Source organism: Neptuniibacter sp. QD37_11, assembly GCF_047778105.1.
Classification (GTDB): Bacteria; Pseudomonadota; Gammaproteobacteria; order Pseudomonadales; family Balneatricaceae; genus Neptuniibacter.
Window position 1 is genome coordinate 1,037,005 of the sequence record NZ_CP180552.1, and the last position, 57,671, is coordinate 1,094,675.

General features: G+C 42.2%; 53 protein-coding genes (2 of these 53 only partly in view). 36 read left to right on the forward strand and 17 right to left on the reverse strand.

The annotated features are described in order from the left end of the window. The 3 genes in view from ACMXYT_RS04620 to ACMXYT_RS04630 are tightly spaced (at most 24 nt apart) and all read left to right on the forward strand, a layout consistent with a single transcriptional unit that may run on beyond the window. A protein-coding gene (locus ACMXYT_RS04620; protein WP_415911920.1) for a type I restriction-modification system subunit M crosses the window boundary here: on the forward strand, positions 1-1,385 show its 3' portion. It extends 187 nt beyond the left edge of the window; only the last 1,385 of its 1,572 coding nucleotides appear in the window; its start codon lies off the left edge, out of view; the stop codon is at positions 1,383-1,385. 11 nt (positions 1,386-1,396) lie between these two features. Further along, positions 1,397-2,626: a restriction endonuclease subunit S gene (locus ACMXYT_RS04625; protein WP_415911921.1), complete on the forward strand. Its 1,230-nt coding sequence runs from the start codon at positions 1,397-1,399 to the stop codon at positions 2,624-2,626. Between the two features lie 24 nt (positions 2,627-2,650). Continuing rightward, the gene (locus ACMXYT_RS04630; protein WP_415911922.1) at positions 2,651-5,563 is read left to right on the forward strand and encodes a type I restriction endonuclease subunit R; all 2,913 of its coding nucleotides are present in this window, start codon (positions 2,651-2,653) and stop codon (positions 5,561-5,563) included. A 58-nt stretch (positions 5,564-5,621) separates the two neighbouring features. On the opposite strand, the gene ACMXYT_RS04635 is transcribed toward ACMXYT_RS04630, so the two are convergent. Further along, positions 5,622-6,305, reverse strand: coding sequence for a hypothetical protein (locus ACMXYT_RS04635; protein ID WP_415911923.1), 684 nt, complete (start codon positions 6,303-6,305; stop codon positions 5,622-5,624). Between the two features lie 102 nt (positions 6,306-6,407). On the opposite strand from ACMXYT_RS04635, the gene ACMXYT_RS04640 reads away from it, so the two are divergent. Next, the gene (locus ACMXYT_RS04640; protein ID WP_415911924.1) at positions 6,408-7,805 is read left to right on the forward strand and encodes a hypothetical protein; all 1,398 of its coding nucleotides are present in this window, start codon (positions 6,408-6,410) and stop codon (positions 7,803-7,805) included. Between the two features lie 107 nt (positions 7,806-7,912). Here the strand turns inward: ACMXYT_RS04640 and ACMXYT_RS04645 are convergent, their stop codons facing one another. Continuing rightward, positions 7,913-8,470 carry a recombinase family protein gene (locus tag ACMXYT_RS04645; protein ID WP_415911925.1) on the reverse strand — a complete coding sequence of 186 codons (558 nt, stop codon included), beginning with the start codon at positions 8,468-8,470 and terminating at the stop codon, positions 7,913-7,915. Positions 8,471-8,708: 238 nt separating this feature from the next. Between ACMXYT_RS04645 and ACMXYT_RS04650 the strand changes: the two genes are divergently transcribed. The 3 genes from ACMXYT_RS04650 (at position 8,709) to ACMXYT_RS04660 (ending at position 11,689) form a co-directional block, all read left to right on the forward strand. After that, complete coding sequence (locus ACMXYT_RS04650; protein WP_415911926.1) at positions 8,709-10,058, forward strand: ADP-ribosylglycohydrolase family protein; 1,350 nt, start codon at positions 8,709-8,711, stop codon at positions 10,056-10,058. Between the two features lie 2 nt (positions 10,059-10,060). After that, a complete protein-coding gene (locus ACMXYT_RS04655) occupies positions 10,061-10,942 on the forward strand; it encodes an HNH endonuclease (protein WP_415911927.1) in 882 nt (293 codons plus the stop codon). A gap of 63 nt (positions 10,943-11,005) precedes the next feature. Next, positions 11,006-11,689, forward strand: a complete 684-nt coding sequence (locus ACMXYT_RS04660) for a hypothetical protein (RefSeq protein WP_415911928.1) — start codon at positions 11,006-11,008, stop codon at positions 11,687-11,689. 19 nt (positions 11,690-11,708) lie between these two features. Here the strand turns inward: ACMXYT_RS04660 and ACMXYT_RS04665 are convergent, their stop codons facing one another. Further along, positions 11,709-11,930 (reverse strand): helix-turn-helix domain-containing protein, encoded by a 222-nt coding sequence (locus ACMXYT_RS04665; RefSeq protein WP_415911929.1) that lies wholly within the window; start codon positions 11,928-11,930, stop codon positions 11,709-11,711. A 39-nt stretch (positions 11,931-11,969) separates the two neighbouring features. Next, complete coding sequence (locus tag ACMXYT_RS04670; RefSeq protein WP_415911930.1) at positions 11,970-13,214, reverse strand: tyrosine-type recombinase/integrase; 1,245 nt, start codon at positions 13,212-13,214, stop codon at positions 11,970-11,972. A 519-nt stretch (positions 13,215-13,733) separates the two neighbouring features. Here ACMXYT_RS04670 and ACMXYT_RS04675 point away from each other — a divergent pair. Both ACMXYT_RS04675 and ACMXYT_RS04680 read left to right on the forward strand, forming a co-directional pair. Continuing rightward, on the forward strand, positions 13,734-14,138 hold the full coding sequence (locus ACMXYT_RS04675; RefSeq protein ID WP_415900438.1) for a hypothetical protein: 405 nt from the start codon (positions 13,734-13,736) through the stop codon (positions 14,136-14,138). 329 nt (positions 14,139-14,467) lie between these two features. After that, the gene (locus tag ACMXYT_RS04680; RefSeq protein WP_415900439.1) at positions 14,468-15,883 is read left to right on the forward strand and encodes a xanthine/uracil/vitamin C permease; all 1,416 of its coding nucleotides are present in this window, start codon (positions 14,468-14,470) and stop codon (positions 15,881-15,883) included. Between the two features lie 78 nt (positions 15,884-15,961). Here the strand turns inward: ACMXYT_RS04680 and ACMXYT_RS04685 are convergent, their stop codons facing one another. Both ACMXYT_RS04685 and ACMXYT_RS04690 read right to left on the reverse strand, forming a co-directional pair. After that, entirely contained in the window at positions 15,962-16,861 is a 900-nt protein-coding gene (locus tag ACMXYT_RS04685) for a diguanylate cyclase domain-containing protein (protein ID WP_415911931.1), read from the reverse strand. Positions 16,862-17,340: 479 nt separating this feature from the next. Continuing rightward, positions 17,341-17,556 (reverse strand): hypothetical protein, encoded by a 216-nt coding sequence (locus ACMXYT_RS04690; RefSeq protein WP_415900441.1) that lies wholly within the window; start codon positions 17,554-17,556, stop codon positions 17,341-17,343. A 477-nt stretch (positions 17,557-18,033) separates the two neighbouring features. Between ACMXYT_RS04690 and ACMXYT_RS04695 the strand changes: the two genes are divergently transcribed. Further along, on the forward strand, positions 18,034-18,417 hold the full coding sequence (locus ACMXYT_RS04695; RefSeq protein WP_415900442.1) for a chemotaxis response regulator CheY: 384 nt from the start codon (positions 18,034-18,036) through the stop codon (positions 18,415-18,417). A gap of 36 nt (positions 18,418-18,453) precedes the next feature. Here the strand turns inward: ACMXYT_RS04695 and ACMXYT_RS04700 are convergent, their stop codons facing one another. Next, positions 18,454-18,684 (reverse strand): EAL domain-containing protein, encoded by a 231-nt coding sequence (locus ACMXYT_RS04700; RefSeq protein ID WP_415900443.1) that lies wholly within the window; start codon positions 18,682-18,684, stop codon positions 18,454-18,456. Positions 18,685-18,806: 122 nt separating this feature from the next. Between ACMXYT_RS04700 and ACMXYT_RS04705 the strand changes: the two genes are divergently transcribed. The 6 genes from ACMXYT_RS04705 to ACMXYT_RS04730 all read left to right on the forward strand — a co-directional run bounded on the left by ACMXYT_RS04705 (position 18,807) and on the right by ACMXYT_RS04730 (position 23,564). Further along, entirely contained in the window at positions 18,807-19,580 is a 774-nt protein-coding gene (locus tag ACMXYT_RS04705) for a substrate-binding periplasmic protein (protein WP_415900444.1), read from the forward strand. A 268-nt stretch (positions 19,581-19,848) separates the two neighbouring features. Beyond that, positions 19,849-21,072, forward strand: coding sequence for an OprD family outer membrane porin (locus tag ACMXYT_RS04710; RefSeq protein ID WP_415900445.1), 1,224 nt, complete (start codon positions 19,849-19,851; stop codon positions 21,070-21,072). 244 nt (positions 21,073-21,316) lie between these two features. Beyond that, positions 21,317-22,018: a DUF1538 family protein gene (locus ACMXYT_RS04715; protein WP_415901096.1), complete on the forward strand. Its 702-nt coding sequence runs from the start codon at positions 21,317-21,319 to the stop codon at positions 22,016-22,018. Further along, positions 22,019-22,798: a DUF1538 domain-containing protein gene (locus tag ACMXYT_RS04720; RefSeq protein WP_415892142.1), complete on the forward strand. Its 780-nt coding sequence runs from the start codon at positions 22,019-22,021 to the stop codon at positions 22,796-22,798. It abuts the gene before it with no gap. 14 nt (positions 22,799-22,812) lie between these two features. Then, on the forward strand, positions 22,813-23,163 hold the full coding sequence (locus tag ACMXYT_RS04725) for a P-II family nitrogen regulator (protein WP_415900446.1): 351 nt from the start codon (positions 22,813-22,815) through the stop codon (positions 23,161-23,163). Next, complete coding sequence (locus ACMXYT_RS04730) at positions 23,160-23,564, forward strand: CBS domain-containing protein (protein ID WP_415900447.1); 405 nt, start codon at positions 23,160-23,162, stop codon at positions 23,562-23,564. The genes ACMXYT_RS04725 and ACMXYT_RS04730 overlap by 4 nt, the downstream gene beginning before the upstream one ends. A gap of 75 nt (positions 23,565-23,639) precedes the next feature. On the opposite strand, the gene ACMXYT_RS04735 is transcribed toward ACMXYT_RS04730, so the two are convergent. From ACMXYT_RS04735 to ACMXYT_RS04750, 4 genes are all read right to left on the reverse strand, one after another. Next, a complete protein-coding gene (locus ACMXYT_RS04735; protein ID WP_415900448.1) occupies positions 23,640-24,995 on the reverse strand; it encodes a class II 3-deoxy-7-phosphoheptulonate synthase in 1,356 nt (451 codons plus the stop codon). A 280-nt stretch (positions 24,996-25,275) separates the two neighbouring features. Beyond that, positions 25,276-26,190, reverse strand: a complete 915-nt coding sequence (locus ACMXYT_RS04740) for a LysR family transcriptional regulator (protein ID WP_415881872.1) — start codon at positions 26,188-26,190, stop codon at positions 25,276-25,278. A 111-nt stretch (positions 26,191-26,301) separates the two neighbouring features. Next, on the reverse strand, positions 26,302-27,207 hold the full coding sequence (argF, locus tag ACMXYT_RS04745; RefSeq protein ID WP_415900449.1) for an ornithine carbamoyltransferase: 906 nt from the start codon (positions 27,205-27,207) through the stop codon (positions 26,302-26,304). Beyond that, the gene (locus ACMXYT_RS04750) at positions 27,204-28,424 is read right to left on the reverse strand and encodes an aspartate aminotransferase family protein (RefSeq protein WP_415911932.1); all 1,221 of its coding nucleotides are present in this window, start codon (positions 28,422-28,424) and stop codon (positions 27,204-27,206) included. The genes argF and ACMXYT_RS04750 overlap by 4 nt, the downstream gene beginning before the upstream one ends. Positions 28,425-28,738: 314 nt before the next feature. On the opposite strand from ACMXYT_RS04750, the gene grxD reads away from it, so the two are divergent. Further along, positions 28,739-29,077, forward strand: coding sequence for a Grx4 family monothiol glutaredoxin (gene grxD / locus ACMXYT_RS04755; RefSeq protein WP_415900451.1), 339 nt, complete (start codon positions 28,739-28,741; stop codon positions 29,075-29,077). A 90-nt stretch (positions 29,078-29,167) separates the two neighbouring features. Then, the gene (locus ACMXYT_RS04760) at positions 29,168-29,770 is read left to right on the forward strand and encodes a peroxiredoxin (protein WP_415887385.1); all 603 of its coding nucleotides are present in this window, start codon (positions 29,168-29,170) and stop codon (positions 29,768-29,770) included. A gap of 81 nt (positions 29,771-29,851) precedes the next feature. Here the strand turns inward: ACMXYT_RS04760 and rnt are convergent, their stop codons facing one another. Beyond that, the gene (gene rnt, locus ACMXYT_RS04765; protein ID WP_415896197.1) at positions 29,852-30,478 is read right to left on the reverse strand and encodes a ribonuclease T; all 627 of its coding nucleotides are present in this window, start codon (positions 30,476-30,478) and stop codon (positions 29,852-29,854) included. A 313-nt stretch (positions 30,479-30,791) separates the two neighbouring features. On the opposite strand from rnt, the gene ACMXYT_RS04770 reads away from it, so the two are divergent. The 3 genes from ACMXYT_RS04770 (at position 30,792) to ACMXYT_RS04780 (ending at position 34,712) form a co-directional block, all read left to right on the forward strand. Continuing rightward, the gene (locus tag ACMXYT_RS04770) at positions 30,792-31,589 is read left to right on the forward strand and encodes an OmpA family protein (RefSeq protein WP_415900452.1); all 798 of its coding nucleotides are present in this window, start codon (positions 30,792-30,794) and stop codon (positions 31,587-31,589) included. A 151-nt stretch (positions 31,590-31,740) separates the two neighbouring features. Beyond that, positions 31,741-32,967 carry an argininosuccinate synthase gene (locus tag ACMXYT_RS04775; protein WP_415892134.1) on the forward strand — a complete coding sequence of 409 codons (1,227 nt, stop codon included), beginning with the start codon at positions 31,741-31,743 and terminating at the stop codon, positions 32,965-32,967. 131 nt (positions 32,968-33,098) lie between these two features. Beyond that, on the forward strand, positions 33,099-34,712 hold the full coding sequence (locus ACMXYT_RS04780; RefSeq protein ID WP_415900453.1) for a tetratricopeptide repeat protein: 1,614 nt from the start codon (positions 33,099-33,101) through the stop codon (positions 34,710-34,712). 8 nt (positions 34,713-34,720) lie between these two features. Here the strand turns inward: ACMXYT_RS04780 and ACMXYT_RS04785 are convergent, their stop codons facing one another. After that, complete coding sequence (locus ACMXYT_RS04785; protein WP_415900454.1) at positions 34,721-35,101, reverse strand: hypothetical protein; 381 nt, start codon at positions 35,099-35,101, stop codon at positions 34,721-34,723. 76 nt (positions 35,102-35,177) lie between these two features. Between ACMXYT_RS04785 and ACMXYT_RS04790 the strand changes: the two genes are divergently transcribed. The 11 genes from ACMXYT_RS04790 (at position 35,178) to ACMXYT_RS04840 (ending at position 49,520) form a co-directional block, all read left to right on the forward strand. Further along, positions 35,178-37,298 (forward strand): type I secretion system permease/ATPase, encoded by a 2,121-nt coding sequence (locus ACMXYT_RS04790; RefSeq protein ID WP_415900455.1) that lies wholly within the window; start codon positions 35,178-35,180, stop codon positions 37,296-37,298. 4 nt (positions 37,299-37,302) lie between these two features. After that, the gene (locus ACMXYT_RS04795) at positions 37,303-38,622 is read left to right on the forward strand and encodes an HlyD family type I secretion periplasmic adaptor subunit (RefSeq protein WP_415900456.1); all 1,320 of its coding nucleotides are present in this window, start codon (positions 37,303-37,305) and stop codon (positions 38,620-38,622) included. A 215-nt stretch (positions 38,623-38,837) separates the two neighbouring features. Beyond that, entirely contained in the window at positions 38,838-39,488 is a 651-nt protein-coding gene (locus ACMXYT_RS04800) for a helix-turn-helix domain-containing protein (RefSeq protein ID WP_415900457.1), read from the forward strand. A 58-nt stretch (positions 39,489-39,546) separates the two neighbouring features. Further along, positions 39,547-40,908 (forward strand): TolC family outer membrane protein, encoded by a 1,362-nt coding sequence (locus ACMXYT_RS04805; RefSeq protein ID WP_415900458.1) that lies wholly within the window; start codon positions 39,547-39,549, stop codon positions 40,906-40,908. Positions 40,909-41,012: 104 nt separating this feature from the next. Then, the gene (locus tag ACMXYT_RS04810) at positions 41,013-42,047 is read left to right on the forward strand and encodes a hydroxymethylglutaryl-CoA reductase (RefSeq protein WP_415900460.1); all 1,035 of its coding nucleotides are present in this window, start codon (positions 41,013-41,015) and stop codon (positions 42,045-42,047) included. Further along, on the forward strand, positions 42,047-43,075 hold the full coding sequence (fni, locus tag ACMXYT_RS04815) for a type 2 isopentenyl-diphosphate Delta-isomerase (protein ID WP_415900461.1): 1,029 nt from the start codon (positions 42,047-42,049) through the stop codon (positions 43,073-43,075). Before ACMXYT_RS04810 ends, fni begins: the two co-directional genes overlap by 1 nt. Positions 43,076-43,090: 15 nt before the next feature. Further along, positions 43,091-44,257 carry a hydroxymethylglutaryl-CoA synthase gene (locus ACMXYT_RS04820; protein WP_415900462.1) on the forward strand — a complete coding sequence of 389 codons (1,167 nt, stop codon included), beginning with the start codon at positions 43,091-43,093 and terminating at the stop codon, positions 44,255-44,257. Continuing rightward, complete coding sequence (locus ACMXYT_RS04825) at positions 44,257-45,252, forward strand: mevalonate kinase (RefSeq protein ID WP_415900463.1); 996 nt, start codon at positions 44,257-44,259, stop codon at positions 45,250-45,252. Before ACMXYT_RS04820 ends, ACMXYT_RS04825 begins: the two co-directional genes overlap by 1 nt. After that, positions 45,236-46,168, forward strand: a complete 933-nt coding sequence (gene mvk / locus ACMXYT_RS04830; RefSeq protein WP_415900464.1) for a mevalonate kinase — start codon at positions 45,236-45,238, stop codon at positions 46,166-46,168. Before ACMXYT_RS04825 ends, mvk begins: the two co-directional genes overlap by 17 nt. Next, the gene (mvaD, locus tag ACMXYT_RS04835; protein ID WP_415911933.1) at positions 46,155-47,156 is read left to right on the forward strand and encodes a diphosphomevalonate decarboxylase; all 1,002 of its coding nucleotides are present in this window, start codon (positions 46,155-46,157) and stop codon (positions 47,154-47,156) included. Before mvk ends, mvaD begins: the two co-directional genes overlap by 14 nt. 6 nt (positions 47,157-47,162) lie before the next feature. Further along, positions 47,163-49,520, forward strand: a complete 2,358-nt coding sequence (locus ACMXYT_RS04840) for a DNA polymerase II (RefSeq protein ID WP_415900466.1) — start codon at positions 47,163-47,165, stop codon at positions 49,518-49,520. Positions 49,521-49,528: 8 nt separating this feature from the next. Here ACMXYT_RS04840 and ACMXYT_RS04845 read toward each other — a convergent pair whose 3' ends face one another. Then, the gene (locus tag ACMXYT_RS04845; RefSeq protein ID WP_415896638.1) at positions 49,529-49,738 is read right to left on the reverse strand and encodes a hypothetical protein; all 210 of its coding nucleotides are present in this window, start codon (positions 49,736-49,738) and stop codon (positions 49,529-49,531) included. Between the two features lie 243 nt (positions 49,739-49,981). Between ACMXYT_RS04845 and ACMXYT_RS04850 the strand changes: the two genes are divergently transcribed. Then, on the forward strand, positions 49,982-50,458 hold the full coding sequence (locus ACMXYT_RS04850) for an SRPBCC family protein (RefSeq protein WP_415911934.1): 477 nt from the start codon (positions 49,982-49,984) through the stop codon (positions 50,456-50,458). Positions 50,459-50,525: 67 nt separating this feature from the next. On the opposite strand, the gene ACMXYT_RS04855 is transcribed toward ACMXYT_RS04850, so the two are convergent. From ACMXYT_RS04855 to ACMXYT_RS04865, 3 genes are read right to left on the reverse strand one after another with little or no spacing between them, the layout of a single operon-like run. Next, complete coding sequence (locus ACMXYT_RS04855; RefSeq protein ID WP_415900468.1) at positions 50,526-51,194, reverse strand: LutC/YkgG family protein; 669 nt, start codon at positions 51,192-51,194, stop codon at positions 50,526-50,528. A 1-nt stretch (position 51,195) separates the two neighbouring features. Next, positions 51,196-52,608 carry a LutB/LldF family L-lactate oxidation iron-sulfur protein gene (locus tag ACMXYT_RS04860; RefSeq protein WP_415900469.1) on the reverse strand — a complete coding sequence of 471 codons (1,413 nt, stop codon included), beginning with the start codon at positions 52,606-52,608 and terminating at the stop codon, positions 51,196-51,198. A 6-nt stretch (positions 52,609-52,614) separates the two neighbouring features. After that, positions 52,615-53,406: a (Fe-S)-binding protein gene (locus ACMXYT_RS04865; RefSeq protein ID WP_415881848.1), complete on the reverse strand. Its 792-nt coding sequence runs from the start codon at positions 53,404-53,406 to the stop codon at positions 52,615-52,617. 190 nt (positions 53,407-53,596) lie between these two features. On the opposite strand from ACMXYT_RS04865, the gene ACMXYT_RS04870 reads away from it, so the two are divergent. From ACMXYT_RS04870 to thrS, 3 genes are all read left to right on the forward strand, one after another. After that, positions 53,597-54,298 (forward strand): FadR/GntR family transcriptional regulator, encoded by a 702-nt coding sequence (locus ACMXYT_RS04870; protein WP_415900470.1) that lies wholly within the window; start codon positions 53,597-53,599, stop codon positions 54,296-54,298. A 91-nt stretch (positions 54,299-54,389) separates the two neighbouring features. Then, the gene (locus ACMXYT_RS04875; RefSeq protein WP_415900471.1) at positions 54,390-56,159 is read left to right on the forward strand and encodes an ATP-binding protein; all 1,770 of its coding nucleotides are present in this window, start codon (positions 54,390-54,392) and stop codon (positions 56,157-56,159) included. A 147-nt stretch (positions 56,160-56,306) separates the two neighbouring features. Further along, a protein-coding gene (gene thrS, locus ACMXYT_RS04880; RefSeq protein ID WP_415911935.1) for a threonine--tRNA ligase crosses the window boundary here: on the forward strand, positions 56,307-57,671 show its 5' portion. Its footprint extends 555 nt past the window's final position; only the first 1,365 of its 1,920 coding nucleotides appear in the window; the start codon lies at positions 56,307-56,309; its stop codon lies beyond the right edge, outside the window.

The window sequence follows — 57,671 nt, forward strand, 5'->3', positions numbered from 1 at the left end:
GTATTGATGAAAATACTGATGAAGGCAAAGAGTACCTAAATGCCATTCAAGAAGAGGCCATCGACCACTTAGGTTACTTTTTAAAGCCGAGTGAGCTTTTCCATGTGCTAGCACAAAAAGGTGAGAGCGGTGAGTTTATCTTAGAAGCATTATCAGGGGTGCTTAACCATATTGAACAAAGCACTATGGGTACTGCCTCTGAAGATGACTTTAACGGTTTATTTGATGACTTAGATTTAACGTCAAACAAGTTAGGTAAAACGGAAAAAGCTAAAAACGAGTTGATTTCGAAAATCCTTGTTCACTTAGATGATATTGACTTCTTGCATCACGAAACAGAAATCGATGTATTAGGTGATGCTTACGAATACCTAATCGGCCAGTTCGCCTCTGGTGCTGGTAAAAAAGCCGGTGAATTCTACACTCCTCCAATGGTATCCAAGCTGCTAGCCAAGCTCGTAACTATGGGTAAAGACAAGCTGAAAAGCGTTTACGATCCAACCTGTGGTTCAGGCTCATTGTTGTTACGTGTAGCCAAAGAAGTTAAAGAGGTGGGCAACTATTACGGGCAAGAATCTAACCCAAGTACCTACAACTTAGCTCGCATGAATATGATCTTGCACGGTGTGCATTACCGTCAGTTTGATATTCAACAAGACGACACATTAGAACAACCACACCATGTTGAGAAGCGTTTTGAAGCAGTGGTTGCTAACCCTCCATTTTCTGCTAAGTGGAGTGCTGCAACTGGCTTCATGAGTGATGAACGTTTTCAAGACTATGGCAAGCTTGCTCCTGCCTCCAAAGCCGACTTCGCTTTTGTTCAGCATATGGTACATCAACTAGATGAAGACGGAACGATGGCTGTTGTATTGCCTCATGGCGTGTTATTCCGAGGTGCAGCTGAGGGGCATATACGTAAGCATTTAATTCAAGATAAAAATTATCTAGATGCGGTAATAGGCTTACCAGCAAATATCTTCTACGGTACATCAATCCCAACCTGTATTTTGGTGCTAAAGAAAAATCGCCCACATAGCGATAATATTCTGTTTATTGATGCGAGCCAGAGCTTTGGTAAGGCAACCAATCAAAATTATCTTCGAGCTGAAGATTTAGAAGCCATTTTAGATGCTGTCGAAAAACGAGAATTCAAAGAGAAGTTTTCATATGTTGCTCCTCTAAAACTTACATCGGAAAGTGAGTCTATAGAGGAGCACGGTTACAATTTAAATATACCGAGATATGTTGATACTTTCATTGAAGAGCCTCCTATTGATATATCTTCTGTATCTTCAAAATTGAATCAAGTTGAATCTTTACTATCCGAAACTGATGAAACTATTCAAAAGTTTTGTAAAGAACTTGATATTACTTGTCCGTAGGAGATCGATTTATGTCAAAACTGTCTCCTAGTGCGTCACCGACTTTAAGGTTTAATGGATTTAGTAAAGATTGGGCTCTAAATGAACTTGGTGATTACCTTACTTTTAAAAATGGGATAAATGCAGATAAAGAATCTTATGGTTCAGGGTATAAGTTTATTAATGTTTTAGACATCATTAATAATGACTTTATTACGAATGATTCAATAATTGGCTCGGTTAATGTAGATAAGAAAACTTTTGATAAAAATGAAGTTTCTTACGGTGATATTTTGTTTCAGCGTAGTTCTGAAAATAGAGAAGAGGCAGGACAATCTAACGTATATTTAGACAGAAATAAGACATCATGCTTTGGTGGATTCGTCATAAGGGGTAAAGCCCAAAAGCAATATAACCCTGTTTATCTTAATTTTTTGCTAAAAAGTGATCTAGCGAGAAAGGAAATTGTTACGAAAAGTGGTGGCAGCACAAGGTATAACGTGGGCCAAGATTCTTTAGCAGAAGTGAAGTTTTATATTTCTAGTGACGAAACAGAGCAACAAAAGATAGCAGATTTCCTATCTTCTGTAGATAAAAAAATCAGTCTACTGAAAGATAAACATGCCTTGTTGACTCAATACAAAAAAGGCGTGATGCAAAAGCTGTTTAAGCAAAAAATTCGCTTTAAAGATGATAATGGTAATGACTTTCCTGATTGGGAAACACTGAAGGTAAAAGATGTTACAACTAACTTTTCAAAACGAAACAAACAGTTAGTAGAAGCTGAGGTATACTCAGTTACAAATTCAAAAGGTTTTATACCTCAATCTGAGCAATTTGAAGGGCAAGTCGCAGGAGAAGATCTGGCTAACTACAAGATAGTCACGACTGGTGATTTCGCTTACAACCCAGCTAGAATAAATGTTGGTTCTATTGCTCAGTTTCATGGGGAAACTGCTGTAATTAGTTCTTTATACGTATGCTTTAAAACCAACTCAAATATTTGCGATAGATTTTTCACCCACTGGCTTCAACTAGATAAAACAAAATTTGATATCAATAGGTTTGGCGAAGGTGGAGTCCGAATTTATCTCTGGTATCCACTTTTTTCGATGATTCCTATTTCGCTACCTGTTTATTCTGAGCAAAAAAAAATAGCTGATCTCTTAGATTCGCTAGATAAAAAACTGGATTCTATAAACCAACAAATTGAACTTACGCAAACCTTTAAAAAAGGCTTGTTGCAGCAGATGTTTGTTTAAGGAACTGAGTTACAAGGAGTTAATGTGGCCTATCAATCAGAACAAGAATTAGAAAATAACTTAGTTGCGCAGCTTGTTAAAGGCAGCTTTGAAAAGGTTTCAATTACGGATGTTGCTTCGCTTACAGCTAACCTTAAAAAGCAACTTTCAAAGCTTAATGGCTTTGATATTAGCGATAACGAGCTAAAGCAAATTCGTAATGCCTTAGCAAAAGGTAACGTGTTTGATAAAGCTAAAACCCTGCGTGACAGGCTACAAATCAACAAGGACGATGGCACGGTTGGTTATGTTCGTTTTCTTGATGATGATTTTAGCAAGAATTACTTCCAGGTAACGCAGCAAGTTACCGTTGAAGGCCATTATAAAAACCGTTATGACGTAACGATCTTGGTTAATGGCTTGCCGCTAGTTCAAATAGAACTTAAGCGCAGAGGACTAGAGCTTAAAGAAGCGTTTAATCAAATTAATCGCTACCAGCGTCATTCTTACTGGGCTGAAGACGGCTTATTTCAGTACGTTCAAGTATTTGTTATTTCCAATGGCGTAAATACTAAGTATTACGCCAACAACCGCAAACAAAGCTTTAAACAGACCTTCTTCTGGGCTGATGTTACCAACGAGCGTTATACCGATTTAACTAAGTTTGCTGAAGTATTTTTAACGCCACAGCATCTAACCGATATGATCACTAAGTATGTGGTGCTGAATGAAACTGACCGCATTCTAATGGTGATGCGCCCGTATCAAATATACGCTACTGAAGCCATTATTGAACGAGTTGCAGAGCGTGAACAGATATTAGGTCAGAATCAATCAACTGAAGCGTTAAACGGCTATATTTGGCATACGACAGGTTCTGGTAAAACATTAACCTCTTTTAAAACTGCACAGCTATTAACTGGCGATAGCAAAATTCATAAAGTGGTGTTTGTAGTTGATCGTAAAGATTTAGATTACCAAACCAGTAAGGAATTTAACGGCTTTGCCAAAGGCTGTGTAGACAGTACCGACAATACCAAGTTGTTAGTTGACCAGTTTACTGACGCCCCTATTCCTGCCGATAAAGTAAATGAGAAGCGCAATACCAAACTTATTGTTACGACCATTCAAAAGCTCAATAACGCCATTAGCCACAAGCGCTATTCAAAGCGTATGCAACCGGTGCAGGATAAGAACATTGTATTTATTTTTGATGAATGTCACCGTAGTCAGTTTGGTGATACCCACCAGAAGATAACCAAGTTCTTCACTAACCACCAAATGTTTGGATTTACCGGTACGCCTATTTTTGTTGAAAACGCTGTTTCTAAGTCATCACGTAAATACACCACCACAGACTTGTTCAATAAAGCGCTGCACAAATACACAATTGTTGATGCGATTAAGGACGAGAATGTTCTTAAGTTCAACGTTGAATATGTTGGGCGCTATAAGAAAAAAGACAGCGGCACTGAAAGCAAGAACGAAGTCGATATTGAAGTTGAGGGTATAGACACTAAAGAGTTGATGGAATCAGATGTCCGATTAGAAAAGATCACTGATTACATCATTGCCCAGCATAAACGCAAAACTCATAGTAAAGAGTTTACCGGTATGTTTTGTGTGTCGAGCGTGCCTGCTTTAATTAAATATTACGAGCTGTTTGCGAAGAAAAAAGTCGAAGGTAAACACAACCTCAAGATTGCTACGATATTCTCGTATGCTGCCAACGAAGAAGACCCTGATGCGGATGGTTTAAACGAAGTTGTATTAGATAAAGTAGCCGAGCCACAGGCTGCTTATAGCCATAGCAGGGATAAACTAGAACAATTCATTGGCGACTATAACGAGATGTTTAGTTGTAGTTACACCACTAAAGACAGTGAATCGTTTTACAACTATTACAACGATATTTCCAAGAAAGTTCGTGAGCGTAAGATTGATATTTTGCTGGTTGTGAACATGTTCTTAACCGGTTTTGATAGCAAAACACTTAATACTTTATATGTTGATAAAAACCTTAAATATCACGGGTTAATTCAGGCATATTCACGCACTAACCGTATTCTGAATGAGCAAAAATCCCAAGGGAATATTGTTTGCTTCCGTAACTTGAAGGAACGCACGGATGATGCTTTGGCCTTGTTCTCCAACAAGGATGCGAAAGATACGGTGATCATGCCTCCATATGAAGATTTCTTAAAACTGTTCAATAAAGCTTTTGGTAGTTTATTGGCGATAGCCCCAGACCCTGATTCGGTAAATGATTTAGAAGATGAAAATCAGGAGCTAGAGTTTGTTAAGGCATTTAGGGAGTTGATGAGACTTAAGAATATCTTGTCGACTTTTGCCGATTTTACTTTTGATGATGTCAGACCATCAGAGCAAGAGTTCGAAGACTATAAGAGCAAGTATCTGGATCTTCACGATAAGGTAAAGACCGACAACGCCAAAGACAAAGAATCAATTCTTGAAGAGGTGGATTTTGAACTAGAGCTTTTGGCAATGGATGTAATCAATGTCGCCTATATTCTGCAGTTGCTAAGCAAGCTTAAACAAGCAGAGAATGAAGAAGACTATCAATATCAATACAAAGCGCTTATGCAAGTCGTTGGTGGTGATCCTTCTTTACGAAGTAAACAAGAGCTCATTGATAAATTCATTAAAGAAAATCTACCAGACGTTAAATCCGCAGAGGACGTCGATGATGCTTTTTCTGCATACTGGGAATTGGAAAAAGAAAAAGCTGCCAATGAGTTGGCGGATGAAGAAAACTTGATTCCTGAGAGTGTTAAAGATTTGGTTGAACGGATGATCTTCAGCAACCAAGAGCCTTTACGTGAAGATATAGTGGCTACAATGGAAAAACCTCCAAGTGTATTGCAGCGTAAAAAGGTGATTCCTCGATTGGCTGAGAGGTTCAAGGGCTTCGTGGATACTTTTTATAGAGATATGTAAGAATACCAATAATAGAAATTTACAGTTTCGCTAGCCTTAGCTAACTTGTGCATGCATTTTAGTTAAGGCTTTTATTTTCTTTAAGTCTCTTATAAGCTCTGGAAATTGTCATTTTCGTGATCACCTTATATCCGTCGATTTTGACACCTTTTCGGTTTAACTCGTCTGCTATCGATTGATAGCTTCTCTTAGTGTCATTGGGAAGCAGTTCAATCTCTTTAATAAGCTTTTCTGCCTTCTGGCTAGCTGTTGATGCTCTTTTCGCATTAGCTGCAGTTGTATCAGTATTTCTAATTTCTTCAAAGTAAGGGTTTCCTATTTCTCCTCCGAAAACTTTCTTACTATGTAGAGTATTTTGCATACCTATAGAGATTTTGTTTCGTCTATTTACTTCTTTTGCAATGTACTCTTCTAGAGTATGGCCGTTTATTTTTTGAGCGGGCCAGGTTAGAAACAGTAAATCATTTTCTATCAGTTGCCTAAGCGTCAAAAGTGCTTCCAAGGATTGAAATTTCTCTAGGCTACTAAACAAAACAAGATTCAATTCGTTCTTTAAGCAGTCGTTCACTGTCGACTGTAAGACCTTTAGTGCTTTGTTCTTCATAGTGGGGGAGTTGGTGAACCCATGTAAAAGCTGACTGTTAAATTCGTTTTGATCCTGTTGACTCAGAAAATTATTAAATTTTTCAACTATTTCTTGTTGTGTAAAGTTTTCAAGAATCAACAGTTTGAACTGCTTCATAGGATCCGCTCAGATACATTCTGTGTGGGTGTAACATATCGCAAGAAGATGATGGCAATCAAATAAATAACTAATTCGAAATCAAATGATTGAGAACTAGTTATGAATAGAACATTAGATGAAAAATTCTGTCACACCTTAAGCGATAACGTAGAAGGTTTTTCTGAATTTTCCTATGAAGAGCAAAGAACTACAGCCCACCTTGTTCAGCACAACCTTACTTGTGATCAGTTTAAGCATTCGAGCTACCCCGACTGTTTTTATGCATCTCATGCCTTCCTCAACAAGGTGTATGGTCGTACTAAATTTGAAGAAAAAATGAAGAGCCTAAAGCCGCAGCTTATTTCTGTTGAGCATGGGTACGATGTTTCTGGGCGTGAAACGAAAGCATACAAGCTGACCGATGAAGCCCAAATGCTTTTTGAAATGTACCTTGATAAAATCATTGAAGAAGGGGCAGCGCCAATTGAATTGACAAGCGGGAAGCGTCTAAGAAAGGGGCGAGCTAATGCGGTTGCTTCCAAGGATCATCATGGATTCGCCGTAAAAAGCAGTATCAAAATACCTTCATGGCAAACTATAAATATCCCAGCTTTATTTCAATATAAAGACCTACTAAATAACGACCTGATTTTTGCTAAAAACAATCAGAATATTCCTTACCTCAAGCAGGAATACGGTGAAAAATTTCTTAGCAAAATTCAAAGATGCCTGTATCAGGTTATTCAGCTAATTGCCTATGCACAGGCAGGATTTCACCTAGGGCAGCTTTATCTACGATACGATGAAGCGGATGGTGGACGCCTGTATGGGAAAGGTTTACATCTTCAGAATGTTTCTAAAATAGTCCGAAATGCTGCGTTGGCCGAGTGCTATGACTATGACATAGAAAACTGTCATTTTTCGTTAATGTACCAACTAGCATCGAAACAAGGTGAAGAATGTTTAGGTATCAAATCGTATATGGATAACAAACGATTGTATCGGGAGCGTATAGCCTCTGATCTTGACCTGAGCATAGATAAGGTAAAAACCTGTCTAATAGCAATAATGTATGGCGCTACCCGATCCAGGCGCAATCAAGATGCTATACCTTCAGAAATTGGGCTACACAAAGCAAAACAATTTTATAGACACCCAATTGTAGAACGGCTGTTTTACGATATAACCAAGGCTCGTAAAGTAATAATTGGGGCTTGCGCTAAGTCCAATGGTCGATACAAGAATGCGATGGGTAAGTTTATCGCAGGTACAGAGCAACATAGCAAAGTTCTTGCACATATCATGCAAGGTTTAGAAGCGAAAATTCTTACTATAGTTGCTGGTATTTACCCAGATCAGATTGTGCTTTTACAACATGATGGTTGGGTCACGAAAGCCGAAATTGATACCCAAATTATCGTAGATACAGTGGTTAAAGAACTGGATATTAATATACAGATAACAGAACAGATGATAGAAAGCAGGTCATATGAAGATATGAAAGAAGTAAGTAATTAATACTATTAGTTTACATATTGTTAGATGAAAATCCCTGAATGCCTTGGTAGGTGGTGGCTTCAGGGAAATCACGAAAAGTAATTGCAGACTGAATCAACCATCAACGTTTAACCTTCATTACGATATCTTTTTAATCGGTAGTAAGTGGCCCTGGAAATGCCGGTACGTTCTAGGACATCTTTAATCGGTTTATCACGATTAATCATTTCTATAGCTTTATCTGTGCCCTTGTGAGGCTTTCTACCAAACTTTACACCAGCGGCTAGTGCTTCAGCTCTTCCTTCATTAGTGCGCTCTAGAATACGTTCCCGTTCGGCTTGTGCAACTGCCGATAAAATAGTAACAACCATTTTTCCCATAGAACCATCGGTACGTATACCGTCATCCAGGAAATGGACAGAGGTACCTTGGGTATCAAGTTGTTGAATGATTTGGACCATATCAAGGGTGTTTCTTCCTAGCCTATCAAGTTTAGTAACGAGTATCACATCCCCTTCTTCTGCTCTTGTTAACAACTTTTGCAGTCCTTCCCGATTGTCTGTTTTACCGCTAGCGGTATCAGTAAAAATTCGGTCTTTCCTAACACCCTGATCGATTAGTACTTTTATTTGGTGGTCGAGCTTTTGTTGATTTGTACTTACACGTGCATATCCCAGTAAAGCCATATCAGCACCTTTTAATCTGTATCAATAATCGATTATGATACTGATTGGTATCATAATGTCAAAAGTCGACTTTTGATACTCTAGATTGTAAGGTAGCTTGTGGGTATCAAATATTATAAATTTTGATACAGGTGGCTTTTTCGCACATTAAGAGGGTTAGGTGATTAAATTTTCTATGCGTCACTATATGACGTTCTTATGATGTAAGATCGATATCAAGTATCTCAAGGAGGGGTCTATGGATAGGAATGATCGATTACGGGGAATGATGGTTGGTTTAGCTGTAGGTGATGCTTTAGGGGCCCCTGTAGAGTTTAAACCTCGAGATTCATTTCCAGAAGTAACAGGGTACCAAGATGGTGGGCCACATAATTTAAAAGCTGGCTACTGGACTGATGATACATCAATGGCTCTTTGCACCGCGATGAGCATACTCCAAAATGGTGAACTAAATCAGGATAACCTGTTAAAGAACTATCTTCGATGGTATCGAGAAGGTTATCTATCAAGTACAGGAGTTTGTTTTGATATTGGAAATCAAACTCGTGAAGTGCTTGAGGTTTTTGAAAAGGCCAAAAAGTATGCCTTGATCAGAGTGCATATGCCTGATTCTGATAGAGCAGGTAATGGGGCTTTGATGAGGCTTGCGCCAACAGTAGTGAAATTCCACTCAAATCCAAAAGAAGCAATCAAAGCAGCTGAGAAGGACGCTAAAACAACTCACTGGGATAAGCGATGTGTTGATGCGAATAAAGTTTATGCACTATTGATGCTTCGAACATTGGAAGGTCTAGAAAAAGAAGCAGTCTTAGATCCCCCAGAAGTTTTTAGTGTACTTGGTGAATTGCATCCCGAAATATCTGAAATTGTCGGCGGTAGTTATCGATATCTTACTAGGGATGCCATTGAATCTACTGGGTATGTGGTTCATTCACTAGAAGCAGCTCTGTGGTCATTCTACCAAGCTAATTCTTTTGAAGAGGGGGCTAAACTAGCCGTAAATCTAGGTGGTGATACGGATACTATTGCTGCTATTTATGGTCAGTTAGCTGGAGCTTATTGGGGATACAACGCGATTCCTAATGAATGGGTTAAGAATCTATACCAGTATAAGAAAATTGTTGTGTTGGCTGACCTGCTGACTGATGGGATAAGCGATCAGTTAATCAACCTTGTTGCAGAATCAACCGAAGTACCTCTTCCCCCGCAGCCTATCTCCTATGAAGAGCAGAAGCTTACAGAATCAAATGAAACTGGTGTTAAAAATCGCAAAAGCTTCGGTGAAATTTCGGAGATGCCTAGCGAACATAGGTGTATAGAAATGTCAGCTGAATATACAGATCGCGAACTAGAGCTTATAAAACGCGGTTGTGACGAAAAGATGATGATGTACTTCGAGGATAATAAGCTTTATATGCATTATAAAGGCGATGGAACTTGCCATTACATTGTTGAATTTGATGGTCACAAGGCTTTCCGTGCATTAATTAACCCTAGAGGCCCGGCCCCAAAAGAAAATCCTGAACATGAAGCTTCTTTCATTTCAGGATGGATAGCTCTTTTGCTCTCGTCTCAAGATGGGGCTTGAGTATGAATCAAGAGGAATTGAATCATAAGCTAAATAGTACAGGGAAGGGCTGTTTTGTAAGATACTTTGGGCTATTTGAAGACTTTGGTCTATCTAATTCTGAAGTCGCTAAGATGATTTCAAATGAAAACAATTATAGCCCCCAATCTTGTTTAACAAGGGTCTCTAATGCTAGGTCGATTATAAACTCTGGTTGTAGTAAGAGAGCTTTAGAAATCGTATTAAAATCAAATGCTAGCAGTAAAACCAGAAAAAGAGCGACTCAGTTGATAGAAAGCCTTTTTATCAGTGAAGACAATGATCATGGTATACACAAAAAGCCTTATCATGCTGTTTTTAAAATGCCAACTGTAAGCAAAATATCTAGTCGTACTTCCAGCATTACAAATGCATTCATCAATGCTGTAGTTCCGGTGATCTACCCTGATGAAGGAGAGATAAGGCAAGCACTAAATATTTTAGAAATAAAGCCCGAAAATGTTACGTGCTCATATTGTGGTGATAAGGCAACTGAGTGGGACCATCTGAGAGCTTTAGTCAAAGATCAAAGACCAACAGGCTACATCTCTGAGATTAGAAATCTTGTGCCTGCTTGTGGGAAATGTAATCAGTCAAAAGGTAATAAACCTTGGAAAGAGTGGATGACTGGCGAAGCTAAATTGTCACCAGCATCAAGACGAATTCCTAGATTACAAGAACGCATAATTAAATTAGAAAAGTATGAACAATGGGGCAATGTTAAACGAATAGATATTGGTGCCCTAGCAGGTAATGATCTTTGGGAAAAACACTGGGAAAATTGGGCATTAATTTTAGATTATATGAAAGACGCTCAACATCTAGCTGAAATTATTCGGCATAAAATAGATCAGTCCAGCACATAGTAGTAGGTTTATATAACAAGTCCGCCAGCTATATAAACGTATTAATAATATAGGGATATATAAATGAGACGTTCTTATGAGAAAGTTTGTGATGGGTGTGGAGCAGAGCTAAGGATTACAGATTCAGGTGTAGATGAATGGGTTGTTTATGATGTGGAAACTGATCAGTTACACTTGTGTAACACACAGCCCACTAATGATGACGGTCCACTTACTGTAAGAACTAATTGTTGGTTCTGTGATGCAGACGTATTCTTTTTCCGAGATAAAAATGGGGGAATAGCCCTTTTCGACAATCTTGGTGCTCCTTGGCCGAAACATCCATGCTGGAACAACTATTCCAAATATCAAGAAATCTATAAAAGAAAGCTATATAAAACCCTCCAGAAGAATAATCTATCTCGGCGGAAGGGGAGTTATGATTTCATAAAGAGCGGTATTAGTATCAAAAAGCCTTGTACTACTATTCGACTGGTTTCCGAAGACCATAAGGCCCTTGATAAAGCGGTTTCAAATATAGTTAACCTAATTAATGCTATTAAAATTAAGAATATTCACGCTATTCCATTACCTGTGCGAGTTCATACCGTTAATACTAAGGGCGTTAAGCTGCACAATAGGGTCATTAATCTTGTACATAGCTTTTCTTCCAATGATGAAAATAAATTGCTTCTTCTGATGAGGGGATTGCAAACGTTTAATATACCTAATGTGGTAGGCGTAACAATCGAGACAGAATATACATAGCAGCTTATGCACACCAAATCTAATCAGTGTGACATGTAGAATTCTGCTTTGGAAATTGCTGTAACCATATCAGCAGATCTTCACTTAGATACTTCACTTGACGGCCTAATTTAATGAATGGGGGCGATTCTACACCACACAGTGTCCCTTCCATTCGAGACCGTCTCAAAGTGTATTCACTTAGTTTTAAAAAATCGGCTGCTTCCTTTGAAGTCAGTACCTTATCAATTTCATTCTTCATACTTTTTATCTCGTTGATTGTTTCATTATTTATATGAGTTCAATCAACGAGTAATGAAACTGTATTAGCTTTATGCTCAGGAGCAAGGTGGGCATAGCGAAGGGTCATCTTGATATTGTGATGCCCCAATAGTTCCCTAACTGTATTTAGGTCAGCGCCTCGTGTTACGAGTTTGCTAGCAAAGTGATGCCTTAGATCGTGAAATCTGAAGTTAGATATCTTCGCTTTAGTTAAGATTGTATCCCAGGATTTTTTGATGCTTGTTAGCTTTGAGCCATCTGTTGAAGGGAATACAAAACCTTCAGTTGGATTTATTTCTTTCCATTTTTTTAGCAGCGCAACAGCTTCTGAGTTTAATGGGATATATCGTGTCTTAGATGATTTTGTTGCAGCTGCTCGGACAATCAACAAAGGGGTTGTTGATTTGAGGTCTATGTCATCCCAGCATAAGTTAAACAATTCACCTCTTCGTAAGCCAGTATTCATAGCTAAAATAACCATTGGACTTAGATAGTCTGTGGGGTAGTCAGTTTTATGTTCTGGAAATAAAGGGTAGCCCCTATCATACCGCCATTTATTACATTTCGACCGTTTTTCCTTGGCTATTAAATCTCTAGCGCTGAGAGCATCCCTAAGTCGCTTTTCTTCATGTTTATCCAAGTATCGAACATTTGGATCAGTCACTTCTTTTAGTGGCTTGAGTTTCGATAAAGGGTGGTTTTCAATGATGTCCCATTCTACTGCTTTAGCCATAGCTGCTTTTAAACATGATAGGTTACGGTTGATTGTTGCTGGTTTTATATCGTTTTGAAGCTTTTTAGAACGCCATTCCGTAACCATGGCTTTTGATATTTCGTAAAGTGGTTTATCAAACCATTGCTTAAAGTTATATTCGATTTTATCTATCGTAGCCTGACCAGACTTATGAGTGTTTAGTACCCATGGTTTGTACTTTTCTTCAATAAAAACACCTAGTAGTTGATCTTGTCGAAGTGAATCACGAGCTTTTGCTTCCTGCTTTTCTTTCTGTATATCAGTCCCATCTGCGATTTGGCCAACCGCTTTAAGTGCTAAATTGCGAGCTTGCTTAGGGGTGATATTGCCGTGTTTACCTAATGTGTACTCTCGGGCTTTATTATTGAAGCGATAGAACACCCCATAAGTCATGCGGCCAGAGGGTCTGACTTTAATAAAGAAGTTCGCTATTTCTGTATCCCATGCTTTGTAAACGTTAGTGCTTGGTTGAAGTTTATTGATGTTGCTATTGGTTAGTTTTAGTTTCATCTAGTTGCCTTTTGTCTTGCATATGTCTTGCAAAAGGAACAAACAAGGGCAAACAAGGTAAAACTTCTATTGCACTTTGTTTCTTTGGTAATTCCTTTTGTATCAACTATTTATGTGCGCTTTAGGTGCGCCTATGTTTTTAGTTGTTTGCAAGAAATACGTAGTCAAAAGCGTTGACATGGTAGAGGTCGGCAGTTCGAATCTGCCTAGTCCTACCAGACTTAAGAAACCACCTAAAGGTGGTTTTTTTGTGTCTGGAGGACGGCAGATGAAAACTGCCGAAGGCAGTCGAGCCGAGCGAAGCGAGACCACATCGGAGCCTGCGACGATAGCCCCGCAGGGGAAGGAGCGCAGCGACGTATAATCTGCTTAGTCCTACCAAGATTTAAAGAAGCCCGCACTTGTTGCGGGCTTTTTGCATTTTACGACATACCATCCTTGAGCGAACTTATAAATCCGTTGTTGCAACCCTGTCTATAATGATTGAGATAGTGAATTAGATGTTAAGCGAGCTGAAGTATGGGTTATAACCCGCATGGTCATTACGAGTTATGGGTGGAAGGCACGACTTTATTTGCCAAAGTAAGCGGCTCATGGAATATGGAATGTGCGCAGGAGTTTGAAAAGGAATTTATGGCATTAGCGCAGCACTTTTCAGATGGATGGGGGCATATTGTTTGCCTAAATGACTGGGAGTTAGGAACCTTAGAGGTTTCGGAAGTCATTGAGCGGTTAGTCGAGTGGTGTATCGTAAATGGCCTTGAAAGAGCTGCGAATGTATATCAGCCTTCTGCCCTGAAACATGCTGTTATAAATAAGATGATTGTTTCTGAGCAGGATGGTTTTGTGCGTGCTGCTTTTGACAACTTACAAGATGCTGCTGACTGGCTGACCGAAGAGGGGTTTCCTACAGCTATAGAGTAAGTTTTTGATATTAATTTGTGCCCCTTTCTAAGACAGACATTCAATCTTTATTGTTTTGCATCGCCAAATAAAAGCCGAATATTCCCGTATTTTCCCTGCCTTTTTACCCGCCCATTAAAGATCTGTATGTATTTGTAATCTTTTGTAACATTCTGTTTTTATTTGTAATGCTTTGTTTTAATTGGGGAAAACCCTAATACTTTAGGGGTGTTTTTTTACTAAAGTAGAATGCTCTAATATCGCTTACTGCGTTGCAGCAAATTATGGTGGCTCCACCTAGGTCAGGATGAACATTTTCTGATCAAAATTAACGCAGCAAGGTGGACAAAATGGCACTGATAAAAAGAAGTCATGGAGCTGAACACCCATATTGGGGGTTCGGGCCATTCAAAATTCGACTACCGCTAGTACATTACCGTTTAGAGACCCCGGAGATTATTCAGGGCTTGGTGATGTTCGTTGTAGGTTTGGCAATGATTCCATTACTGGAGAAGTATTTGGGTATGCCGTACGAAGCTGCCCTTGCTTTTACGTTTATTGCTGGCCTTGGTTATATTCTTCCGGCCTTACTGGGTGTACCTCTGGTTCCGGGGTGGATTACGCCGGCGATTCCTGTCGTTATTCTTTACCTCAATGGTTTTGAACCTGGTCCTGAAGCGATCAAAGCGATGTTTGCTTTGCAGATTGAGGTAACACTGATTTTCCTTATCTTAGGGGCAACAGGTTGGGGCTCTAAGTTGGTGAATGTCATTCCTAACTCCCTTAAAGCCGGGATTATCATTGGGGCAGGTATTGCTGCGATGATGGGCGAGCTTAAGGTGGGTGGTCGAATTGATGCGACACCCGTTTCTCTTATCGTCGGTTCGATTATTTCTGCTTACGTGTTGTTCTCGTTATCGTTTAAGAACGTGATTGATTCCAATCCACTAGCCAAGAAAATTGCTAACTTCGGCATGGTGCCGGGTATGTTGATTGCGATGGTTGTGGGTTGGTCTGTAGGTGAATATCCGCTGCCAGCAATTGAGTGGGGCATCACTCAACCAGATTTCGCTTTGATGGCTGAGTATCTAGTCTTTGCGGTTGGTTTCCCTGATTTAGATGTTTTCTTATTAGCTATTCCGACAGCCATTATTGCTTACGTAATCGCTTTTGGTGACATCATTGTTGGCTTTACCTTGGTAGATCGTGTTGACCATATTCGTGACGATGAGAAGATCGAATCTAGCGTAGACCGCGTTCACTTAGTAACTGCGATTCGTAACGGTATTCATGCTTTCTTTGCGCCATGGCCGGGTTTGGCAGGGCCTTTATGGACTGCAGCACACGCAACGGTAGCTGAGCGTTATGCGATGGGTCGTAAAGCGATGGATTCTATCTACAGTGGCGGTGGTACGTTCTGGATCACGGGTTTAGTCGCACTGTTTATCTTACCTCTAGTGACTCTGTTTAAGCCTGTATTGCCAATCGCACTATCGCTGACGTTGGTTCTGACTGCTTACATCTGCATCATGGTAGGTATGGAGCAGTTGAAGAACCCTACTGAGCGTGGTGTTGCGGGTATTGTTGCGGTAACGCTAGCGATGCCTGATCCAAAATCTACAGTGTATGCAGTAGGTATTGGCTTGATTTTGTACTTCTTGATTGAGCGTCCGAAACTGATGGGTAAGCACAATCCGGGAGACGAGGTCATATTTGCTGATGGTGATGATTCTCAGCCTAAACAAAAGGAAAAAGAGATAGCGTAAACCATATAGGTTTTAGAGCCCGATCAGTTGATCGGGCTTTTGATTATAAATCATTTTAATAAATTGAATCTTAATGGCCTAAGCTACTTGGAGCTGATTCCTTCCTAGCTTCTTTGCTCTGTAAAGTGCTGTATCAGCTGTTTTTAATAAAGGGATGATCTCAGAGCCATGTTGGGGGTAAAAAGCAATACCGGCGCTCGCGCTAAGATTGATGGCTTGTGATTCTATACGATAGGTGTTGTTTAGGGTCTCAATGCTTCGTTGGATTGAGGATATAGCCTCTTCCATTGACTTAATATCCTCTAAAACAACGACGAATTCATCGCCTCCTATACGTGCAACTGTATCCGAACTACGGCATGAGTTTACAAGCCTTTCAGCCATTAATCTCAAAACTGAATCGCCAATATGATGACCGTATGTGTCATTTACAGGCTTGAATTCATCTAAATCGATAATAGCTACCCCGATTAGTTGCTTATTTGCTTGAGCTTTTTCAATAGCTTCTTCTAATCGTTGTTCTAGTCGCGAACGATTGGCCACTTGGGTTAGATGATCTAAGCGCGATAGCCGGATAATTTCCTGCTCTGCTTCCTTCCGCTCTGTAATATCAGTGGCCACTAATCCGGTTGCAAATAAGTTTCCTTCAGAATCAGAGATAGGGAATTTAATTGAAAGGTAGTCACGAATTTTTCCATCTACCGGTGCTTTTTCTTCAACGGTAATGACTTTGTTTTTCTCGATAACTTCTAAATCAGCTTGTCTAAAAGCCGTGGCAATATCTTGCGGGAATAATTCGTGATCGGTCTTACCGCAGAAGCTCTGCTTTTCTTGGTGGAATAAACGTGAATATTCCTGATTTACATAGAGGTAACGTCCATCTAAACCTTTCGCACCAATAACTGCCGAAGCGTTATCTGCAATCGCTTCAAACAGGTTTAGTCGTTGTTGTAATTGTTCTAATTCAGATTTTTCCACGTTCTACCTATATCCATTGAGCCTTAGGTAAGCCTAGTAGTTGTTTTTCTTGAATGAAAGTTCGCAATTCTCTTTGCTCTTATAAACTGCAGCTAGACTCGGAAATTAGCTCCATATTTCCCGTCGACATCAACCTAGGTAGATAAATCATCCTTACCTTGAGAGCGGGATGACTTATTCCATAGTTAAGAATTTTTTCACATGCGTAACGTGCGAACTTTTTATCCTCGGGTCTTTGTCTTAGTAATCCAATCAATAGCGTATAGGGCGACTCCCATCTGGCTTGACCAACGAGAGGTTCGGATCCGCTTGTAAATATATTTACTATTGATTGGTGATGTACGCTGTATTGGGCATTTGCGTAATTAAAAGTGAAAGAAAGGCTCAATACAAAAACGATAAAAATTTTATTGATCATGACACTAGAAATACATAAAGGCGTTATTGGTTTTGATAAGTACGATGTAGCCGCGGCTTCTTTAACTCACTGTAATGCCGTAGCAATCTTTAAATGAGCTCTCTGACATATGGCCCAAATAACTGAACGATACTAGTGGGCTACTAGCAGGTGCTTTAGCTTGATCTCTTGCATCTTTTACTGCTGTATTGCTCGTACCATCTTCAGCTAGGCGTGCTTGATAGATTACTGTTTGGGTATATCCATTTTGAAAAGAATAACGGTACCAATGTTTCATAGTGAGTTCTTTAACCTGAGATTTGAGTGTTAATCAGAGTTCACCTTTGATAAAGATGCTCTATTAAAATCTGTCCGGACGAAACCTGTGAGATTTCGTGGAAATTACAGTCTTGCTTGTGACAAAGCTGCATTAATCTATGGTGTACATAGTACGGAAGAATATTTTTACCTTGTAGGTAAAAATAGGTCAAATTTGTTTATATTTGTGTTTCAACTAGCTACAAATCAATGGGTTATGGTTTTTTGTATGTTTGAATTTTTGGTTAAAATATAGGTAAAATTTTAATCAAAATTTAGTTGTAATCCTCTCTAAAGATATTATTCTCCCTCGCCTAAATTCTCGTATCGTTTTGACCTACTGAGTTGGTCGTATGAGCCAAGGAATAAGCCTGAGTCGTATAGGACTTGTTCGTAGGCTCCTTAAGCTAATGACGTGTGTTGAGAGGGTGTTATCAGATTAGGTAAGAAAATTTCTGTGCAAAAAAATATCAAAATTCTAGTGGTTGATGATTTTTCCACGATGCGCCGGATCATTAGGCAGTTGCTGGGGCAAATCGGTTTTCATAATATTGTTGAAGCCGAGGATGGAGTGAAAGCTCTAAATATTCTGAAAGGGGGTAATATTGATTTTGTACTGACCGATTGGAATATGCCTCATATGTCGGGCTTGGAACTATTGAAAGAAATCCGCCAAGCACCCCAATTATCAAAGATACCAGTGCTAATGGTGACCGCTGAATCGAAGAGAGAGCAGATAACGGCGGCTGCGATGGCTGGTGTGAATGGCTACATCATTAAGCCTTTCTCGGCGGTCACCTTGCAAGAAAAGGTCAACAAGGTTTTTGAAAGGTTACAGTAACTCATTTATATCATCACTGCTTTATGCTGGGTCGCTCTACTTAGTTACATCTCTATGGATGAGTTGTGTTACATCTTTTAATGGTAAGGGGCGCGAAGAATAATAACCTTGGATATATTCACAGTTTTGATCTTGTAACCATTTAAGCTGATCCAAGGTTTCTACCTCTTCTGCGACAACAGACAGCTTTAGGCCTTGGGCCATTTTTATGATGGAAGACGGAATACATCGATCACCTTCATCGTTAGGTAAACCATTAAAAAACATTGATTGATCTCTATTAAGCAAAATAAATGATATAGCTAATATACTCCCTAAGTTGGCTTATATATGAAGCTTTCTGTAGTTATAATTATTTGATCTAGATATATGTCTTTTCTGGTAGTCTTATGTCTCTCATTTTTAGGTATTTGCTCTCTGCTTTCTTGTTGCTTAATGCATCTGTAGGTTTTTCTGCAGATAAAATCGTGATCGCTGCAGATCGTTGGTGTCCTTTTAACTGTGAAGCTAACGCGCCTTTACCCGGTTTTATGATTGAGGTAGCTACTGAGGTTTTTGCAGAGAAGGGGATAGAGGTTCAGTACATAGAGATGAACTGGTCTCGTGCTATTCAGGAAGCGAAGAAAGGACATATCAATGCAGTAGTCGGCGCCTTTAAAGGCGATGTGCCGGGGTTTGTTCTACCTGAGCAAGAGTTGGCAATTTTGGGTAATACCTTTTTTGTACATAAAGATTCGAATTGGCAGTATCAAGGGGTCGAATCGCTTCAAGGCCATCAACTAGCTGCTATTAGTGGTTACGATTATGGCGATGAATTGCGGGACTATATTCAGAATAATAGCTCCGATAGTGTGACTATGTTAGGAAGCGAGCAGCCCCTTCATCGAGGTATACAGATGCTTTCTTTAAAGCGGATCGATATGCTGGTCGAAGCCGACCCTGTTTTTTGGTACACCGCGAATCTGCTTAATAAGGCTGATCATTTTAAAGTCGCGGGTAGTGCAAAAGAGTTTGAAAAGTCCTATATCGCTTTTTCTCCGGTTATAGATGAGTCTCAGGAATACGCTCAGATTCTTTCCGATGGAATAGAGCGATTACGCAAGAGCGGTCAGTTACAGGAAATACTTTCTAAATACGGTATGACTGATTGGCGAGAAGAATAGTTAGATGCACTTTGAAAGCGCTATTTGATGCTGCGAAGGACTGTAAAAGTTAGAAAAAGTTCCACCCTTCATGGTGTATTAACCTAAAAAACACCAGCGAAAATGATATTAAAATGACGAAAATTGTCATTTTTGATGGATTCCTCTGCGAACGCACCAGTTTCGAGCGTTAAACCCTGCAAACCCGAAAATTACAAAGAAAAAGCCTGCCTTTATTTTCTTAAAATAGCCACCTTCGCAAATAATAACTCAGGTTTGTTACATTATTATGTTTCAGAAAAAACTAAGCGTAGCGGCTCTGGCATTCGGTGCAGTAGCTAGCGGCTCCAGCATCGCAGCTGAAGCGCAAAATGACGGTTTTAAAGTTGATTTAGGTTTACGTACTTTCTACATGAACCGTGATTTTGATCAGGGTATCCCAGACACTATTGCTGCGGGTCAAGCGTTCAAACTAGACGTTGCTTCTCCATACTTTGGTGGCTTCGTTGGTTTTGATGCAACTGTTACTGAAGTTGTAGCTTTAGAAGACGACAAGACTGTTAACACGTCTGACGTGTTGGCGACAGGCGGTAAAGGCTACACTGCGGTTGAGAATCTATACGTTAAACTGAAACCTCTGGATAATGTAAACATCCGTGCAGGTCGCATGGTAATGATGACGCCACTACTGAACGACCTTCAGTCTCGTCTTTCTGCACCAAGCACACAAGCTATTTACGGTGACATCGCTCTAGACAACCTGAGCCTATATGCATTCTACTCTGACGAAGCTTCTCGCAACACTGACGAAGGTTTCCAGAAGTATGAAGCGAACGGTGAAGACTACGACATCACTTCCGTAGGTGGTACTTACAAATTTGCTAACGGTGCGAGCATTGAAGTTCAGCACGCTGTTGCAGACGAGTACAAGAAGCAGTCTTGGTTCAACGTAGCTTACCCAACTAAGATGGGTGAGTACGATGTAACACTAGACGCGCGTCACATGCGCGGTTCTGACGACGGTGTCCTGTTGGCTGATTACGACAGCAACCTAACTAGCTTAACTGCTCGTTTTGCTAAAGGTGACTGGGCATACACCGTGAACTACCAAACTGTTGGTGGTGACGATGGTTACAACATCAAGTGGGACGGCAGCGGCACTGAGCGTAATGACGATTCTCAGTACTTCACTTACGGTGCGGTTCAGCTACTAGACTTCGATGCTGATGATGAGCAATCTCTACAGTTCCGTGTAGATTACGATATGCCATCTCTTCCAGGTCTTCACCTAATGGCTCGTCACACTCAATCTTGGGATGTTGACTACGCTGGTGGTACAGACGGTAAGCGTCACGAAACTAACTTCGACGCTAAATACACTGTACAAAGTGGTAAAGCTAAAGATCTAAGCGTACAGCTTCGCGTATCTCACGTGAACGGTGACGTAATTCAGGGTATTGGTCGTGTAAACGATATCCGTTTGATCTTGGATTACCCAATCAATCTTCTTTAAGCATTTTCCCGCTTGAGAACGCAGGGGCCTTAGGGCCCCTGTTTTTTTCTATCTTTTAATGCTTATTTAATTGGTCCTTCAACTAGTTTTATATTTTGTTCTGTTAACTAGGACATTCTTATCCCGTTTTTTGATTTAGATCCTTTACACTGACCCTTATACCTCGTAATTTAGATATTATTAATCCTTAATATTCAAGGGGATAACTAAGTTGCACGCAGGTGTTCTTGCTTTAGGTCGATCCATGTTAGGTAGCTTGAGAGACTTGGCGCCTATTGTCTTAGTGATCGCATTTTTCCAAATTGTTGTTTTGCAGCAGCCTGTCCCAGATTTCTTTGGTTTGGTGACTGGGTTGTTATGTGTTGTCGCTGGCTTAACCTTCTTTATTTATGGCTTGGAGATGGGACTTTTCCCTATAGGGGAGAGCATGGCGCATGCTTTTGCGCGCAAAGGCAGTGTGTTTTGGCTGTTAGCTTTTGCCTTTTGCCTAGGGTTTGGTACCACTGTAGCGGAGCCTGCGTTGATTGCCGTGGCAGCGGAGGCGGCTAAAGTTGCCGCTACGGGTGGGATGATTGAAGCGACTGAGCAATCTCAGCTTAGCTACGCTTCGGGCCTTCGATATACCGTTGCTTTTTCTGTTGGCTTAGCCATTGTTTTGGGGGTGTTACGTATCCTTAAAGGCTGGTCGATTCAATATATGATTATTGCGGGTTATATGCTCGTAGTGATTATGACCGCTTTTGCACCCCGTGAAATCATCGGTATTGCCTATGATTCAGGTGGTGTTACCACTTCTACGATTACGGTTCCTTTAGTGACAGCGTTAGGTGTCGGTTTGGCTTCATCTATTGAGGGTAGAAACCCGATGATAGATGGCTTTGGTTTGATCGCCTTTGCTTCTTTAACACCCATGATCTTTGTTATGGCTTATGGGATGGTGATCTAAATGGAATTGTTGTCGCAATTTATCGAGATTACCCTGACTACAATTAAAGATGTGATTCCAATCGCAGTCATTATCTTTGGTTTTCAGATTGCTGTGATCAGGCGACGTATTGCTAATCTACGTAAGGTGCTGATTGGCTTTGCTTATGTGATTGTTGGTTTAGCGCTTTTCTTGTTGGGCTTAGAAAAGGCTTTATTTCCAATCGGGCGTTTGATGGCTGAGCAGTTGACCGATCCAGAATTTATTCGAAGCTGGAGTGGTTCGGTTGCGGACGCATTGCAATGGCAAGATTACTTCTGGGTTTATATCTTTGCCTTTGCAATTGGAGCAAGTACCACCATTGCGGAGCCTTCACTGATTGCTGTGGCTATTAAGGCGAATGAGGTTTCCGGTGGCGCAATTGGTGTCTGGGGGCTGCGCATAGCGGTTGCTATAGGCGTTGCTGTCGGTATCTCTTTAGGCACTTGGCGAATTGTTACAGGCTACCCGATTCACTGGTTCATCATCGCGGGTTATATCGTTGTTGTTATACAAACCTGCTTTGCACCCAAGATGATTGTGCCTTTGGCATATGACTCAGGCGGAGTGACAACGTCGACGGTAACGGTGCCACTTGTAGCGGCTCTGGGACTTGGTTTGGCTGAAACGGTTCCTGGCCGAAGTGCTCTGATTGATGGTTTTGGTTTAATTGCCTTTGCTAGTTTATTTCCAATGATAACGGTAATGGCGTATGCACAAATTTCTGAATTTCGCACTAAACGTGCGAGAGCAACTGGCTGACAAAAGAGGCAGATATGCATTTCAAACTGTTAGTAGTGTTTGTAGAAGATTCAAAAACAGATGATGTAATGAAAGCTGCGCGTGAAGCGGGGGCTACTGGCGCAACAGTTATTAATAATGCGCGTGGAGAAGGGATTGATAAATCGACTACCTTCTTTGGCTTAACCTTGGAAACTCAGCGTGATGTTTTACTTTTTATTGTAGAAGAGCATCTCAGTAGAAAGATCTTAGAAACCATATCAGAAGTGGGTGAGCTTGATGAAAAGCCTGGGCGTGGGATCGCAATTCAGCTTGATGTCGAAGACGCCGTCGGGATATCTCACCAAGTGGCCAAATTAGCCAATATTGTGGAGGAAGAGCTATGAACACTCAGCGTAAAGTCGTACGGACCTGCGATGTAATGACGGATGAGTTCGCTATGGTTGATGGCTTAATGACAGTCAGTGAAGCATTGAAAATCTTCCAAGAGCAAGATGCGCGTGTCCTTATCATAAATAAGCGTAATGATGATGACGAATTTGGTTTGTTATTACTGTCGGATATTGCAAAGAAAGTCGTTGCGAAAGACCGCTCTCCTGAGCGTGTGAATGTATATGAAGTGATGGCGAAACCAGTTATTTCTGTTGATCCTCATATGGATATTCGCTACTGCACGCGTTTGTTTGAGAATTTTGGCTTAGCGCATGCGCCAGTGATTGATAAGGGCCATGTTCTAGGCGTAGTAAGTTATCGCAGTATTGTGCTGAAAGGTTTGTTGGAAAATTAACCTTTCTAACCAGCTCAGATAAGAAAAAGCCCGTCATTTATTGGACGGGCTTTTTTTTGTTCATCGGAGGCAGGATTAAGCTCTAGCTGCTTTTAAGGTATCAGCAATTAAGAAGGCGAGTTCTAGTGCTTGCTCGCCGTTTAAGCGTGGGTCGCAATGGGTATGGTAGCGATCCCCTAAATCTTGCTCGCTGATCATGTAAGCGCCACCAATGCATTCTGTTACATTCTGGCCTGTCATTTCGAAGTGTACGCCACCGGCGTGAGTGCCTTCTGCTTTGTGAACTTCGAAGAAGCCTTTCATTTCACGAAGAATAGAGTCAACGCTACGAGTTTTATAGCCGCTTGAAGCTTTGATCGTATTGCCATGCATTGGGTCAGAGCTCCAAATGACTTGCTGACCAGATGCTTTAACCGCACGAACTAAGTTTGGAAGGCATTCTGTGATCTTATCTGCTCCCATGCGAGCAATCAGCGTAATACGACCTGCTTCGTTTTCTGGGTTTAGTGTTTCTAGAAGCTGTTCTAGATCTTCAATTTTGGTGCTTGGTCCGACTTTAACGCCAATTGGGTTTTTAACACCACGAAGGAACTCTACATGGGCATGATCTGGCTGACGTGTACGATCGCCAATCCATAGCATGTGTGCAGAACAGTCATACCAGTTGCCCGATAGGCTATCTTGGCGAGTGAGTGCTTCTTCATAGCCAAGCAGCAGTGCTTCATGGGATGTGTATAGCGATGTTTCATGAAGTTGTGGCGTGTTTTGTGCGGTAATGCCGCAAGCTTCCATGAAGCGCATAGTTTGATCGATCTGATCCGCTAAATCTTGGTACTTGTTACTCAGCGGACTATTAGTCACAAAACTTTGGTTCCAAGCGTGGACTTGTTGTAGATCAGCAAAGCCGCCACGAGAAAAAGCACGAAGCAAATTCAATGTGGATGCTGCTTGATGGTAAGCAGTTACTAGGCGTTCAGGATCTGCCTGTCTAGCGGATTCAGTGAACTCAATACCGTTGACTATATCGCCACGGTAACTAGGCAGTTCAATACCGTTCGCTGTTTCCATGTCGCTAGATCGTGGTTTTGCATATTGTCCTGCGATACGGCCAACCTTAACAACAGGGCAGCTAGCAGAGAAGGTCATAACAATGGCCATCTGCATCAAAACTTTAAAAGTATCGCGGATTTTGTCGGCGTTGAATTCGCTGAAGCTCTCTGCACAATCACCGCCTTGAAGCAGAAATGCTTTGCCTTGCGCTACTTGTGCTAGATCGGTTTTTAGCTGATTGATCTCGCCTGCAAATACCAATGGTGGCATTTGGGATAGGGTGCTTTCGGCTTTGTTTAGCGCAGCTGCATCAGGGTACTGTGGCTGCTGAACAATGGGTTTATCTCTCCAGCTTGAAGGAGTCCAAATCTTTGTAGTCATGTGTCTTTCCTGCTTCCTTACAGCGTTTATATGTGTTTTGGGCTGTAGGGCGAATAATCTGGGTAAAAGGGCAAGTAATGCTTGCTGAAACTAAAGATGTGATACGGCCTGTCAGTTATGTGCAGGTAGCACTAAACCCACAGACCTAGATAAAGTAGGACTGAGAATAAAAGGCAAGAGCAGAAGAGTCTGCTGATAGTTGTTTTAGGAAACTCGCAGGTGCGTTATTCACTGTAAACGTCGTGTATTCTCAAAAATGTTTCGATCAGTATAAAGGTAATTAAGCTGTCTTTATACCCGTTAGATTACGGAAGGATACATCTTTTGCGGTGTTAAGGAAATCCACCATAAACTCGGCGTCTTTTTGGTCTTCGCGGATTGCGGCGTAAAGCGTACACCAAACACCTTTCTCTCCTAAAGGTTTGGATACGATGTAATCGCGCTGAATATACTCGTGCATAGCCCAGTTGGGTAGGGCGGCTACACCGCGTCCACTAGCGATCAACTGCATCATCATGACAGTTAATTCTGCTGTGCGTATTGCAGCAGGCTCAACACCAGCTTCATCTAGGAAGTGGTTAAAGATATCTAAACGTTGAGGTTCCACTGGGTAAGTGATTAGCGTTTCTTGAGCGATATCTTCTGGGTGGATAAAGCGTCGTGCCATTAATCGATGCTGTTTACTGATCGCTAAACGTGATTCGTAAGTGAATAGCGGAATATAAGCAATACCGTTGCGAGGCTCAGGATCAGCAGTAATAACTAAATCTAAATCACCGCGAGCGAGAGCAGGAAGAGGTTGGAAGCTAAAGCCGCTTGAGAGGTCGAGTTCTACTTCTGGCCAGTGCTGACGGAAGTGGTCGATCGTTGGCATTAACCAATCGAAGCAACTATGACATTCAATGCACAGGTTCAAGCGCCCAGCTTCGCCGCCTGCTAGTCGTCCTATATCGCGTTCGGTATTGCGTATCATTGGGAGTATTTCATCCGCTAGCGTAAGTAGGCGCTGGCCTGCACTGGTGAAGCAAATAGGCTTAGTTTTACGGATAAACAGAGAGCAATTGAGGCGATCTTCGAGGTCTTTGATCTGATGGGAAAGAGCTGATTGAGTCAAATGGACGCGTTCTGCTGCTTCGACCAAGCTGCCTGCATCTCTTAAGGCAGATAGGGTTTTCAGGTGGCGCAGTTCAATCATCGATTCCTTCTCCGTTCAGGCTCAGTTAACCACGGTAATAGGCAGTATAGTACGCTCGAGCGATAAAGAGCAGGTAAGCAGTCAATTCACTGCTTACCTGTTATCAGATTGCTATTTTACAAGAAGAAACTCTAGCAGAGCTTTTTGTGCGTGAAGGCGGTTTTCTGCCTCATCGAAGACTACCGAGCGTGGATCTTCAAGCATATCGACACTGATCTCTTCGCCGCGGTGAGCAGGGAGGCAGTGCATGAATAGAGCGTCTTTATTAGCTTTATCCATCAATTCTGGAGAAACTTGGAAGCCTGCGAATTTCTCTTCGCGCTCTTTTTGTTCCTCTTCCTGACCCATAGACGCCCAAACATCAGTCACAATCAGGTCGCTACCAGTTACTGCTTCTTCTGGGGAGCGAGTAATAAATACTCGATCTTTATTGGTTTCGACTAGATCCATATCTGGGTCGAAGCCTTCAGGGCAAGCAATATTTAGTTTGAAATCAAACTGGCGCGCTGCATTGATATAGGAGTGGCACATGTTGTTGCCATCACCGATCCAAGTAACCGTTTTACCTTGAATCTCGCCGCGATGTTCGAAGTAAGTCTGCATATCAGCCAGTAACTGGCACGGGTGATATTCATCAGTTAGAGCGTTGATTACAGGTACAGAGGAATTGGCAGCAAACTCTTCTACAAGCTGGTGGCTGAATGTGCGGATCATAACCACATCAACCATGCTTGAGATTACTTTGGCGCTGTCGCTGATCGGTTCACCACGGCCAAGCTGGGTATCACGAGGTGATAGGAACATCGCGTGACCACCAAACTGTGCCATACCGGCTTCAAAAGAAACACGGGTACGAGTCGATGATTTTTCAAAAATCATCGACATCACTTTATTTTTTAGCGGTTCGTAAACTTCACCGCGATTGCGAATCGCCTTCAGCTCACTCGCGCGTTTAACTAGAGTGCGTAGTTCTTCAGGAGATAAATCGAGTAGGGTTAAAAAGTGTCTTGTACTCATTGTTCTCTACGTTCGTCTGCAGGGCTCGAGTCTTGGCTGATTGGATCGCGCTCATCAGCCGCATATACGCGAATAATTTGAGATAGCGTGTTAACCAATAGATCAGCTTCGCTATCTGTCATAGTTAATGGTGGTAGTAGACGTACTACTTTACCGCCACCTGTAATGTTAAGAAGAATACCTTTTATCTTTGAAAGAACGGCTAATTCAGTACCTGCTTCACTGAGCTGGATTGCGATCAATAGGCCTTTGTTGCGAATCTCTTCAACGTAATCAGTATGGCCAAGCTGCTCTTCTAGGCCGGAAGTAATACGGTTACCTAGTTCAGTAGCACGATCACATAGGTTTTCATCGATGATTGTATTTACAACCGCTAATGCTGCTGCACAAGAAAGCGGGTTGCCACCGTAAGTGGAGCCGTGAGTGCCGGCGATCAAAATGCCAGCTGCTTTGCCGCGTGCTAGGCAGGCACCAATTGGAACGCCATTACCCAACCCTTTAGCTGTAGTTACTACGTCCGGCAAAATATCGTTATGCTGGTAAGCAAAGTATTTACCAGAACGGCCATTACCTGTTTGAACCTCGTCTAACATTAATAGCCATTCGTTAGCATCACAGATATCACGTAACTGATTAAGGTAATCATCAGCCGGTATATTGATACCTGCTTCGCCTTGAATCGGTTCGGCAAAAATCGCAACTATATTAGGGTTGTTGGCTGCAATTGTTCTGATGGCTTCGATATCGTTGAAAGGTGCGCGTACAAAGCCGCTTACTAGAGGCTCAAAGCCTGCTTGAGCTGCGCGGTTACCGGTTGCGCTTAATGTAGCCATCGTGCGACCGTGGAAAGAGTTTTCCATAACGATGATTGCAGGATTTTCGATGTTGCGAACGACATGACCGTAACGGCGAGCAAGCTTAATCGCTGCTTCATTTGCCTCAGCACCTGAGTTACCGAAAAAAACATTATCCATGCCGGAAATGTTAGTTAGGCGGTCGGCAAGTTGCTGCTGATTTGGAATGGTATACAAATTAGACGTATGCAATAGGTTGCTAGCTTGATCGCAAATCGCATGAGTCACTGCTGGGTGCGAGTGGCCTAGACCGCATACAGCTATACCGCTTAACGCATCAAGGTATTTATTTCCGTCAGTATCATACAACCAGCTGCCTTCTCCGCGTTCGAACGCTACGGACAACCGGTTGTAGGTAGTCATAATCGATTCTACAGCCATTATTTTTATCTTCCCTACAACGCAAAAAGGCAGCCAAAGCTGCCATTTAAAGGACGAATAATAGGCAGCTTTGTGGTTTTTCGCAACCGTTTTGCTGGATAAATTTGTGTTGTCTAGGCAAATGGATGATTGACCTTGTGTGAGTTGCTTCGAATGGCTAATTAATTTTTTTTATTAACTCTATAAAGAAAAGCAAATATACATTGTCAGAGTAAAATGGTCGGATATGTGGTACATTGTTCACCACAGCACAAAACGGTTGTGCATCCTACATAAAGTATTTTATAGGTGTATGAATGAGCGTAATTGATACCATCAAAGAGCAGATTGAAGGTAATGACATTCTTCTTTACATGAAGGGAACACCTCGTTTCCCTCAGTGTGGCTTCTCTTCACGTGCTTCAGAAGCTGTGATGGCTTGTGGTGAGCGTTTTGCTTTTGTAAATATTCTGGAAAATCCAGAGATCCGTGCAGAACTACCAAAATATGCAAACTGGCCAACATTCCCTCAGCTTTGGGTTAAAGGTGAGTTGATTGGTGGTTGTGACATTATTTGTGAAATGTCAGAAAACGGTGAACTAGCTGAAGTGATCAAAGAAGCAGCAGCGGGTTCAGAAGAGCAAAGCGCAGAGTAATTTAGATAGATTATTGCTTGATTTTGTAGCGGTCTTTTCTATCATAAAAAACCTAAACGCTAGATAGCATTTTAATGGAGAAATAGCACAATGGGCGTACTTGTAGGCAAACAGGCTCCTGACTTTACAGCACCAGCAGTACTAGGTAGCGGCGAAATCGTTGACGCTTTTACACTGTCTGAAGCAACTAAAGGCAAAAAAGCGGTAGTATTCTTCTACCCACTGGACTTCACATTCGTTTGTCCTTCTGAGCTGTTAGCTTTTGATCACCGTATCGAAGAGTTCAAAAAGCGTAACGTTGAAGTGATCGGTGTTTCTATCGATTCTCACTTCTCTCACAACGCATGGCGTAACACGCCGGTAAACGAAGGCGGTATCGGTGCAGTAAACTACACGCTAGTTGCGGATATGACTCACAGCATCTGTCAGTCTTACGATGTTGAATCTGAAGGCGGTGTTGCTTTCCGTGGTTCTTTCCTTATCGACGAAGACGGTCTGGTACGTCATCAAGTTGTTAACGATTTGCCACTAGGTCGTAACGTTGATGAAATGCTTCGTATGGTTGATGCACTTGCATTCCACCAAGAGCACGGCGAAGTTTGCCCAGCTGGTTGGAACCAAGGTGATAAAGGTATGGATGCATCTCCAGAAGGTGTTGCTAAGTACCTATCTGAAGAAGCAGACAACCTGTAATCTTCTGCAATTTTATTGCTAATAAAAAAACCCGCTTAATAGCGGGTTTTTTTGTGCCTGGATATTGGTGGCTAAAGGGAATTATTCGTAGTCATCATATTGAGCAACCATGTCCCAGCCGCCAAGTTCTTTCCAGCGATTTACGATAATGCAAAATAGCTCAGCTGTTTTCATTGTGTCATAAAGTGCTGAGTGCGCTTGCTTACCATCAAACTCGATACCCGCAACTTGGCAAGCTTTCGCGAGAACAGTCTGACCAAATGCCAGACCGGCGAGTGTCGCTGTGTCGAAAGTGGAAAATGGGTGGAATGGATTGCGCTTGATATCTTCTCGATTTGAAGCAGCATTTACAAAGCTTTGATCGAAAGATGCGTTATGGCCAACTAAAACAGCTCGCTTGCAATCGTGCGCTTTAAGCGATTTGCGAACAGCGCGGAAAATTTCTTCTAGTGCTTCTCTTTCGGGTACCGCTTCACGATCAGGATCGTAAGGATCGATGCCTGTGAAATCCAAGGCGGATTGTTCAAGGTTTGCGCCTTCAAAAGGTTCTACTTGAGCTTCGAAGCTTTTGTCGATAATCAGAAAGCCGTTTTCATCCATAGTCAGAGTGACGGCTGCGATTTCAAGTAGTGCGTCGGTTCGGGCATTGAAGCCAGCTGTTTCAACATCGACTACGACTGGTAGGAAACCGCGAAAACGGTTTGCCATTGGGTGTTTTGTGGCGCTATGGTTGCTCAATGGATGCCCTTACTTTGGTAGAGGGTTGCCTTTAAATTTCGCAATATTCTAGCAGCGGAAGAGCAGTCACTCCAATCGTCTACTCAAGAATATTTAAAATTGGCCGTAATAATACAAATACTTATATAGCTTTATCATTAAAATTGCTTGTGCCCCTTATTATTAGATTTTCTGAGGGTATAATTTTAGTGGTTCCGTAATTGGTTTGATTGGCGGTTTTATTGTGCTTATTCGCGTATTTTCATTGTTGTGTTTAACTGTGCTTTCGTTGCAGGTGCATGCTGTGACATTTCGCAGTTCCATCGATGATTCGAAATGGGAGCTAGAGGCTTCTAAATTTGCGTGCCTATTAAGTCAGACAATCCCTTCTTTTGGCAATGCTGTGTTCGAACATGAAGCGGGTGAATCGGTTCGCTTTATGCTTAAACCCACCGAAACAATTCACTTCCAAAAAGGCGGTAAGCTGGTTGCTGAGGCAGCTCCTTGGCAGCCTGGAATAGTGCCTAAATATATTGCAGCGGTGAAAGCTGAAGAGAGAACTGGTCATATTAAAGTAGAGCCTAAACACGCTCAGAATATGTTGGCTGCTCTACATAGAGGAATGATGCCGACTTTTACTACGGATGAATGGTACGGGACTAGTGAATCATTACGTGTCTCTGTATCGGCGGTAAATTTCCAATCTGCCTACAATGACTATGTTGCTTGTACTGCTGGGCTGCTGCCGGTTAATTATCGTCAGGTGGCACGAACTGCAATTTTGTTCCCTTCAGCGCAGTGGCGTTTATCGGATGCGTCTAGAGAGCGATTGGATCTTATCGCACTCTACGTTAAAAATGATGATGCGGTTAAAGGTGTTTATGTTGACGGCCATTCTGACAACATGGGCCGTAGATTGATGAACCGAGATATTTCCAAGCGACGCGCGGAGGAAGTGACCGCATACCTAATCAGTTTAGGCTTGGAACCGACCATGATAACGACTCGCTATCATGGTGAGCGTTACCCTGTGGTTGAAAATAACAGCCGTAAAAACCGAGATCGTAACCGTCGAGTTACTATTCGTTTGGAAAAAGATTAGTCGATCTCAGCTATCGTTAATTCCTTCCTTATTAATTTGCCCTGCAGCGGATGCGTTGTTGGGGAAAGTTCTGCTATAATACCGCGCTTAATTTGAATATCCCTTTCGGCCCGTGTCGGGGCGAATATTGTTCGCAAGTTGGAGCTTGAGAATGTCCGAGATTAAAAAGGTCGTTCTGGCCTATTCCGGTGGATTAGATACGTCTGTTATCGTTCGCTGGTTGCAAGATGAATACAATGCCGAAGTAGTTACATTCACTGCTGACCTTGGTCAGGGTGAAGAGGTAGAACCTGCACGTGCTAAAGCGGAAGCTTTGGGTGTAAAAGAGATTTACATCGAAGATCTTCGTGAAGAGTTTGTTCGTGACTTTGTATTCCCAATGTTCCGTGCGAACACAATTTATGAAGGTGAATACCTTTTAGGTACATCTATTGCTCGCCCACTGATCGCTAAGCGCTTGATTGAAATTGCTAACGAAACTGGTGCTGATGCAATCTCTCACGGTGCGACTGGTAAAGGTAATGACCAGATTCGTTTTGAGCTAGGTGCCTACGCGCTTAAGCCAGGTGTTCATGTTATCGCGCCATGGCGTGAGTGGGATCTAACGTCCCGTGAAACACTTATGAAATACTGTGAAGATCACAATATCGAAGTTGATTTTGCTAGCAGTAAGAAAAAGTCTCCATACTCAATGGATGCAAACCTTCTACACATCTCTTACGAAGGTGACATCCTTGAAGATCCATGGCAGGAAGCTGAAGAAGATATGTGGCGTTGGTCTGTATCTCCTGAGCAGGCTCCGGACGAAGCAACTTACCTTGAGTTGACTTACGAAAAGGGTGACATTGTTGCGATCAACGGCGAAAAAATGAGCCCAGCGACTGTTCTTGAATACCTGAACAAAGTAGGTGGTGAGAATGGTGTAGGTCGCCTTGATATCGTAGAAAACCGCTTCGTAGGCATGAAGTCTCGCGGTTGTTACGAAACTCCTGGCGGCACGATTATGCTGAAAGCTCACCGCGCGATTGAGTCAATCACTCTAGATCGTGAAGCTGCTCACCTTAAAGATGAGTTGATGCCTCGTTACGCTAAAGTTATCTATAACGGCTTCTGGTGGTCAGAAGAGCGTAAGATGCTTCAGAAAATGATCGATGAGTCTCAGCAAGTAGTAAACGGTGATGTTCGCCTTAAACTATACAAGGGTAACGTTATTGTTGTTGGTCGTCGTTCTGATGACAGTCTGTTCGATGAGAATATTGCAACATTCGAAGATGATGCTGGTTCTTACGATCAGAAAGATGCAGCAGGCTTTATTAAGCTAAATGCATTGCGTATGCGTATTGCTGCAGGCAAAGGACGAAGCTTTTTAGACGATTAATTTGTCTAAATGTGAATAAAAAACCCCGTAGTGACCCTGCGGGGTTTTTTATTGTGCGCTAGATGGCCTAAACTTTGATAATGGTCTGATTTATATGCTACTTTTGCTGTTATCTAAACTACGCAGAACCTATGGAAATCAACTACTCAGGAAAGTCTGCTTTAATCGTAGACAGTAAGCTCGACGATCTCGGGGTGTTACGCCAAATCCTGGGGCGTATGGGCGTGGGGCAAGTGCAAGTTGCTTCCTCGGTAAATATGGCTTTAAGCCTGATGCGCGAGTTAACTTTTGATCTTTGCTTTGCAGCGTACGATATGGGCAAAGGTGAAAAAAATGGTCTGCAGCTTCTGCATGAGGCTAATGCAGAGGTTATCCTTCCTGAAGCTAGTACCTATTTCCTTATAGTTGATCCTGAAAGCTCTGAACTGCTTTTTGGCTCTTTAGAAAACTCTCCTGATACTTATATTTCGAAACCGTTTGATCAAGGCAAAGTTCGTCATCGCTTAGAAAAACAGCTGCGGATTAAAGAGGCGATTAGGCCAATCGAACAGTTGTTGGATGAAGAGCACTATGAAGAAGTGCTTGAGAAAGGTAGGGCGCTTGTTAACCATTACCCTGGCTTAAATATATTCCTTCAACGAGTGAATGGTATCGCTCTTTTAAGAATGAAGCGTTTTACTCAGGCCAAAGAGCTTTTTATGGGGCTTACGAGTAAGCGTGACCTTCCTTGGGCTGAAGTAGGAAAGGGAATTGCTCACTTCAACCTTGGTGAATATGACGATGCCTTGCATTGCCTTAATCGTATTGTGGATCAGCAACATGTTTGTGTTGAGGCATATACATGGCTGGCTCGAATTTATCGGGTTAAAGGGGAGCTGAGTCGCGCTGTTACTCTTATGAGAAAAGCTGTCATGATTCAGCCTACTGTGCCTGAGTTACAGAGCGAATTGGCTGATTTGGCTTCCCAAACGGGTGAATGGGACATTGCTAAAGATGCATATCAGCAAGCCGTTCGTTATGCTCGTTATTCTGTTTTTCAAACCCCATCTCATTATTTTGGTTTAGTTAGATCTTTAATTCAGGCTAATAAAACAAAGTTGTCTGAAATCGAAACGGATGTTGTCCGAATTTTGGAGGATGTCGTTCTTGATCATCCGGATGATCAAGAAGTTATGTTCCGAGCCAAGCTTATAAATTGTGACCTTTACCGCCAAGAATCGGCCGATTCTCGCAAGCGTTTAGAGCAAATGCTTCAACAAACGTTGAATTTTTTCTTGCGAATGGATGTAGATAACCAGTGTAAATGGTTGGATGTTTTAGTCGATGCTGTTCATGGTTGTGAAATAGAAGGGGAAGTTCAGCTTAAGCGTAAAGACCTTAATCGTGTGATGGTGGAGAAAGATTGGGGTAAGGCCAATTATGCAGCTATGAGTAGTTTTAGGGGCGGTGATTTAGACCGAGCATTTTTAATGTTTGGTCGAGCTAATGAGTTGTTACCAAGTCATACGGGTATTGCACTTAATTTGGTCCAAGCGGGTATTGAAAAAGCGAAGAGAGGTCAGAATGCTCTGTGGATCTTGTTATCTGTTCGAGATGTTTTGGCTACTATCTCTTATGGAGCGTTGTCTGAAAAGCAGCAGCAGCGTTATTCTGCACTTGCTGAACGTTTCGCTGAGCAATACAACCAATTAAATCACTTCAAGAAAGAAGAGGATGAAGATCCATTATTAAGCCAAGAGCTTTAAGTGCTTCTTTATAAGGTTTCATCGTCTTCTATAAGGAATGAGTGAGACTTTTCTTCGTGTTGTTCAGGCTCCCCTTCTCCGCGGTTAATATTACGCGCAAGTTTACGGCCTAAAAGTTTCTTTTGTGCCATTGGTGGAAGGTCGGTAAACAAAATAAGGTTCTTGTTAATAAGGACGTCTACCAAATCTTCAAAAATACGGGCTACGGCCATATCAGACTGTTGAAGGAATTCCTCTGCAGAAAATTCTTCATCGTTAATTGATAGGAAATCCATTACTTCCTTGTTTTTTATATCAACCGCTTCAGCACCTGCTTGAGGAGTTTCTGAAAGACTTACAATTCGGCCTTCTTCATTGCGTATGGCGTATAACATATTGATTTGATACATTTGATGACTAATTGATAGTCATACTATATATCGTTTTTTTGAGTTTTTCTCTCAAATAAGGTTAAGGTTTAGGTTAATGGAAGCGGTTCAAGACCCTTTGCTCGGTTGTTTGGTTCATCTTAGTAAGCAAAATCATAAGCCTTTCTCTCCTGAGGTACTGTGTGAAGGCTTACCATTAGTCGATCACAAGTTAACTCCTAAATTGTTTCTTCGTGCCGCAAAACGAGCTGGGTTTACAGCTCAAATACTGCGGCGCGAGCTATCTGATATATCTCCTCTTGTATTACCAGCGGTATTGATCCTCGAAAATGACCAAGCTTGCGTTCTTCAAGAGATAGATCATAAATCTGGAATGGCGGTAATCATTCAGCCAGAAAGTGGAGGTGTGCATGATTTATCGATAGATGAACTTGCTGAATCTTATAAAAATCATGCTATTTTCGTTAGGTTAGAATACCGATTTCAACAGCAAGTATCGAAGTTGTTGGAAGGCCATCAAGGGCATTGGTTCTGGGGGACAATCAAACGTTCTACCGCGATTTATCGAGATGTATTGATCGCATCCTTTTTAATTAACTTGTTTGTGATCGCAAACCCTCTTTTTGTGATGAATGTCTATGATCGTGTAGTACCAAATAATGCGATAGAGACGTTATGGGTTTTAGCGATAGGTGTCGCTGTCGTATATCTATTTGATTTTTCTCTTAAAATGCTTAGATCCTACTTTCTTGAGATCGCTGGTAAAAAGGGGGATGTAATTCTATCTGCCTTGCTTTTCGAAAAGGTTTTATCGCTCAAGTATAGTGCTCTTCCTGCTTCTGTTGGTTCTTTTGCTAGCAATTTACGTGAGTTTGAAAGTATTAAGAGCTTTTTAAGCTCAACTACAAATGTAGTATTTATAGATTTACCTTTTGCTGTGCTTTTCTTGGTCGTTATTGGCTTTATTGGTGGGCCTATTGTAATAGTTCCACTGGTGACAATACCTTTAATTATTTTGGTGTCGTTTATTGTACGGCCGTATTTAAAAGAGGCAGTTGAAAAAACATTCGCTTCTAATTCTCAAAAAAACTCAACTCTAATTGAAAGCCTTACGGCAATGGAAACTGTTAAAACTCAGAGAGCTAGTTCCTCTCTTCAATTGGGTTGGGAGCAAGCTGTTGGTTATATTGCTAAATGGAGTTTACGTTCACGGATGCTATCAGCATCAGTAGTGAATTTTGCATCATTGGCTCAACAGTTGACATCGGTCGGTATCATCATTACTGGGGTGTATTTGATTAGTGAAAGAGAGTTGACCATGGGGGCTTTGATTGCCTGTGTGATGCTTTCAGGGCGGGCGATAGGCCCGATGAGCCAGGTTGCTAATCTTGTAATTTCTTATCATCAAGCAGCTACTGCTTTGAAGGGACTTAATGAAATAATGGAATTGCCTTCTGAGCGCAGCGAGGAACAGCAGTTTATTCATCGTGATAAATTGGAAGGGGCTATTGAGTTTAAAGATGTAAGTTTTGCTTACCCAGGGGAAGAGCATAAAGCCTTGGATCGTGTTTCTTTTAATATAAAGCCCGGTGAAAGTGTTGCCTTAATAGGAAGGATCGGATCAGGTAAATCAACGATCGAGAAATTGGTATTAGGTTTATATGATGCTGGAGAAGGTTGCATACGGATTGACGGGATTGATATTAACCAGATAGATCCGGTCGATTTGCGAAGGAATTTTGGTTATATGCCACAGGATATTATGCTGTTCGCGGGAAGTGTTCGCGACAATATCGTAATAGGAAGCCCTCAGACTGAAGATGATCGTCTTGTAGAGGTGGCAAAACTCACAGGTGTTTCCGATATGGTGAATCGTCACCCTCAAGGGTTTGATATGAAAGTTGGGGAGCGAGGTGCAGCCTTGTCTGGTGGGCAAAGGCAGGCGGTTGCAGTTGCTCGTTCTCTTATTCATGATCCTAATATTCTTATTCTTGATGAACCTACAGCTTCAATGGATAACTCGTCTGAAGAGCAAATAAAGTCCATGCTTAAAACATATGCAAAGGATAAAACAATGTTGGTAGTTACCCATAAAATGTCTTTGCTAAGTTTGGTAGATAGAATAATTGTTATGGATTCTGGGCGTATTGTTGCGGATGGTCCCAAAGATGCAGTTCTAGATGCTTTAAAGCAAGGCCGTTTGCAGGTTCAGAGGTAACGTCATGGCTCAAGCTAAAAAAGACTTACAATATATGTCTAGTGTAAGTGAGGCGATGGCAGAGCAAAGCCCTAAAGGAGCTAGTGCTTTACTATGGTCGATGCTTATTTTTGTTGTTTTTGCCATCGCTTGGGCTAATTGGGCTGAGTTAGATGAAATTACGCGTGGGGATGGTGAAATTATCCCGTCAAGCCAACTGCAAGTTATCGAGACGTTAGAGGGTGGTGCGCTATCAGAAATCCTTGTTCGAGAGGGTGATGTTGTTGAAAAGGGCCAGGTTCTATTGCGAATTGACGATATACGTTTCTCTAGTTCTTTAAAAGAAAATGAAGTTAGGCAGTATGAGTTGATAGCAAAAGCTGTGCGATTGCAGGCAGAGGCAGATAATAAAGAGTTTTTATCCCCTACAAATTTCCCTGCTGAATATATGAGCATGCTTGATCAGGAGAAAAGTTTATTTTTGACTCGTAAGGCGGAAATGTCAGCCGCTCTTGGGGGATTGGAGCAACAAGTTGAACAAAGAAAGCAGGAATTAAAGGCAGCTAAATCTCAAGAAGGTCAATTAGTCAGAAGTTATAGTCTTTTAAAGCGAGAATTAGACATTACCCGACCACTATTGAAGGAAGGAGTGATTTCGGAGGTTGAATTTCTTCGGTTAAAGAGGCAATTAAATGATCTTTGGGGTGAATTATCAGGAGTTCGATTAAATATTCCTCGAATTGAATCTACTTTGCAGGAGACTAAGCAGAACCTTGATGGTGCTGAATTGCAATTTAGAAATGAAGCCCGAAGAGAACTTAATGAAGTGGTTGCTGAAAGTGCCCGAATAAAACAGGCATTAACGGGTATGAATGATCGTATAGATAGAGCTGAAGTTAAAGCTCCAGTCAAAGGTACAGTTAAGCAGCTACTGGTTAATACTGTTGAAGGAGTGGTTCAGCCTGGTGATGAATTACTAAATATTATCCCTTGGGAAGATAAGTTGTTAGTAGAGGCTAGGATTAGGCCATCTGATATAGCTAATATTTCTCCAGGCCAGGCGGCGATAATTAAAGTATCAGCTTATGACTTTTCAATTTATGGTGGGGTTGGTGCTTCAGTTGTATTCGTAAGCCCCAGTACTATCTTAGACGAGGAAGGGGAAAGTTATTATTTGGTTCGTTTAGAAACGGATGAGCCTTTTTTAGGAACAGCTGAGGCAGAATTGCCTCTAATTGCAGGGATGACTGTGAGTGTGGATATTCTTACAGGTAAGAAAACTGTAATGGATTACATACTGAAACCAGTGCTTAAGGCTAAAAGTAAAGCACTGACAGAGCGATAGAGAGTATTACTACAAGTGTTAATGTAAAGTTATTGAGTAATGCTTGCTATTTGACCCTATAGAATTTATGGTTTTTTTTAATTTTTTTGTATTAGCCTTACAAAGAATATAAAAACAAAAATCGTTAATCTTCAAAAACTTGTAGCTCTTGGTTAGAAGATATACTATTGTGCGCCGCGGTCACAAGACATGGTCTTGTACTTCGGTGCTGCGGAATGGATATTATGAAGTTGTTTTTTTTAGGGAACCGACCGAAAGTTTTGGAACGATGGTTTAAATTGCTAGTAGATTGGCAACCAGAAGTTATCGCTTGTTCTGAAATTTCATCTAAACTTGTGGAAGTAAAGAATAGTATTTTATTGCTTCATCTAAGTTCGGTTGATGAAAAGGATGCTCAATTAATATTCAGATTTAAAAGGGATAATCCGGGGTTGATTTTGATTGTATGTACTGACGTACCGAACGAAAGGGAGGGTATTCAAGTATTACAATCAGGTGCTAACGGATATACCAACACGTATGTTACAGGGTCACTGCTTACAGAAGTGGTGAAAACTGTACTCCGTGGTGATATTTGGGCAGGTCCAGAGCTTCTTCAAAAGTTACTTAAAAGGCTTTTAGGAGATATACCTGCCACAGATAGGAAAGTGGACACCGCAGAGTCTGTAGATTGTTTTAAAGGATTAAGTAGTCGAGAGCGAGACGTGCTTTCTGTATTAACGACAGGAGCAAGTAATAAGGAAATTGCTCGAGAGCTTGATATAACAGAGCGGACAGTTAAGGCTCATCTGAGTTCTATTTTTAAGAAAACAGGTGCCAATGATAGAGTCTCACTAGTTCTTATGGTTGGAAAACAACCTGCGTGATCTGCACTGATTAGATCAAGGAAAGACTACGAACTATTTATAATTAGGGGCGGATATTATGTTCAGGTCAGTATTTACAGGGGTGCTACTAGGAGCTGTTAGCACGGTAGCATATTCCACATCACTTGAAAGCGTTGTGGCGGAAGGATTAACTAACAGTCCTGAAGTACAGAGAGCTATCAACGCGAGAAATGCAGTATATCAAGAGGTTCGTCAAGCCAAGGCTGGTTATCTTCCGAGTGTCGATTTGGAAGCTGGTATTGGTTATGAGTGGACTAATAATACAACTACGCGTGCAAATGGGGATGATGTTGAGCTTACCCGTGGAGAGGCGCGTTTAAGTATTAGGCAAATGATATTTGATGGCTTTGCTACTTCTAGTGAAGTGAAGCGTCAAAAAGCTCGTTCAATTTCTGCTGATAAACGCTTAATAGAGTCGGCAGAGACTTATGCCCTAGATGCAGCTAGAGCCTATATTGAATTAAACCGCCGAACTGTTTTATTGCAGCAAGCAAAAGAAAACTTATTTAACCACGTAAAAATTTACGATCAGATTAAACGTCGTTCTGAATCGGGTATGGGGGCTTTGGCTTCAATTCAGCAAGCAGAAGGGCGTTTGGCGTTGGCTGAAGTTAACACACTTGCGGCTGAAAATAACTTGTTGGATGCTAGGGCAAATTACCAACGTGTTACTGGGTTGATGGCTCCTGAGGAACTTGTCTATCCTGAAATGGTTAATGTTACAATTCCAGAATCTTTGGATGAAGCAACCGAAGCCGCGCTTAGTAATCATCCGACATTACAAGTAGCTGAAGCTGACACTGAAGCAGCAGTAGCGCAATATAATGCAGCAAAACGTAACTATTATCCTCGAGTAGATTTTGAAGTTGATCGTACTTGGAATAATAATTTAGATGGTGTTGAAGGTGTAAACGAAGATCTGACGGCTATGTTCCGTTTGCGTTATAACTTGTATAACGGTGGTGCTGATCAAGCTCGTGTTCGTCAGACTCAGCACCAGATTGAAGAGGCAAAATCGATACAAGGTCAAAGCCATCGTGAAGTACTCCAAAGTATCGAATTGTCGTGGAATGCATATAGTATTCTGTCCAGACAGTTACCATTTCTTGAGCAGCACGTAGCTTCGAGCCAGGAAACTCGAAACTCTTATCAGAAGCAGTTCAACATTGGTCAGCGTTCTTTGCTTGATTTGTTGGATACAGAAAACGAAGTATTTTCCTCTAAAAATGATCTGACAAACGCGCTTCATGATCAGCTTGTTTCTCAATACCGAGTTGTGAATGGTATGGGGACTTTGTTAGATACGTTGAACTTGTCTTTACCGGAGCCTAATTTAGGTGATGTTGAGGTCGAGCAATCGGCAGAAAAACAGGTGGAAAAAGAAGAGACTGCCTCCTAAGAAAACGTTGAAAAGGGCTAGTGAAGTTCATTAAAATTAGCCCTCAACCTTATTTTAAAAGGGTTGCCATTGGCAGCCCTTTTTCTTTTGCATAAAGAGATATCATGAAATCTCATAAAATCAGTCAAGCTCCGATCCCTATGCGTAATGTGGGTCCTATTAAAATTACTGGACCTGTTTTAGATGAAAAAATTAGCGTGCCTTTAGCTACCTATGAAACGCCTTTATGGCCATCTGTCGGCCGTGGCGCAAGGGTTTCTGCATTGACTGATGGCATCAAAACGACTGTGATTGATGAGCGAATGAGTCGATCTATTCTACTTGAAGCGGATGACGCAACTGAGGCTATGCTTGCTCTAAACTCGATTAAATCTCGTATGAGTGATATCAACGAGGTGGTTGCTCAGAGTAGTCGTTTTGCCAAACTTATTGATATGAATAGCCAGATTGTGGCTAATTTGATCTATCTTCGCTTGGAATTTACAACGGGTGATGCATCTGGTCACAACATGGTGACAAACGCAGCAGATAAGATTATTCCTTGGATATTGTCTGAATATCCGCAGCTTCGTTATTCATCTATCTCAGGTAACTATTGCTCAGATAAAAAAGCGACAGCTGTTAACGGTATCCTTGGCCGCGGTAAATATGTGGTAACCGAGATATTAATACCGCGTGATATTTGTGAAAGACGCTTAAAGACAACGCCTGAAAAAATGGTTGATCTTAATATTAAGAAAAACCTGATTGGGACCATGGTTGCAGGTGGCCTTCGCAGTGCTAATGCTCATTATGCGAATATGCTTTTAGCCTTTTACCTTGCCACTGGTCAAGATGCAGCGAACATTATCGAGGGTTCTCAGGGTATAGTGCACGCTGAAGTACGTGGTGATAACCTTTATTTCTCTTGTACTTTACCTAACCTTATTATGGGGTCTGTAGGTAATGGTAAAGGGATTGATTTTGTTGAAGATAACTTGGCAGCGCTAGGTTGTAAGGAAGATAGAGAACCGGGTGAGAATGCGCAACGTTTAGCTGCTATCTGTGCTGCAACCGTTTTATGTGGCGAGTTATCTTTGCTAGCTGCTCAGACAAATCCTGGTGAGCTGATGGAAGCTCACTTAAAGCTGGAGCGCTAATGTCGGATCTGACTAATGATCGAAAGCTTGAACATATAAGAGCTATAGAAAATGATCCATCAACGGATCGAGCTGGAAGGTACTTTGATCGCATACATTTAATGCATCGTGGTTTACCTGAGATCGCTTTGAACGATGTTGATAGCTCATGTGAATTTTTAGGTTATCAGCTAAGCTTTCCTTTGTTGATATCCTCAATGACAGGTGGTGATCATCAGTTAGTAAAGCAAATTAACCATAATTTAGCGAAAGCAGCTCAGGCAACGGGTGTTGCTATGGCGGTTGGTTCGCAACGCGTTATGTTTACATCTCCTGAAGCTAAAGAAAGTTTCGCTTTGAGAGAATTGGCTCCTGATGTACCTCTCATTGGAAATCTTGGCGCTGTTCAACTGAACTACGGCGTTGATGTCGAGCATGCGCAGCAAGCTATAGATTGTCTAGGTGCTGATGCTTTGTATTTTCACCTCAATCCTCTCCAAGAAGCGGTACAACCTGAAGGGGATACTGATTTCTCCAATCTTGCTGAGAAGATCGAAGCCCTTGTGACAGCACTTGATGTGCCTGTGTTACTAAAAGAGGTTGGGAGTGGTTTGTCTCCTGCCGATATTGAGCTAGGTCTAAAGGCGGGCATAACAACCTTCGATCTAGCAGGTACAGGCGGGACATCTTGGAGTCGAATTGAACACCATCGCAGAAAAGACGCGAGTAATATCGGCCTTAAATTCCAAGATTGGGGGCTGCCTACCCCTGTAGCCTTAAAAATGGCTAGCCCATATCGCGATGTTGCCACATTAGTTGCAAGTGGTGGCTTAAGAGATGGGATTGATATGGTTAAATCTGTTATACTCGGCGCCTCTTTATGTGGCATGGCAGGTCCGCTGTTAAAACCAGCAATGGAATCTGCTGATGCAGTTATAGAAGAAATAGAAAAAATAAAAGCAGAGTTCAGAACAGCCATGTTTCTGCTAGGTGTCCGGGATATAGCATCTTTATCTAATAACCGGGCCCTTGTTTTAGACGAGAGTTAGGATCGAGACCCAAGAATGTCAGTTGGTATTGACGAAATCAGTTTCTATACATCCAATTATTATCTGGATTTAAGAACACTGGCGAATGTTCAGCAAATTGAGTCAGAAAAATATTATCAGGGAATAGGCCAAGAGAAGATGTCTATGGCGGCACCTGATGAAGATGTAGTGACTATGGCTGCAAATGCTGCCTACCCGTTAATTGAAAGGGTAGGCACTGATTCAATTAGTACGTTGCTTTTTGCTACAGAAACGGGTGTGGACCAGTCTAAGGCTGCAGGCGTCTATGTGCATAGATTGTTAGGATTGAATTCTAACTGCCGTGTTGTTGAGTTAAAGCAGGCATGTTACAGCGCAACAGCTGCTATTCAGATGGCGTGCGCGTTAGTTGCCCGACAGCCAGAAAAAAAGGTTTTGGTCATTGCGTCCGATATTGCGCGTTATGATCTTGGTACTTCAGGTGAAGCGACTCAAGGTTGTGGCGCAGTTGCTATTTTGATCTCAGCAACCCCCCGTCTAATCGAAATTGATCCAGAAGTTGGTAATCATACTGAAGATGTGATGGATTTCTGGCGACCAAATTACCGTACGACTGCACTTGTTGATGGTAAATACTCTACCAAGATATACCTTAAGTCGCTGAAAAAGGCTTGGGAAAACTTTGTAGAAGTTAGCTCCCTAGCATTTAGTGATTTCTCTCATTTTTGCTATCACTTGCCATTTAGCCGAATGGCGGAAAAAGCGCATAAACATTTAGCAAAGGTAAACAAAGCAGGCCTGTCTTTGGAGCAAATTGAAGAACAGGTTGAAGAAACACTGTATTACAACCGTATTATTGGCAACAGCTATACCGCTTCCATGTATATCGGTTTGACCTCTTTGCTTGAGAACTGCAAAGAAAATCTGGCTGGTAATAAAGTTGGTTTCTTTAGTTATGGTTCTGGTTGCGTTGCCGAGTTTTTCTCTGGCACGGTAGTGGCGGGTTATGAAAAATGTCTGCACACTCTAAACCATAAAGCTATGTTAGATGCTCGCCAAGAAGTGAGCTATGACGAATATCTGAATCTGTATCGCCACCCAGATCCTCGAGATGGTGAACATCATGATATTCCTGCTGCAACTACTGGGCGTTTCCGTTTGGCTGCGATCAGCGGTCACAAGCGAGAATACGTTAGCTGTTAATGAAGGCAATAGCCCCAGGGAAACTAATACTGAGTGGTGAGCACTCAGTTGTTTATGGGGCGCCTGCTATTGCGATGGCCGTTACATCCTCTGTAATGGCTTCTTATTCTCCTACCGCAAGTCTGAATTTATCTATCTCTTCTGAGGTTTTTGGTAGCTTTTCTAAGAATATAGCCACATTTAAATTCTTTTCCGAACAGCTTGATCAGCGTTTTAATCTGTTTTTACAAAGAAAGCTTGCTGTTTCGGATGTGCTCTCGTCGCCTTCAGATCTGCTGTTTTATACCTTGTCGCAGCTTGGTTTTGATCAGCCCGGTCAGATCTCTATAGCGAGTGCTATTCCCGCAGGTGCTGGTATGGGGTCTTCTGCTGCAGTGATTGCAGCATTGCTAAAGTTGGCTGAAGCTGCTTCTCAGCAAGCATTGACTAAACGGGAGTTCTTCAAGTTAGTTCGCCACTGTGAGAGATTGCAGCATGGCCGTGGTAGTGCGATAGATGCTGCTGCGACGACTTTCGGAGGAGTTGTTAAAGTTCAGAACGAGCATGTAACGCTATTGCCTGAAAAAATAGGAGATAACTGGTTTATCTGGAATAGCGGTTCACCTAAATCTTCAACGGGTGAAACGGTTTCGTCTGTACGTGAGTCATTTGAGTTTTCAACAATTTGGCAGCATTTTGAACAAGTTACGCAGGATTTTGAGCGAATAATCTATTCTTCAGATGATCAGCAGAAACTAGACCTCATACAAGAAAATCAGCGCCTATTACAACAGATCGGTATTGTTCCACACGCCGTTGCTGATGTTATTAAGCGTATAGAGTCGATGGGGGGAAGTGCTAAGGTTTGTGGTGCTGGTAGTAGTTCTGGAGATACAGGTGGTTTGGTATTGGTCTATGCCCCGAAAGGTAATGCTGCAGAGATCGCTAGCCGTTTAAATATCCACCTACAGCCTTTAAAACTCAGTTATCAAGGAGCGTATGTTGAAGCGGATTAAAGTGACCGTGCCTGGCAGTATTATGCTGATGGGTGAACACGCAGTGCTTTTTGGTCATAAGGCATTAGCTTGTGCTGTGGATAAATATATACGCATAGAGCTTGAGCCTATCTCAACACGAGAAGTGCTGATTGACTCTGCACTAGCCCAATACCAAAGCCCGTTGCCAGATTTGGTTGCTGATGACAGGCTGAGTTTTGTGCTGGCTGCGGTTGCAATGTATGCGGATCGCCTGCCTTCAGGTATTAAAATTACGATTCGTTCAGAGTTTTCTCATACCGTTGGTTTGGGTTCTTCAGCCGCGGTCACTGCAGGTGTAGTCGCTGCACTCGCCTCTTTTGTAAACGATGAAACGGATCTAGATAGCTTATTCGATCGTTCACTGGCAGTTGTTCATGACGTACAAAATGGGCGAGGCTCAGGAACTGATCTTGTGGCTAGTATCTTTGGTTCGATTGTTTCTTATCGAGTTAAGCCAAGGGAGATCAAAGCACTGTCAGCGCTACCCGAGATATCGCTTTACTACGCGGGCTATAAAACCAAAACACCAGATGTATTGAAGCATGTAGAGGATTTAGCGAGATATTCCCCTGAACTTTATCAACAGATCTATCAGCTAATGGGGTCAGTAACGGATAATGCTGAAAAGGAGATTGCTAAACAGGATTGGCAGCAGCTTGGTCAATTAATGAATAATTACCAAGGCTTAATGGACGCATTAGGTGTAGCAGATAAAGCGATTTGCGATATTGTGTACACGCTTCGCGAGAGCAAGCATATTACAGGTGCTAAAATTTCAGGTTCGGGTCTTGGGGATTGTGTGATTGCACTTGGTTCGGATCCAGATCTATCTATAGCTTACGAACAAATTCCAGTCTCAGTTTCGGCACAAGGGGTTAGCATTGAGAATAACTAAGCAGAGTGTAGTGGCATCGTTTCTTCCAGAGAAAACTATGCCGGGTACTAAAGCAGAAGCATTTGCGCCAAGTAATATTGCCTTGTGTAAGTATTGGGGTAAACGTGATGTTGAGCTTAACCTGCCTATCAATGCTTCATTATCTATTTCGCTAGGTGAGCTAGGTAGTCGTACGAAAATCACGCCTTCGGATGCCGGTGATCAGGTCTATCTAAATGACGAGTTACAAAGTGAAGATTCATCCTTTGCTCGTAAAGTCATCGCGTTTATAGATCTTTTTCGTCGAGATCTTGATCAACCGGTTAAGGTAGAAACAACCAATAATATTCCAACAGCGGCTGGGCTTGCGTCGTCAGCTTCCGGATTTGCTGCACTTATGTTGGCGATTAACGAATTTTACAGTTTCGATCTTGATCAGAAGGTCTTGTCGGCATTTGCTCGAATTGGTAGTGGCAGTGCATCGCGATCTATCTATCAAGGGTTTGTTGAATGGTCTAAAGGTAAACAAGAAGACGGCATGGATAGCTGTGCAGAGCCTTTAGCGGTTAATTGGGCAGGGTTCAGAATTGGTTTGTTAAAAGTCGCTACTGGTGCCAAGAAAATCGATTCACGTTCTGGTATGCAACGTACAGTTGAGTCGGCTGATCTATATCAGTCTTGGCCTGCACAGGCTGAGAAGGATCTGAATACAATTAAGCATGCTATAGCTGAACAAGATATGAGTCTGTTAGGTCAAACTGCTGAGCAAAATGCTCTGTCAATGCATGCAACAATGATTGCTTCATGGCCGCCGCTTTTATATTGGCAACCAGAATCTGTTGCGGCTATGCATCGTGTCTGGGAGTTAAGATTGTCGGGCGTAGAAATTTATCTGACGATGGATGCTGGTCCTAACCTTAAACTCCTATTTGAAGTGCAAAATGAAGCTGCGGTTCGAGAGGCTTTCCCAGAGTTAACCGATATGGATCTGGTCGCGCCCTTTGGTTAAGTGAGTATGCCTACTCATCATGATCATTCAGACCATAGCTCTTCGGCATTCATTCTGACTCGAAGTCAGCACGACACTCGCGAGGGTATCGTGCTGACCTATTGGGTCTGTTCAGAGCATCACGCTTTTCCGATATCTATTACTCAGCAAGAGGCGGTACTTTTTGTTCTTGATGAGCAAGTTCCGCGAGTTAAAACCTTACTGGGTCATCTCCGAGATTGGCGAATCAATAAAGTCGATCTTACTGATCTTCAGTATCGTGGTGTTACCGCTATCTATAGCCAAACTTTAAAAACCTATCGCCAAATTCAAGAGCTACTGCATCTGCATAATATTGTCATGATGGAAGATGATATACGGCATGCAGATCGCTATCTGATGGAACGGTTTATTCAAGGTGGTGTTCATATTAGCCAAGTGAATAAACAGGTCCGTTTAAAGCCAGATACGTTTACGCCCAATTTACGCATTCTCTCTATTGATTTAGAAACGACGATGAAAGCAGACAATATCTTGTCGGCTGCATTCTATGCTGATGACTTTCAATTGGTATTGATGCAGGGGGAGGGTGTAGATAGTGCAGGGTTAGAATATGTTTCTGATGAAAAGGCCTTGTTACAGCGATTTATTCAAGTGGTAGCGGAATATGATCCCGATGCGTTTATTGGTTGGAACGTAGTCGGCTTTGATTTTCGGGTACTACAAAAACGTGCTGAAGCACTGCGTATTCCACTTGTTCTAGGTCGTGACAAGTTGCCTTTAAAGCTGCATGAATCGGCTCAGGGTAAGCTCTTTGTGCGCATGGCAGGGCGAATCGTATTAGATGGTATTGATACCCTGAAAGGTGCAACTTATCAGTTTGAAAGTTTTGCTTTAGAAAACGTCGCTCGGGATATGCTAGATCGAGGTAAGTTGATAGACCATGTTGATGATCGTGGCGGTGAAATACAACGGTTGTTTAGAGAAGACAAAGAGGCTTTGGCTCGTTATAACCTTGAAGATTGCCGCTTGGTTTGGGAGATATTTGAGCATGCTGATCTGATTAATTATCTTCTCGAACGAGCACGTCTAACAGGATTGGCGCTTGATAAAGTAGGAGGATCAGCGGCAGCATTTGATAACCAATACCTCCCTCTGTTACATCGTTCAGGTTATGTAGCGCCGCAATATGCTTCTGGGATGTCAGGGCTTAGTGCGCCCGGTGGCTACGTAATGGACTCGCGTCCAGGCTTGTATAGACAGGTCTTGGTTTTAGATTTTAAAAGCCTGTACCCCAGTATTATTCGTACCTTTAAAATTGACCCTTATGGTTTGGCTGAAGGACTTAAAGAGGGGGCGGAGCCTGAAGATTTAGTCCCCGGCTTTAACCACGCAATATTTTCGCGTAGTAAGACGATTTTACCTGAGTTGATCGAGAAGCTTTGGGCGGCGCGAGATCAAGCCAAGCAGTTAAAGAACGCTGCATTATCCCAAGCGATCAAGATTATTATGAACTCCTTTTATGGTGTTTTAGGTTCAAATGTCTGCCGTTTTTTTGATCAACGACTCTCGAGCTCGATCACCTTGAGGGGGCATGAAATCCTGACAAAGACACGAGATCATATCGAATCGGAATTTGGTTTTAAGGTGATCTACGGTGATACTGATTCTGTTTTTGTCTGGTTAGGCGATGATTTCCCAGAGGAGCAAGCTAACAGTACAGGTCGTGCTGTTGCTGAACACCTAAATCGCTGGTGGCGTGAAAATCTACAAGAGCGCTTCGAGCTAGATAGTCAGTTAGAAATCGAGTACGAGACGCACTATTGTCGGTTTTTAATGCCGACTATGCGCCATTCAGACAAAGGCACTAAGAAGCGTTATGCAGGGCTTAAGCGATCTGGGGATGGTTCGACCCAGATGGTGTTTAAAGGGCTAGAAAATGTACGTACTGATTGGACGCCCTTGGCTCGTGAGCTTCAAGAACAGCTTTATGAGCGTATTTTCTTAGGCCAAGAGTGGCAGTCGCTACTTAAATCAACGGTCGAAGCGTTGTTAGCGGGTAATTTAGATCACAAGCTTATCTATAGAAAGCGTATACGTCAGCGTTTGGATCAGTATGTGAAGAATAAACCTCCTCATGTCCAGGCGGGCTTGAAAGCTGAGTATAGATACCAAGCAAAAGGTCAACCTAGCCCTTATCGGTCAGGCTCTTATATTGAATATATGATGACCGTTAATGGCGCAGAGCCCATTGAATTTATGAGCTCGCCTTTAGACTATCAGCATTACTTGGATAAGCAGGTGAGGCCTGTATGTGAGACGATTTTGCAGTTTTTAGATGAGGACTTTGATGATCTCACAGCGCCACAGCATTCGCTTTTTTAGCGATGTTGTTAGGCTTTAACGTCTATTTGGGTGCCTAGCGGGCTTAGTGGATCGACTCTAAGTTTCCCCGGTGCGGTGACTTCCAATAGCTGCATCACTTGCTCACCCGTTTGTTCGATCTGATCTTTAGCCATCTCGGCTGATTTAACCGCATGAGTGGTTTGTGTCTGTTGCGTAGACATTGTTGTCGCTGCAGCAGTGATTTCATTGGCTTCCATAACATCTTCCTATTGTCCGATTACGACAGCTATCTGTAATCCGTTCACAGGTGTCGGTGCTTGATGAAAAAATACTTACATTAATCTATCGGCTTGGATTGGTTTGGCTTTAGAGGATTTTAATCTATTTAGCTAATTAAGTACTTTTGGATAGGTTCTTAATGATAATGGTTATCAATAATTTCATGAGGCATGCTGGTAGTTCACTTAATGTGTTGTGATAAATAAAAAGGAATAATAAAAATGCTAAAAAAGATTATGGGTGTAGTAGCGCTATCTTCGTTATTAGGTGCTGTAAACGTGTCTGCTGCGGGTAATATTGCGGTTGAAGAATCAGTAAAGTTGAATGTGAAGCCGTCTGCTGTATGGGTGCTTTTAGGGGATTATAACGGCTTGTATCGCTGGCACCCTGCGGTAGCGTCTAGTGATAGAGATAATAAAGTGCGCGTACTGACTTTGGGCAACGGTGCGAAAATTACTGAGACTTTATTGAGCAAGGATGAAGGTAAGCGCAGCTATCGTTACCAAATTGATGAGTCACCATTACCAGTGTCTGATTATGAATCCGAAATACAGGTTAAGTTGGATGACCAAGGCGGCTCGATTGTAGTTTGGAGCTCTAGCTTTAATGCAGCTGGTGCCTCAGATGCAGAAGCGGAAAAAACAATTCGTGGCGTTTATCAGGCTGGTTTACAGAATCTAGATAAGCTATATAACTGAGTTATTGAATGGCCATAGAACAAAAAAAGCCACCTAAAAAGGTGGCTAAAGCAATAAAGATATAGAGCTACATATCTTTAAGGATAAAGATCACAAGTACGCAGGGGCCATGAGCACCCATTTGCAATTTTTGTCCGATGTCCGCGCTACGGGATGGGCCAGTAATCATATTGACCGTGCGTGGCATTTCATCAGGGTTCTGTTCACGTACCATCTGCCAAGCGTCTTCGTAGCTACCGACGATCGTCGATTCACGCAATAATACGAGATGGCAATCCGGTAGGAAGTTCAATGTCGTCGGGCTCTCTGGACGGGAGTACATCATCAGAGTCCCCGTTTCTGCGATACCCGTCATAGAGGTGGTTAAGCTAGCAACATCGCCAGATTGCGCAACACGCTGCTCGCGTTTGATATCGCCTAAAGCAGACCAATCGAGTTCGTTTAAGCAATCGTCACTTGCACTAACTAAAGATTTAAAATCATGTTTATTTAACCACTCAGCAACTGCAGCTGGTAGATCGTTCATTGAGTTAATGTCGATGAGCTCAGCCGCAGCACCGCTAGCCATATCTCTAAATAGTTGGATCTGACCCGCTTTGTCTAGCTGGCTACGTTTAGGAATAATGGTCGCTTTATGTGCATTGATGCGACGTGTTGCAGCTGCTTTTTGCGCGGGTGTTGCTTCACCACGCTGTAAGCCACGACGGATATTGCCAAGTATTTCTGCTTTGCTCATCTTACTTCTCCGCCTTATTGTGGGCTTTCCATTGATCCATAAAGGTTTTGCCTTGAGGTGCCGGCATATCACGCCAATCAGTCCAGCCACCGGCTAACGGCATTTTCTTGATGCGGCCTTTCTTACCAGCGAGTTTGTTCATAAACCAAGCAGAGCTTCTTGCTAACCAGCGGTATAGGGCAGGGCGTTTGGCAAAAAATGCCCAGCCAGCGATACCAAACCTGACAGCTTTGGGTGTTAAGTGCTTTTCAAACTCTTTCTCTCGCCAGTGACGCATCAATTTTGGAAGAGGAATACGCACAGGGCATACTTCTTCACATTTACCACAAGATGTTGAGGCGTTTGGCAGATGCGCAGCTTTGTCAATGCCGATCATCTTAGGGGTTAAAACAGAGCCCATAGGACCTGGGTAAACCCAACCGTAAGAGTGGCCACCAACAGCACCGTATACAGGGCAGTGGTTCATACAAGAAGAGCATCGGATACAGCGAAGCATATCTTGAAACTCTGTTCCGACCATCTCACTACGGCCGTTATCAACTAATACAACGTGGAAGTTCTCTGGACCATCTTGATCTTCAGCGCGTTTCGGCCCTGTGGATAACGTGTTGTATACCGTAAATTCCTGACCTGTCGCAGATCGAGCTAGCAGTCGAAGAAATAGACTCATATCTTCCAGTGTAGGTACGACCTTCTCGATGGAAGTAATCACAATGTGAGTTTTTGGCAGGGTTTGAGTAAGATCGCCATTACCTTCGTTGGTCACGATGATGGTTGATCCAGTTTCTGCTACCAGGAAGTTGGCTCCAGTAAGCCCGACATCAGCACCTACGAATTCTTTTCGTAGTACTTCGCGAGCTTCCTTCATTAGCGCCTGTGGATCTTCTGTTTTAGGACGCTTGTGATGTTCGTGGAATGTCTCAGATACATCGTTAACATTCAGATGTATCGCCGGTGCAATAATATGGCTCGGATGATCATCACGAAGTTGTAGGATATATTCCCCCAAATCTGTCTCGACAGGGCGTACACCATTAGCTTCAAGGTATTCGTTCAGACCGGTTTCTTCCGAAACCATCGACTTACCTTTAGTGATGGTCTTTGCATTTACCTGTTTACAAATATCGAGAATGGTTTGGTTGGCATCGTCACCTGTTCTGCACCAGTGAACATGACCACCATTTTTTACAACGTTATCTTCAAACTGTTCCAGATAGATATCTAGATTCTGAATGATGTGATTTTTCAGATCACGGGCTTCATCACGTAGATCTTCAAACTCCGGTAGGCGCTTGATGGCATTGGCGCGGTTAACAGGGAAACCATGTTTAAACTGACCTAGGGCTTCCTGAAGTTCGACATTATGCAGCGCTATACGAGCGTTTTCTTTAAATTCTGGGCTTTTAATATGCATCGTGTATTACCCCGCGCTCAGTTCAGAGGCTAGCTCATATTCTGCTTCGCCAATGGCTGGCGTGTCAGTCATACCAGCTAAGATCTCAACTACATGACGTGCTTCAATTTTCTTGCCTTCGCGTTTAAGCTTGCCGGCCATATTTAATAGGCAGCCTAAATCGCCACCGACTAAAGTACTCGCACCGGAGTCACTGATATATTCAGTTTTGTTAGACACCATGCGGTTAGAAATGTCTGGATATTTAACGCAGAAGGTACCGCCAAAACCACAGCAGGTTTCCGACTCTTCCATCTCGTTAAGTGTTAGGTTTTCAACCTTAGATAGCAGCTTGCGAGGTTGTTGTTTAACCCCAAGCTGGCGAAGACCAGAGCAAGAATCGTGGTAGGTAATCGTACCTTCAAATGCGGCATTGATACGGTCAAAATCGACTACGTCAGTTAGGAATTGGGTAATCTCAAAAGCGCGCGATTTTAGGTCCAATGCGCGTGCCTTCCAAGGGTCGTTTTCGTCAAAGACCTCAGGGTAATAATGCAGCATTCCAATACAGGAACCAGATGGGCCAACGACATATTCATAGCCATCAAAAGCTTCAATCGTTTTTCTTGCAATTTCAGCAGTGGTTGCTTTGTCGCCTGAGTTATAAGCAGGTTGCCCGCAACAGGTTTGTGTCTCTGGTACTTCTACTGTGCAGCCTGAAGCTTCAAGTAGTTTTACGGTTGCGAATGCAACGCTCGGTCTAAACATATCTGCTAGACAGGTTACAAATAAACCGACTTTAGGATTCTGATTTGGCATGAATGTCATCGCTATATTGGTCAGCTCTACCTGATTAGGAATCAGGCTCTCACGTCACTGACGTTTCTTATTTTTCTTCAGTTTCTCGTGCCTGAAGTTTTATCTGTTACTCAAAAGATAGTTAAGAGATGGCGCAAAGGAAATGCTAAACTGTTAACTGGTCTGACCAAGAAGTGGTGTGAGGTACTCTGTGGCGAAAGTGAAAGATGTAAATCTAAGCCAGAAGTTAAGTTCTGAGCTTCAGAGCCAAATTTTGTATGGTGATATAAGCCCAGGCGAGAAACTGCCATCTCAGCGCGTATTGGCAGAACGCTATAGTCTTTCTCGAGCAACGGTTCGTGAGGCTGTTCAAGATCTCGAATTAAAAGGCATTATCGAAACTTATCATGGCGGTGGGAGCCTCTGCAGAAACTTACTCGAAAGTCATTTCTCTATGCCGTCGGAAAGTATTGGCGATAATTTCGAGTTCCAAGTTCAAGTGATGGAAATGAGGGCTGCATTAGAAGGTGAAGCAGCTTATTACGCAGCTTTACGTGCATCTGATGAACAACTGGATCGAATCGGACAAGAGTATGAGGCTATGCAGGCGCGAAGTAGTGGGAACACGACACTGGCCAAAGCCAAAGCTGACCTTAGGTTTCATATGATGATTGCGGAAGCTAGTCATCATCTACTTGTTATTTCTTTCAGTCAGATTTTTTATAACCGTTACTTTAATGCAATTTATGGTGTACTTGATCGAACCCTTAAAAAGTTTGGCCGTTATCCAGACGGCATTAGTGCGCAACATACCCAAATCTATCAGGCGCTGATCAATAGAAATGCAGAGTTGGCGCGTAAGGTTGCGACTGAACATATCGACTACACCAGAAGGCAATTAGAAGCTTCTTAACCCTTTGAAATATGTGACTATCTTATTTAAACAAACCTAAAAAATGCTCCTATACTTTCTTAGAGTTATCTAGAGGTGATAAGGGTGGGGAATGCAGGTTCGTAAGTCGTTGGTTTGGAAAATTATATTTCCTGTATTAGCCGTAATGACGTTGCTAGTCATTGCCATCCTATACTACTTACCGAAAACCATCACACAGCAAGCCATAGATGAAGCTCAAAAAAGAGCGGAAGAAACAGTTGAGCAATTTAAGCGCCTGAGAGGGTATTACACTGAAAATGTAGTAGGTGAAGTGCTGTTACATTCTGATATTGATGTCACCATTGATCATAAGAGCACGACAAATAGTATTCCTTTACCCGCAACGATGGTGCATGAATTGAGTGAGCAATTTACTCAACAAGGTACCCAGATCAAGTTATATAGTTTTTATCCTTTTCCTAATCGAGCCGAACGACAATTAGATGAGTTTGCGATTCAGGCTTGGCATTACCTTAAAGAAAACCCTCAATCTGAATATATAAAGGTCTTAAAGAATGAAGCGGGTGCGAGTGTTGTGCGTGTCGCTATTGCTGACACTTTGGTCGCTGATGCCTGTGTAAAGTGCCACAACAGCCATGCCTTTTCACCTAAAGTGGATTGGAAACTTGGAGATGTAAGAGGAATATTGGAAGTTGATAGCATCATCGAGCCTGCGATTAAAAGTGGTGAGGCTCTAGGGATGAAGTTGGCATTAATAATCTGTGCCGTAATCGCTTTCCTCGTTATGTCGATTTACGTAATTCACCGTTATCTATTTCAAGTTCCTCTGCATAAATTAGCTATGTTGTTGGAGGCCTCAACTGATCACAATACAAAAGAAGAGGAAGGTGCGTTATCAGAATGCGCTGAGCTGACTTATCCCGATAATCATGAGCATGATGAAATAAGTTTCCTCTATCACAAATTCTCCCAACAGCATGAACGTTTGCATGCTAATGCCCAAGCGATGCGTGAATATCAAGAAAAGCTGGAAGCCGAAGTTAAGCTAAATGAGCAACTGTTAGAAGATAGAGAAGCACAGTTAAGCGCAACTCAGCATAAGTTGGATGTAACTCAAAAAGAGTTACTACAAAGCGAAAAACTATCTGCATTAGAGCGTCTAGTTAGCAGTATTGGGCATGAAGTCAGCACACCCTTAGGCGTGTCGAAAACCGCCTCTTCTTTTTTAATTGAGGAAACAGCAGAAGTTTTAGGTAGTTTTCAAAATAATACAATGACTCGCACACAATTCGAGAAATTCTTAACAGATAATAGTGAAGCTGGAGAGTTAATAAATTCGAATTTAACCCGAGCACATGAATTAATGCAGGCCTTCAAGCAGGTAGCTGTTGATCAAATCAGTGAGCAAGAGAGAGAGATAAATCTACGAGAATATATCCAAGATGTACTGCTCAGTTTAAAGCCTTCATACAAGAACGCTCCTGTTGACGTTGTGAATAATATTGATCTTGCTATTGAATTAAATGTAGATGCAGGTGCTATTGCACAAATTGCGACGAATCTCCTGACCAATTCGTTAATGCATGGTTTTAAAGATGGAACAGTTGCCGGCACTGTAACGTTTAGCAGTGAGGTAACGCCCGAAGCATACGTACTTATTTATGATGATGACGGCGAAGGAGTCACTGAAGAGGTACAACAGCATGTATTTGAGCAGTTTTATACAACCCGGCAAGGTTCAGGAGGAACCGGTATGGGGATGTATATTATCCATGAGCTTGTAAAGGATAGACTGCTTGGCGATATCCAATTTAGTAGTAACGAAGGTAAAGGCATCAATATCCGAATCTCTCTGCCGAAGGGTTCAGGCTCCGAATAGATCCTCAGTGAACATAGTCCTAGCTCCTTTTCTTTGATTGACCTATAATCGCGCCAACTTACAACGTACTTGGTTTGTACGGTAAGTAATTTGTATCGAATATAAGTGGCCTTACGTATGGGTCACCACTGAAATCAAGGAAATAACATGCCTGTAATTACCCTACCAGATGGTAGCAAACGCGAGTTTGCTAACCCTGTTACTGTATTTGAAGTTGCTGCTGATATCGGCGCTGGTTTAGCTAAAGCTGCGTTGGCCGGTAAAGTTGACGGTAAAGAAGTTGATACTTCTTTCACTATTGAAAATGATGCTGACCTAGCCATCATCACTGCGCGTGATGAAGAAGGTCTAGAAGTTATCCGTCACTCTACTGCTCACTTGATGGCTATGGCTGTACAAGAATTGTTCCCTGGTGCGCAGGTAACGATCGGGCCTGTTATTGAAGATGGTTTCTATTATGACTTTGCTTACGAGCGTCCATTTACACCAGAAGATCTAGAAAAGATCGAAAAGAAAATGGCGGAGCTAGTTAAGCAGAACCTACCTGTTACTCGTTCATTGATGAGTCGTGATGAAGCGACCAAAATGTTTGATGAGATGGGCGAGAAGTACAAAGTTGAGTTGCTTCAAGCTGTTCCAGATGCTGAAGATCTGTCTTTCTACTCTCAAGGCGACTTCATCGATCTATGTCGTGGTCCGCATGTGCCTTCTACAGGCCATATCAAAGCATTTAAACTGATGAAAGTTGCTGGTGCATACTGGCGCGGTGATTCCAACAACGAAATGCTTCAGCGTATCTATGGTACTGCATGGGGTGACAAAAAAGCCCTTAAAGCTTACCTGCACCGTCTAGAGGAAGCAGAGAAGCGCGACCACCGAAAACTGGGTAAACAGCTAAACCTGTTCCACTTACAGGAAGAAGCGCCTGGCATGGTGTTCTGGCATCCAAATGGTTGGACACTTTACCAAGGTATTGAGCAGTACATGCGTCAAAAGCTTCGTCGTCGTAACTACGTTGAAGTAAAAACGCCACAGGTTGTAGAGCGTACTCTTTGGGAAAAGTCCGGCCACTGGGAAAAATTCTCGGAAGAGATGTTTACCACGCACTCTGAAAGCCGTGATTTTGCTGTTAAGCCGATGAACTGCCCATGTCACGTTCAGGTATATAACCAAGGCCTACGTTCGTACCGTGACCTACCATTACGTATGGCTGAGTTTGGTTCTTGTCATCGTAACGAACCATCAGGTGCACTTCACGGTATTATGCGTGTACGTGGTTTCGTACAGGATGATGGTCATATCTTCTGTGCTGAAGACAGCATTCAGAGTGAAGTATCTGAATTTATCGATTTCCTACATGAAGTGTATGAGGATTTTGGTTTCCAGGAGATTCAATACAAACTATCTACGCGTCCAGAGAAGCGTGTAGGTAGCGATGAAGTTTGGGATAAAGCAGAAAAAGCGCTATCTGATGCGCTAGATAATGCTGGCCTGAAATGGGAACTACTCCCA

Bases quoted from the DNA above. Each gene is read 5' to 3' on its own strand.
- ACMXYT_RS04700 (WP_415900443.1), bottom strand. From the start codon at position 18,684: ATGTTTTTTAATGGTTTACCTAACGATGAAGGTGATCGATGTATTCCG.
- ACMXYT_RS04760 (WP_415887385.1), top strand. From the start codon at position 29,168: ATGGGCGTACTTGTAGGCAAACAGGCTCCTGACTTTACAGCACCAGCA.
- ACMXYT_RS04825 (WP_415900463.1), top strand. From the start codon at position 44,257: ATGAAGGCAATAGCCCCAGGGAAACTAATACTGAGTGGTGAGCACTCA.
- ACMXYT_RS04845 (WP_415896638.1), bottom strand. From the start codon at position 49,738: ATGGAAGCCAATGAAATCACTGCTGCAGCGACAACAATGTCTACGCAA.
- argF (WP_415900449.1), bottom strand. From the start codon at position 27,207: ATGAGTACAAGACACTTTTTAACCCTACTCGATTTATCTCCTGAAGAA.
- ACMXYT_RS04805 (WP_415900458.1), top strand. From the start codon at position 39,547: ATGTTCAGGTCAGTATTTACAGGGGTGCTACTAGGAGCTGTTAGCACG.
- ACMXYT_RS04665 (WP_415911929.1), bottom strand. From the start codon at position 11,930: ATGAAGAATGAAATTGATAAGGTACTGACTTCAAAGGAAGCAGCCGAT.
- ACMXYT_RS04710 (WP_415900445.1), top strand. From the start codon at position 19,849: ATGTTTCAGAAAAAACTAAGCGTAGCGGCTCTGGCATTCGGTGCAGTA.
- rnt (WP_415896197.1), bottom strand. From the start codon at position 30,478: ATGGCAAACCGTTTTCGCGGTTTCCTACCAGTCGTAGTCGATGTTGAA.
- ACMXYT_RS04705 (WP_415900444.1), top strand. From the start codon at position 18,807: ATGTCTCTCATTTTTAGGTATTTGCTCTCTGCTTTCTTGTTGCTTAAT.
- ACMXYT_RS04650 (WP_415911926.1), top strand. From the start codon at position 8,709: ATGGATAGGAATGATCGATTACGGGGAATGATGGTTGGTTTAGCTGTA.
- fni (WP_415900461.1), top strand. From the start codon at position 42,047: ATGTCGGATCTGACTAATGATCGAAAGCTTGAACATATAAGAGCTATA.
- ACMXYT_RS04875 (WP_415900471.1), top strand. From the start codon at position 54,390: ATGCAGGTTCGTAAGTCGTTGGTTTGGAAAATTATATTTCCTGTATTA.
- ACMXYT_RS04775 (WP_415892134.1), top strand. From the start codon at position 31,741: ATGTCCGAGATTAAAAAGGTCGTTCTGGCCTATTCCGGTGGATTAGAT.
- ACMXYT_RS04840 (WP_415900466.1), top strand. From the start codon at position 47,163: ATGCCTACTCATCATGATCATTCAGACCATAGCTCTTCGGCATTCATT.
- ACMXYT_RS04850 (WP_415911934.1), top strand. From the start codon at position 49,982: ATGCTAAAAAAGATTATGGGTGTAGTAGCGCTATCTTCGTTATTAGGT.
- ACMXYT_RS04720 (WP_415892142.1), top strand. From the start codon at position 22,019: ATGGAATTGTTGTCGCAATTTATCGAGATTACCCTGACTACAATTAAA.
- ACMXYT_RS04635 (WP_415911923.1), bottom strand. From the start codon at position 6,305: ATGAAGCAGTTCAAACTGTTGATTCTTGAAAACTTTACACAACAAGAA.
- ACMXYT_RS04810 (WP_415900460.1), top strand. From the start codon at position 41,013: ATGAAATCTCATAAAATCAGTCAAGCTCCGATCCCTATGCGTAATGTG.
- ACMXYT_RS04740 (WP_415881872.1), bottom strand. From the start codon at position 26,190: ATGATTGAACTGCGCCACCTGAAAACCCTATCTGCCTTAAGAGATGCA.
- ACMXYT_RS04690 (WP_415900441.1), bottom strand. From the start codon at position 17,556: ATGAAACATTGGTACCGTTATTCTTTTCAAAATGGATATACCCAAACA.
- ACMXYT_RS04680 (WP_415900439.1), top strand. From the start codon at position 14,468: ATGGCACTGATAAAAAGAAGTCATGGAGCTGAACACCCATATTGGGGG.
- ACMXYT_RS04795 (WP_415900456.1), top strand. From the start codon at position 37,303: ATGGCTCAAGCTAAAAAAGACTTACAATATATGTCTAGTGTAAGTGAG.
- mvk (WP_415900464.1), top strand. From the start codon at position 45,236: ATGTTGAAGCGGATTAAAGTGACCGTGCCTGGCAGTATTATGCTGATG.
- ACMXYT_RS04655 (WP_415911927.1), top strand. From the start codon at position 10,061: ATGAATCAAGAGGAATTGAATCATAAGCTAAATAGTACAGGGAAGGGC.
- ACMXYT_RS04780 (WP_415900453.1), top strand. From the start codon at position 33,099: ATGGAAATCAACTACTCAGGAAAGTCTGCTTTAATCGTAGACAGTAAG.
- ACMXYT_RS04670 (WP_415911930.1), bottom strand. From the start codon at position 13,214: ATGAAACTAAAACTAACCAATAGCAACATCAATAAACTTCAACCAAGC.
- ACMXYT_RS04750 (WP_415911932.1), bottom strand. From the start codon at position 28,424: ATGACTACCTACAACCGGTTGTCCGTAGCGTTCGAACGCGGAGAAGGC.
- ACMXYT_RS04645 (WP_415911925.1), bottom strand. From the start codon at position 8,470: ATGGCTTTACTGGGATATGCACGTGTAAGTACAAATCAACAAAAGCTC.
- ACMXYT_RS04625 (WP_415911921.1), top strand. From the start codon at position 1,397: ATGTCAAAACTGTCTCCTAGTGCGTCACCGACTTTAAGGTTTAATGGA.
- ACMXYT_RS04735 (WP_415900448.1), bottom strand. From the start codon at position 24,995: ATGACTACAAAGATTTGGACTCCTTCAAGCTGGAGAGATAAACCCATT.
- ACMXYT_RS04640 (WP_415911924.1), top strand. From the start codon at position 6,408: ATGAATAGAACATTAGATGAAAAATTCTGTCACACCTTAAGCGATAAC.
- ACMXYT_RS04820 (WP_415900462.1), top strand. From the start codon at position 43,091: ATGTCAGTTGGTATTGACGAAATCAGTTTCTATACATCCAATTATTAT.
- ACMXYT_RS04860 (WP_415900469.1), bottom strand. From the start codon at position 52,608: ATGCATATTAAAAGCCCAGAATTTAAAGAAAACGCTCGTATAGCGCTG.
- ACMXYT_RS04855 (WP_415900468.1), bottom strand. From the start codon at position 51,194: ATGAGCAAAGCAGAAATACTTGGCAATATCCGTCGTGGCTTACAGCGT.
- ACMXYT_RS04790 (WP_415900455.1), top strand. From the start codon at position 35,178: ATGGAAGCGGTTCAAGACCCTTTGCTCGGTTGTTTGGTTCATCTTAGT.
- grxD (WP_415900451.1), top strand. From the start codon at position 28,739: ATGAGCGTAATTGATACCATCAAAGAGCAGATTGAAGGTAATGACATT.
- ACMXYT_RS04725 (WP_415900446.1), top strand. From the start codon at position 22,813: ATGCATTTCAAACTGTTAGTAGTGTTTGTAGAAGATTCAAAAACAGAT.
- ACMXYT_RS04675 (WP_415900438.1), top strand. From the start codon at position 13,734: ATGGGTTATAACCCGCATGGTCATTACGAGTTATGGGTGGAAGGCACG.
- ACMXYT_RS04660 (WP_415911928.1), top strand. From the start codon at position 11,006: ATGAGACGTTCTTATGAGAAAGTTTGTGATGGGTGTGGAGCAGAGCTA.
- ACMXYT_RS04865 (WP_415881848.1), bottom strand. From the start codon at position 53,406: ATGCCAAATCAGAATCCTAAAGTCGGTTTATTTGTAACCTGTCTAGCA.
- ACMXYT_RS04785 (WP_415900454.1), bottom strand. From the start codon at position 35,101: ATGTATCAAATCAATATGTTATACGCCATACGCAATGAAGAAGGCCGA.
- ACMXYT_RS04730 (WP_415900447.1), top strand. From the start codon at position 23,160: ATGAACACTCAGCGTAAAGTCGTACGGACCTGCGATGTAATGACGGAT.
- ACMXYT_RS04715 (WP_415901096.1), top strand. From the start codon at position 21,317: ATGTTAGGTAGCTTGAGAGACTTGGCGCCTATTGTCTTAGTGATCGCA.
- ACMXYT_RS04800 (WP_415900457.1), top strand. From the start codon at position 38,838: ATGGATATTATGAAGTTGTTTTTTTTAGGGAACCGACCGAAAGTTTTG.